This is a genomic window from Pseudomonas caspiana, assembly GCF_040224095.2.
Lineage (GTDB): Bacteria > Pseudomonadota > Gammaproteobacteria > Pseudomonadales > Pseudomonadaceae > Aquipseudomonas > Aquipseudomonas caspiana.
In genome coordinates this window covers 5,920,148-5,970,000 of sequence record NZ_CP167995.1, presented here as the reverse complement: position 1 = coordinate 5,970,000, position 49,853 = coordinate 5,920,148, and the positions used below count along the sequence as shown (strand labels likewise).

General features: G+C 56.9%; 44 protein-coding genes, 3 rRNA genes, 1 other RNA gene and 1 pseudogene (2 of these 49 running past the window's edge). 25 read left to right on the top strand and 24 right to left on the bottom strand.

Features of this window, described 5'->3' with window-relative positions; all coding sequences use genetic code 11:
* From ABRP31_RS26910 to rrf (ABRP31_RS26900), 3 genes are all read left to right on the top strand, one after another.
* Positions 1-455 (top strand): 23S ribosomal RNA (locus ABRP31_RS26910) (it extends 2,439 nt beyond the left edge of the window).
* 169 nt (positions 456-624) lie between these two features.
* Positions 625-740, top strand: a 5S ribosomal RNA gene (gene rrf / locus ABRP31_RS26905).
* Positions 741-848: 108 nt separating this feature from the next.
* A 5S ribosomal RNA gene (gene rrf, locus ABRP31_RS26900) occupies positions 849-964 on the top strand.
* 187 nt (positions 965-1,151) lie between these two features.
* Here rrf (ABRP31_RS26900) and ABRP31_RS26895 read toward each other — a convergent pair.
* From ABRP31_RS26895 to ABRP31_RS26865, 7 genes are all read right to left on the bottom strand, one after another.
* Positions 1,152-1,889: a GntR family transcriptional regulator gene (locus tag ABRP31_RS26895; RefSeq protein WP_349971228.1), complete on the bottom strand. Its 738-nt coding sequence runs from the start codon at positions 1,887-1,889 to the stop codon at positions 1,152-1,154.
* An 85-nt stretch (positions 1,890-1,974) separates the two neighbouring features.
* Positions 1,975-3,156 (bottom strand): MFS transporter, encoded by a 1,182-nt coding sequence (locus ABRP31_RS26890; RefSeq protein WP_349971227.1) that lies wholly within the window; start codon positions 3,154-3,156, stop codon positions 1,975-1,977.
* A gap of 135 nt (positions 3,157-3,291) precedes the next feature.
* Positions 3,292-3,426, bottom strand: coding sequence for a hypothetical protein (locus ABRP31_RS26885; RefSeq protein ID WP_349971226.1), 135 nt, complete (start codon positions 3,424-3,426; stop codon positions 3,292-3,294).
* A 94-nt stretch (positions 3,427-3,520) separates the two neighbouring features.
* Entirely contained in the window at positions 3,521-5,971 is a 2,451-nt protein-coding gene (locus ABRP31_RS26880) for a TonB-dependent receptor (protein WP_349971225.1), read from the bottom strand.
* 96 nt (positions 5,972-6,067) lie between these two features.
* Entirely contained in the window at positions 6,068-7,033 is a 966-nt protein-coding gene (locus tag ABRP31_RS26875; protein ID WP_349971224.1) for a FecR family protein, read from the bottom strand.
* Positions 7,033-7,536, bottom strand: a complete 504-nt coding sequence (locus ABRP31_RS26870) for a sigma-70 family RNA polymerase sigma factor (RefSeq protein WP_087272025.1) — start codon at positions 7,534-7,536, stop codon at positions 7,033-7,035. Before ABRP31_RS26870 ends, ABRP31_RS26875 begins: the two co-directional genes overlap by 1 nt.
* Before the next feature lie 283 nt (positions 7,537-7,819).
* The gene (locus ABRP31_RS26865; RefSeq protein WP_087272022.1) at positions 7,820-8,512 is read right to left on the bottom strand and encodes an HAD-IA family hydrolase; all 693 of its coding nucleotides are present in this window, start codon (positions 8,510-8,512) and stop codon (positions 7,820-7,822) included.
* A gap of 317 nt (positions 8,513-8,829) precedes the next feature.
* Here ABRP31_RS26865 and ABRP31_RS26860 point away from each other — a divergent pair, with 317 nt between their 5' ends.
* On the top strand, positions 8,830-10,317 hold the full coding sequence (locus tag ABRP31_RS26860; RefSeq protein ID WP_349971223.1) for a YdgA family protein: 1,488 nt from the start codon (positions 8,830-8,832) through the stop codon (positions 10,315-10,317).
* Between the two features lie 112 nt (positions 10,318-10,429).
* Here ABRP31_RS26860 and ABRP31_RS26855 read toward each other — a convergent pair whose 3' ends face one another.
* The 3 genes and pseudogenes from ABRP31_RS26855 to ABRP31_RS26845 all read right to left on the bottom strand — a co-directional run bounded on the left by ABRP31_RS26855 (position 10,430) and on the right by ABRP31_RS26845 (position 13,838).
* Complete coding sequence (locus tag ABRP31_RS26855; protein ID WP_372489480.1) at positions 10,430-10,879, bottom strand: methyl-accepting chemotaxis protein; 450 nt, start codon at positions 10,877-10,879, stop codon at positions 10,430-10,432.
* A gap of 462 nt (positions 10,880-11,341) precedes the next feature.
* Positions 11,342-12,448: pseudogene (locus ABRP31_RS26850) on the bottom strand (FIST signal transduction protein); the annotation flags it as partial.
* A 259-nt stretch (positions 12,449-12,707) separates the two neighbouring features.
* Positions 12,708-13,838 carry a mechanosensitive ion channel family protein gene (locus tag ABRP31_RS26845; protein ID WP_087272016.1) on the bottom strand — a complete coding sequence of 377 codons (1,131 nt, stop codon included), beginning with the start codon at positions 13,836-13,838 and terminating at the stop codon, positions 12,708-12,710.
* Positions 13,839-14,395: 557 nt separating this feature from the next.
* Between ABRP31_RS26845 and ABRP31_RS26840 the strand changes: the two genes are divergently transcribed.
* The 5 genes from ABRP31_RS26840 (at position 14,396) to codA (ending at position 20,796) form a co-directional block, all read left to right on the top strand.
* Entirely contained in the window at positions 14,396-16,291 is a 1,896-nt protein-coding gene (locus ABRP31_RS26840; protein WP_349971221.1) for a cytochrome c/FTR1 family iron permease, read from the top strand.
* Between the two features lie 113 nt (positions 16,292-16,404).
* Positions 16,405-16,854 carry a YaiI/YqxD family protein gene (locus tag ABRP31_RS26835; protein WP_027902767.1) on the top strand — a complete coding sequence of 150 codons (450 nt, stop codon included), beginning with the start codon at positions 16,405-16,407 and terminating at the stop codon, positions 16,852-16,854.
* Between the two features lie 224 nt (positions 16,855-17,078).
* Complete coding sequence (gene codB / locus ABRP31_RS26830; protein WP_087272007.1) at positions 17,079-18,344, top strand: cytosine permease; 1,266 nt, start codon at positions 17,079-17,081, stop codon at positions 18,342-18,344.
* Entirely contained in the window at positions 18,341-19,558 is a 1,218-nt protein-coding gene (locus ABRP31_RS26825) for a PucR family transcriptional regulator ligand-binding domain-containing protein (protein WP_349971220.1), read from the top strand. Before codB ends, ABRP31_RS26825 begins: the two co-directional genes overlap by 4 nt.
* A 2-nt stretch (positions 19,559-19,560) precedes the next feature.
* Entirely contained in the window at positions 19,561-20,796 is a 1,236-nt protein-coding gene (gene codA / locus ABRP31_RS26820) for a cytosine deaminase (RefSeq protein WP_349971219.1), read from the top strand.
* Positions 20,797-20,906: 110 nt separating this feature from the next.
* On the opposite strand, the gene elbB is transcribed toward codA, so the two are convergent.
* Both elbB and ABRP31_RS26810 read right to left on the bottom strand, forming a co-directional pair.
* On the bottom strand, positions 20,907-21,569 hold the full coding sequence (gene elbB / locus ABRP31_RS26815; protein WP_349971218.1) for an isoprenoid biosynthesis glyoxalase ElbB: 663 nt from the start codon (positions 21,567-21,569) through the stop codon (positions 20,907-20,909).
* Positions 21,570-21,904: 335 nt separating this feature from the next.
* The gene (locus ABRP31_RS26810; protein ID WP_087271994.1) at positions 21,905-22,591 is read right to left on the bottom strand and encodes a DedA family protein; all 687 of its coding nucleotides are present in this window, start codon (positions 22,589-22,591) and stop codon (positions 21,905-21,907) included.
* Positions 22,592-22,810: 219 nt separating this feature from the next.
* Here ABRP31_RS26810 and hemB point away from each other — a divergent pair, with 219 nt between their 5' ends.
* Entirely contained in the window at positions 22,811-23,821 is a 1,011-nt protein-coding gene (gene hemB / locus ABRP31_RS26805; RefSeq protein ID WP_087271991.1) for a porphobilinogen synthase, read from the top strand.
* A gap of 16 nt (positions 23,822-23,837) precedes the next feature.
* The gene (gene ppk1, locus ABRP31_RS26800) at positions 23,838-26,045 is read left to right on the top strand and encodes a polyphosphate kinase 1 (RefSeq protein WP_087271988.1); all 2,208 of its coding nucleotides are present in this window, start codon (positions 23,838-23,840) and stop codon (positions 26,043-26,045) included.
* Here ppk1 and ppx read toward each other — a convergent pair.
* Positions 26,032-27,534 (bottom strand): exopolyphosphatase, encoded by a 1,503-nt coding sequence (gene ppx / locus ABRP31_RS26795; protein ID WP_349971217.1) that lies wholly within the window; start codon positions 27,532-27,534, stop codon positions 26,032-26,034. The genes ppk1 and ppx overlap by 14 nt on opposite strands.
* A gap of 216 nt (positions 27,535-27,750) precedes the next feature.
* Entirely contained in the window at positions 27,751-28,215 is a 465-nt protein-coding gene (locus tag ABRP31_RS26790; RefSeq protein WP_087271983.1) for an Lrp/AsnC family transcriptional regulator, read from the bottom strand.
* Positions 28,216-28,355: 140 nt separating this feature from the next.
* Between ABRP31_RS26790 and ABRP31_RS26785 the strand changes: the two genes are divergently transcribed.
* From ABRP31_RS26785 to ABRP31_RS26765, 5 genes are all read left to right on the top strand, one after another.
* A complete protein-coding gene (locus tag ABRP31_RS26785) occupies positions 28,356-28,703 on the top strand; it encodes a hypothetical protein (RefSeq protein WP_087271980.1) in 348 nt (115 codons plus the stop codon).
* A gap of 107 nt (positions 28,704-28,810) precedes the next feature.
* Positions 28,811-30,595 (top strand): ATPase, T2SS/T4P/T4SS family, encoded by a 1,785-nt coding sequence (locus tag ABRP31_RS26780; protein ID WP_349971216.1) that lies wholly within the window; start codon positions 28,811-28,813, stop codon positions 30,593-30,595.
* 156 nt (positions 30,596-30,751) lie between these two features.
* Complete coding sequence (locus tag ABRP31_RS26775; protein WP_087271974.1) at positions 30,752-31,672, top strand: SPFH domain-containing protein; 921 nt, start codon at positions 30,752-30,754, stop codon at positions 31,670-31,672.
* A gap of 10 nt (positions 31,673-31,682) precedes the next feature.
* The gene (locus ABRP31_RS26770; RefSeq protein ID WP_349971215.1) at positions 31,683-32,138 is read left to right on the top strand and encodes an NfeD family protein; all 456 of its coding nucleotides are present in this window, start codon (positions 31,683-31,685) and stop codon (positions 32,136-32,138) included.
* Between the two features lie 168 nt (positions 32,139-32,306).
* Positions 32,307-32,630 carry a DUF2388 domain-containing protein gene (locus tag ABRP31_RS26765; RefSeq protein ID WP_027901291.1) on the top strand — a complete coding sequence of 108 codons (324 nt, stop codon included), beginning with the start codon at positions 32,307-32,309 and terminating at the stop codon, positions 32,628-32,630.
* A 58-nt stretch (positions 32,631-32,688) separates the two neighbouring features.
* Here ABRP31_RS26765 and gcvH read toward each other — a convergent pair whose 3' ends face one another.
* The 8 genes from gcvH to ABRP31_RS26725 all read right to left on the bottom strand — a co-directional run bounded on the left by gcvH (position 32,689) and on the right by ABRP31_RS26725 (position 41,767).
* The gene (gene gcvH / locus ABRP31_RS26760) at positions 32,689-33,072 is read right to left on the bottom strand and encodes a glycine cleavage system protein GcvH (RefSeq protein ID WP_349971214.1); all 384 of its coding nucleotides are present in this window, start codon (positions 33,070-33,072) and stop codon (positions 32,689-32,691) included.
* A gap of 46 nt (positions 33,073-33,118) precedes the next feature.
* Positions 33,119-34,201: a glycine cleavage system aminomethyltransferase GcvT gene (gcvT, locus tag ABRP31_RS26755; protein WP_349971213.1), complete on the bottom strand. Its 1,083-nt coding sequence runs from the start codon at positions 34,199-34,201 to the stop codon at positions 33,119-33,121.
* A 154-nt stretch (positions 34,202-34,355) separates the two neighbouring features.
* A complete protein-coding gene (locus ABRP31_RS26750; protein WP_349971212.1) occupies positions 34,356-35,972 on the bottom strand; it encodes an iron ABC transporter permease in 1,617 nt (538 codons plus the stop codon).
* A 151-nt stretch (positions 35,973-36,123) separates the two neighbouring features.
* Complete coding sequence (locus tag ABRP31_RS26745) at positions 36,124-37,125, bottom strand: extracellular solute-binding protein (protein WP_349971211.1); 1,002 nt, start codon at positions 37,123-37,125, stop codon at positions 36,124-36,126.
* A gap of 210 nt (positions 37,126-37,335) precedes the next feature.
* Positions 37,336-38,550 (bottom strand): 2-octaprenyl-3-methyl-6-methoxy-1,4-benzoquinol hydroxylase, encoded by a 1,215-nt coding sequence (locus tag ABRP31_RS26740; protein ID WP_349971231.1) that lies wholly within the window; start codon positions 38,548-38,550, stop codon positions 37,336-37,338.
* 58 nt (positions 38,551-38,608) lie between these two features.
* On the bottom strand, positions 38,609-39,796 hold the full coding sequence (gene ubiH, locus ABRP31_RS26735; RefSeq protein WP_087271957.1) for a 2-octaprenyl-6-methoxyphenyl hydroxylase: 1,188 nt from the start codon (positions 39,794-39,796) through the stop codon (positions 38,609-38,611).
* The gene (gene pepP / locus ABRP31_RS26730) at positions 39,793-41,136 is read right to left on the bottom strand and encodes a Xaa-Pro aminopeptidase (RefSeq protein ID WP_349971210.1); all 1,344 of its coding nucleotides are present in this window, start codon (positions 41,134-41,136) and stop codon (positions 39,793-39,795) included. Before pepP ends, ubiH begins: the two co-directional genes overlap by 4 nt.
* A 76-nt stretch (positions 41,137-41,212) precedes the next feature.
* Positions 41,213-41,767: a YecA family protein gene (locus ABRP31_RS26725; protein ID WP_087271951.1), complete on the bottom strand. Its 555-nt coding sequence runs from the start codon at positions 41,765-41,767 to the stop codon at positions 41,213-41,215.
* 160 nt (positions 41,768-41,927) lie between these two features.
* On the opposite strand from ABRP31_RS26725, the gene ABRP31_RS26720 reads away from it, so the two are divergent.
* The 4 genes from ABRP31_RS26720 (at position 41,928) to ABRP31_RS26705 (ending at position 43,384) form a co-directional block, all read left to right on the top strand.
* The gene (locus tag ABRP31_RS26720; protein ID WP_027902404.1) at positions 41,928-42,137 is read left to right on the top strand and encodes a TIGR02449 family protein; all 210 of its coding nucleotides are present in this window, start codon (positions 41,928-41,930) and stop codon (positions 42,135-42,137) included.
* Positions 42,134-42,463, top strand: a complete 330-nt coding sequence (locus ABRP31_RS26715; protein WP_027902405.1) for a cell division protein ZapA — start codon at positions 42,134-42,136, stop codon at positions 42,461-42,463. The genes ABRP31_RS26720 and ABRP31_RS26715 overlap by 4 nt, the downstream gene beginning before the upstream one ends.
* A gap of 30 nt (positions 42,464-42,493) precedes the next feature.
* Positions 42,494-42,672, top strand: a non-coding RNA gene (gene ssrS, locus ABRP31_RS26710) — 6S RNA.
* A 109-nt stretch (positions 42,673-42,781) separates the two neighbouring features.
* Positions 42,782-43,384 (top strand): 5-formyltetrahydrofolate cyclo-ligase, encoded by a 603-nt coding sequence (locus ABRP31_RS26705; RefSeq protein WP_349971209.1) that lies wholly within the window; start codon positions 42,782-42,784, stop codon positions 43,382-43,384.
* Between the two features lie 137 nt (positions 43,385-43,521).
* Here the strand turns inward: ABRP31_RS26705 and ABRP31_RS26700 are convergent, their stop codons facing one another.
* Complete coding sequence (locus tag ABRP31_RS26700) at positions 43,522-43,674, bottom strand: hypothetical protein (RefSeq protein WP_087271945.1); 153 nt, start codon at positions 43,672-43,674, stop codon at positions 43,522-43,524.
* A 194-nt stretch (positions 43,675-43,868) separates the two neighbouring features.
* Between ABRP31_RS26700 and ABRP31_RS26695 the strand changes: the two genes are divergently transcribed.
* Complete coding sequence (locus tag ABRP31_RS26695) at positions 43,869-44,318, top strand: EVE domain-containing protein (RefSeq protein WP_087271942.1); 450 nt, start codon at positions 43,869-43,871, stop codon at positions 44,316-44,318.
* Positions 44,319-44,321: 3 nt separating this feature from the next.
* On the opposite strand, the gene ABRP31_RS26690 is transcribed toward ABRP31_RS26695, so the two are convergent.
* Positions 44,322-44,732 (bottom strand): flagellar basal body-associated protein FliL, encoded by a 411-nt coding sequence (locus tag ABRP31_RS26690; RefSeq protein ID WP_087271939.1) that lies wholly within the window; start codon positions 44,730-44,732, stop codon positions 44,322-44,324.
* A gap of 132 nt (positions 44,733-44,864) precedes the next feature.
* Between ABRP31_RS26690 and ABRP31_RS26685 the strand changes: the two genes are divergently transcribed.
* The 4 genes from ABRP31_RS26685 to ABRP31_RS26670 all read left to right on the top strand — a co-directional run.
* Positions 44,865-45,857: an NADPH:quinone oxidoreductase family protein gene (locus tag ABRP31_RS26685; RefSeq protein ID WP_349971208.1), complete on the top strand. Its 993-nt coding sequence runs from the start codon at positions 44,865-44,867 to the stop codon at positions 45,855-45,857.
* A 104-nt stretch (positions 45,858-45,961) separates the two neighbouring features.
* Complete coding sequence (locus ABRP31_RS26680) at positions 45,962-48,592, top strand: S-type pyocin domain-containing protein (RefSeq protein ID WP_349971207.1); 2,631 nt, start codon at positions 45,962-45,964, stop codon at positions 48,590-48,592.
* Entirely contained in the window at positions 48,589-49,059 is a 471-nt protein-coding gene (locus ABRP31_RS26675; RefSeq protein WP_349971206.1) for a DUF6392 family protein, read from the top strand. The genes ABRP31_RS26680 and ABRP31_RS26675 overlap by 4 nt, the downstream gene beginning before the upstream one ends.
* 74 nt (positions 49,060-49,133) lie before the next feature.
* A protein-coding gene (locus ABRP31_RS26670) for an S-type pyocin domain-containing protein (protein ID WP_349971205.1) crosses the window boundary here: on the top strand, positions 49,134-49,853 show its start. Its footprint extends 1,167 nt past the window's final position; only the first 720 of its 1,887 coding nucleotides appear in the window; the start codon lies at positions 49,134-49,136; the stop codon falls past the right edge of the window.

Sequence of the window (49,853 nt, the reverse complement as noted above, 5' to 3'; positions counted from 1 at the left end):
AACAGGCTGATACCGCCCAAGAGTTCATATCGACGGCGGTGTTTGGCACCTCGATGTCGGCTCATCACATCCTGGGGCTGAAGCCGGTCCCAAGGGTATGGCTGTTCGCCATTTAAAGTGGTACGCGAGCTGGGTTTAGAACGTCGTGAGACAGTTCGGTCCCTATCTGCCGTGGACGTTTGAGATTTGAGAGGGGCTGCTCCTAGTACGAGAGGACCGGAGTGGACGAACCTCTGGTGTTCCGGTTGTCACGCCAGTGGCATTGCCGGGTAGCTATGTTCGGAAAAGATAACCGCTGAAAGCATCTAAGCGGGAAACTTGCCTCAAGATGAGATCTCACTGGAACCTTGAGTTCCCTGAAGGGCCGTCGAAGACTACGACGTTGATAGGTGGGGTGTGTAAGCGCTGTGAGGCGTTGAGCTAACCCATACTAATTGCCCGTGAGGCTTGACCATATAACACCCAAGCAATCTGCGACCTTCTCTTAAAAAGAGCAGGGCATCAGATTGCGGTGACTGTGAAGACGACACGAACCGAAAGTTTGTTCGCACACTGAACCTGATCTATCACATACCCATTGGCTGGAGCGTCACCCGCAAGGGCAACGAGCCGGCAACCGAATTTCTTGACGACCATAGAGCATTGGAACCACCTGATCCCATCCCGAACTCAGTAGTGAAACGATGTATCGCCGATGGTAGTGTGGGGTTTCCCCATGTGAGAGTAGGTCATCGTCAAGATTAAATTCCAGAACCCCTGATCGCTTATGCGTTCAGGGGTTTTGTTTTAGTAGAAGCCATAGAATTTCGCCGATGCGTTACTTGAGTAACGAATCAGCTACAGAATTTCTTGACGACCATAGAGCATTGGAACCACCTGATCCCATCCCGAACTCAGTAGTGAAACGATGTATCGCCGATGGTAGTGTGGGGTTTCCCCATGTGAGAGTAGGTCATCGTCAAGATTAAATTCCGAAACCCCCGATCGCTAACGCGATCGGGGGTTTTGTCTTTATAGCCCTGCAGAAATATTATTAGCGGTCACGGGGCTCAGCGCCCACACGGTTGCAACCCCGGCTATTTCACGGTGCTACTGAATCACCGTATTGTGTGATCTGCTTGATTGCCTTGGAGGAAGGGGACGAGGTATCGCTAGCTGACTTTGGTTTTTGCTTTGCGTGCGGGTAAGGGTTGAGCGTTGGCCTGGCTGCGCAAATATTGCGTGACAGCCTTTACCCCTCGGTTCAAGTGAAGTTGCAGAGCTTGCACAGCCTCCTCGACCTTCCCGTCCCGTGCCAGCTTGAGTAACTCCCAATGGTCGTCCTGAGCAAGCTTCCCCAAACCCATGGCTGATAGGTTGAAGCGAAGGAAGCGCTCTTCCTCACTCAATCCCTGCTCCACCGCCGCTGATAACCGTTTATTAGGGACCTTGGCATAAAGCGCCATGTGAAACATGCGGTTGAGTCTGCCCATTTCTGAATAGTCAGTTTCGACTTCCAGTCTTTCAATACATAACCGTGCTTCTGCCAGGTCCTCGGCATCAAGGAGCGGGACTGACAGGCGGAGTGCTTCTGACTCAAGAAGGATGCGTAGCCCATATGCATCAACCGCATCCTCGCCGATCAATGGGGCCACCACGGCGCCTTTGTGAAGTTCGACTCGTAGCAATGACTGAGCTTCAAGTTGGCGAAGTGCTTCGCGTACAGGCATACGGCTAACGCCAAACAGCGTGGCAAGCTCTTGCTGGCGGAGTGCGGTTCCGGCTGGTAATCGACCATCCAGGATCGCACTGCGTAGTTTCTCCTCGATCACTGTCCTGGCCAAATGCGCAGGAGGCTGTTCATCGCCTATGATTGCGCGCAGGAGGCTTTCTCTAGCGGAGTTGGGCATCGCTACTTATCTTCATGGGTACTGTTATTGGATCCAATGGACACTAGGTCCTGCGCTATGGGTTGTCAAACTGCCAGCACGTAAGTCAGCAATCCGCGGCTGGTTTTGTCGTTCTATTGCGCGCACTTATAAAGCATAGCGCGCCGCCAGCTGCGGCTAGCCCAGCCAGTACATAGAACATTGTGGTGGGTGGCGTATTAATCAGCAGATAGCCGCAAATTACCGGGCTCAAAGCACCACCGAAGGCGGCCAGGTTCTGCGCGCCATAGTAACTACCGCGTAAGGCTTCGGGGGCTATTGTATCGACGAACAGGTATTCGGCGGGATATATGATCATTTCACCGAGCGTGAAAATGAACATAGCGATACACCACGTCAGCATGCTGTACGAGAGACTGAAGCCGATCAGCCCCAGCACAAACAACCCGATCCCCACGCAAATCCACCCGGCCAGTTGTTCACGCTTTAGCCAGCGGCCAATCTGATACTGCATGACGATCACGGTCACTGCATTGCAGGCCAGTACAGCAGACAGGATATGCAACGCATCCTCCTGCGCATGAGTAACCAACAGAAATTGCGACAAGTAGAGCGTGAAGCGACCATGGACGATGGTACTGAGCAGGCTACCGGAGGTGAACAGGATTAACGTGCGGTCGTTTTTAAGGATTCGAAGCGTGTTGAGAAAGCTCTGCGTCTTTAACTCATCGACAGGTTTGACTGGCGCAATACCTACCATTAGAAACACGCTGCCCAAAGCAATTGCGCTTGCAATAAGGAACGGTGCGAGTGGAAGGAACCCTGCGATGATCACCCCGAGCATGGGGCCTGTGGCGTAGCCGATGTTGGTCAGCGTGTAGCGCAGTGAAAACACTTTTGCACGCATACCGATGGGCAGGTTTTCGCTGATGATTGCTTTGGAGCCGATTAGAAACAACGCTGACGCCGCCTCAGTGATCACCAGCGTAAGGGTGGTCAGATACACGTTGTGGGCAAAGGTCAGCAAGGTGAAGCCTATGGCGCTTGAAAGCATCGCCATGATCAACAGCCTGCGCTTGTCCAGGCGATCAATGATATAGCCGCCGTACAGCCCAAGCAGTGTGGCGAGAAACACTGCGATGCCCATCAGCAAGCCGACATCTTGCTGGTCCAGCCCCAATCGATTGCTCAGGAATAGCGTCAGTAAAGGGCTGGTGATTGCGCGGCTGACGACAATAGTCAGCGAGCAGATCAGCAGGCGACGGATGACAAGGGAATACGTGGCCACGCGGAGTGTACGTCCTGAAGGGGTGAGGCATGGCGTACAGTGCCAGCCCGGACAACTGAGCTGGATGGCAGGCTCATCCTGCTCAACACTGTCAATCGGGTTGTTCGGCAAGCTTATATACAAAGTGAGCTGGCGTCAGCGACTGTGCCGGTCGCGATAGAGGCGTAGGGGCGGGGTGATGACTTCGATGCAGCCGTGGGAGAGTCTGTAGGAGCTGCCGAAGGCTGCGAATGGCGGCGCGTTAGCGAAACTGCCTTCGTAGCTTTCCATAGCTCCTGCAGAGCATGCATACAATCCAGAAAATTAAATGCGCTGGAGTGAGCTTTGGCGCGAGAGGCAATAAAAAGCCCACTCTTGCCAGCGATCAGAAATCCACCGTAGCCGATACCTTGAGAGTTCTTGGCGTGCCTTGGGTCAGATAGTTATTGGCGGTAGACGCCGAAGCCCAATACGCTTTGTTTGCCACGTTCTCCACATTGGCGCGCAGGGTAATATCCCTTTCGTCCATGGTGAAGGTGTAACGGGCGCCCAGATCAACACGGGTCCACGCCGGGATGCTCAGCGTATTGGCGCTGTTTATGTACTGCCCGCCCGTGCGCAGCAGACGCGCGTTGAGCGCAGCCCCTCGAATGCCTGGCACATCCCAGTCGCCCCCAAGATTAAATTGGAAGCGAGGCACGCCCGCTGCACGGTTGCCATCAGTCGCGCCCCCTGCGGTTTTGGTTTGTTCGGTGTCCATCCAGGTCGCACCGGCGAGCAGGCGCAGGCCGTCGAGAGGCTCGCCGAATACGTTCAGCTCGACGCCTTTGTTGACCTGCTGGCCATCTACGCTCAGGGAATTTAGATACGTTGTGTTATTGGGTTGCTCAATTCGATATACACCTAAGGTCGCGCTAAAGGCGTCCCAGTCCAGCTTGACCCCCGCCTCTGTTTGCTTGCTGCGTTTGGGCGGGAAGACTTTGCCAGGGTTGGTTGCATCCGTTAGTGGCGCAGTTGGTCCCTGTGCAAGGCCTTCGATCCGGTTGGCGTAAAGGGAAACGTGTTCCCACGGCTTGAGTACCAAGCCATAAACTGGTGTTGTGATGGATTTGTCGTAAGGAGTTCCGCGCGCCCCAGTTGCAGTGTTCCAGGAATCGACTTCAATCGTTTGGCGGCGCAAGCCAAGCGTCAACAGAATGCGATCATCGATGAAGCCCAGCGTGTCCGAAAACGCGGCGCTTTTCATGCGGTTCTTGCCAACGATGCGCGGGTCATGAAGGTCGCTGCCAAAGTACGTGGCCGGCGGCGTCGGACGGGGTGCTTGAACCGGGTCATAAAGGTTGCCGGGAAAACGGCTGGCTACAGACAAAGCCTCGTAAGCCGAGCGCTGTTCACCCCAGATCCCGGACAAACCGAAGTTCATCTGATGCGTGACAGGGCCTGTAGTGAAGTGCCCGTTAAGGCCGGCCATAGCGCTCTCGTTGTCTTCATCGTGGGGCGAGTAGAGGAAGCCGCCCCGCGCCGTACCCGACTTGTCGCTGACATACAGAGACGAATAAACCCCGTTTTCGCGAGTATGCTTGGCACCCACACCGGCATACGCCGTCCAGTTGTCATTCAGGTCATACTCGCCATTGAGCATGCCGTACGTATCTTCGAGCTGCGACCAGGTCCAGTCCTGCGAATAGTTATGACTGGCCGACGGCGCTTTGGGTACCGAGGTGCCAGTGGGATATACCACCGCGCGCCCTTGGTTGATGCGCTCTTTCTGATAGCCAAGATCGGCCGACAGCCGCAACCGGTCGCCGCGGTAATCAAGCGCTACAGCGATCAGCGACGAACGCTGCGACTCATCGTCAATGGCAGTATCGCCTTCATGCTGGGCCAGGTTGACTCTGACGCCCAACTGATTATCTTCACCAAACCGCTGCCCCAGATCGAGATGGCCGCCAACTTGGCTTTTGCCCGTGTAGTCCAGGGTGACACTGCGGGTTGGCGTATCCATTGCCCGCTTGGGCACCAGGTTTACGCTCCCGCCGATGCCACTGCCTGAAGGCGAAACACCGTTGATGAACGCGTTGGGACCCTTGAATAATTCGACGCGCTCCAACGCTTGGGTGGTGATGATTTGTCTAGGCAAAATGCCGTACATACCGTTGAACGAGATGTCGTCGGTCTGCAGCGGCAAGCCGCGAATAGTGAAAACCTGAGAGAAGTTACCGAAACCCGCCGATTGCCGGACCGATGCGTCATTGAGCAACACATCGCCTACCGTTTTAGCCTGTTGATCAGCGATGGTTTGTGCCGTGTAACTCACGACGCTGAACGGCACGTCCTTGATCTCGCGGTTGCCCAGCACACCTAGCCGAGCGCTACGTCCAACCTGGCCGCCGGCGTACACCTCGCTGTCACTGATTGACTGCCCGTCCACGTTGGTTGCGCCCAGCTCAACGGCATCGCCTGCATCGAGCTGCGGCGCAACGGTGTAGCCGTTGCTGCCGGTGTTCAACAAGGTGTAACCCGTTCCGGCCAGCAACTGCGCAAAGCCCGCCTGCACGGTGTAACTACCTTTCAACCCGTTACTTTGGCGATTGTTAAGCAAGGAGGCATCAAACGACAGCGGCACACCGGCCAGCGCCGCGAATTGTGCCAGCACATGCCCAAGCGGGCCGGGGGCGATGGCGTAGTCCTGCGCTGTGGTGCTGGTGGTCGCGTCCGCCGCCAAGGTGCTTTGCAGCGGCAGGGCTGCCGTCAGTGCAATGGCAATGCTCAATGCCTTGAGTGGCAAGCGGGAAAGGCGATTGTGGTGCGAATGCTGGAGCAACCTGGATGTCATGCGGCATACCTGTCGGCGCAGAGAAAATGTGGGCGTTATCTGCACACCGAACGACATGAGAAAAGGTATCAGCGAAAGTGAAATTATTTTTTGCGCCTACGCGCGAGGCTCAACCGTGACCCAGTAACGGGTCATGTTGCTGACGGAGATCGGCAGCGTGTCGTTCAATAAACGCAGGCTTGCGTCGGTGTCGCGCAGAGAAAATGCGCCGGAGACCTTTAGCTCGGCAACTGCGGAGTGGCAGCGCAGCATGCCTGGTCGATAACGCCCCAATTCAGCGAGTAAATCATCCAGCCGCATGTCCTTGGCCACCAGCATGCCGTTTTCCCAAGTCAATGCACTGGCATCCACGCTGTTCACCGGCATCAGTGAGTAGTCACTGAAAGCGCTTTGTTCGCCCGCCTGGAGCACGCGTTTGTTTACCGAGTGGACGGGCTGCATTTCGACTGCACCTTCCAGCACTGCAACGCGGCTCAATTGTTCATCCAGCCTTACGCTGAATTTCGTTCCAAGAGCTCGCGCGTTGCCGTGCGGGGTCCTGACGATAAATGGCCGATAATGGGCAGATGGATCTTTTGCTGTGGTGATCAGCACCTCTCCCTTGATCAGCTCAATGCGGCGCTCGCCCTCACTGAAGGCGATGTTTATCGAACTGGCGGTGTTGATGACCAGGTGAGTCCCATCAGGCAATGTCAGCTTGCGCTGCTCGCCGATAGCGGTGTGTTGATCGGCTGTCCATTGCTGCCATGGCAAGCGCTGATAGGACAGCCACGCAGTGGGCCCGGCGAGCAGCAACAAGCCCAGACGGGTCAATGCCTGACGACGACCGATACCTTTGTTGCGGCCGACCTGCTGCAGCGTCTGCGTAGCAATCGAACCTGGCACTGAACGAAAATCGCCAAGTATGGACTCAGCTCGCTGCCATGCCTGCGCATGTTGAATACTGCGGCTGCGCCAGCTCTGTATGGCTCGATGATCCTCATCGGTCGCCGCTCCCGAGTGCAGCTGTACCAGCCAGTCCGCGGCCTCGCCAAGAATCTGCGGATCAATGGGCTGGTTCATCAGGCCACACTCAGGCAGGCGAGAAATGCTTCACGCATATAGCGTTTGACGCTGATCAGCGACACGCCCAGCTCTTGGGCAATTTGCGCGTAGGTGAGCCCGTCCAGCTGGGACATGAGAAATGCCTGGCGGGGTTTTTCCGGCAGCTCTCTGAGCATGGCCTCGATACGGTACAGCGCCTCGAGAATCAGCAGTCGGGTTTCAGGCGAGGGCACTTCCGGCTCGGGCAAGTGAGCGATCGTTTCGAGGTAGGCACGCTCGACGTCCTGACGCCGCCAGCGATCAATCACCAGACCCTTGGCTATATGTGTCAGCAGGGCCCGTGGTTCACTGCCGATACAACGAGCCTGCCGTGTGAGCAGACGTAAAAAAGTATCGTGTGCCAGATCGGCCGCGTCGCTGGCGTTGCCCAGCTTGCGGACGAGCCAACCCTGCAACCAGCCGTGATGGTCACAGTAAAGGTTGTGGATTTCCAGATTGAGTGATTGATCAGCGGACGACATAGATAACCACTGGAGCGCGTACGGCATTCATGCCAGATGTAATTAAGAATTGATCGCAATTATATCCGCGTTCAGTCAGAGGTGGCAATTTTTGAAAGCGTGGGCGCGCAGGTACTGATCAACCCACTCGCCACTTTGTCAGTCGGAATACTGTTTTTGTCTGCCGAGCGTGAGTTCTGCGTGCCGTGCTTGCTGCGAATCAGGTGCCCCGATTCAACCGATCACTAACACCGCGTAATCGTTCTTAGTGAGCAAGCCCGGCGCCTACAGATTGACGTGAGCGCTAGCCTTTCATTCCCGGCAAGCCCCAGTTTTGCAGCGGGAAGTCAGCCAGCGATTTCAGAATCAGATCCGCGTGCTCGTACTGCTCCAGCGGCATGTGCGAGTCGGGCACGGCCACGGCGTACATGCCAGCAGCCTTGGCAGCCGTAACGCCGAAGGGCGAGTCTTCGAACACCAGGCAGTCGGCCGGCGCAACACCCAGACGGCTAGCGGCGACCAGGAAAATATCCGGCGCAGGTTTGGCCGCTCCGACTTCCGGATCATCTGCAGTCACCACGGTTTCGAACAGTTCGAACCAGCTGCGGTGCATCTCGGTCTTGGCGTGGAAATAATGAATCGAGGAACTGGTGCCGACCGCGATGGGAATATTGTTTTCCGCCAGATGCCGCACCAAGGCTTCAGCGCCATGCATTGCGGGTGCTTTAGGGAAACGTTCGTCCAGCATCGGGGCGCGGATTTCGAGGAACTCGTCCACTGAGAGCGGCAGCTCCAGCGCCTGGATCACGTAACTGGCGAAGTCCTGCGCGCCGCGGCCGATGGTGTGCTGTTTGACGGCCCAGTCAAATGTGCGGCCGTATCGGCTGGCGATCAAATGGGTGACTTCGGTGTAGACCCCCTCGGTGTCCAGCAACAAGCCGTCCATGTCGAAAATCACGGCCTTGATTGGGCCTCGCTCACTTTGCTGCTCAGTCATCGTCTCGGATCCTGTTATTTCAAACCGGGTCCCAGCCTAACGTCTTGAGCAAGACTATTGCTACCCCGCACCTGAATGCAGGCAGTTTGCAACCAAACAGCGAGAACGCTGCCCAACAGCGGTAGAAAAGGAGCATTCGTACACGCAAAACAGCAACAGCGCTGGGTCATGAGGAGATGGCGGTGATAACCTCTCGCAACTTTTCGCCCTTGCATTGTGCTGCTTTGGTCGGCCTGTAATCAGGTTGCCGAAAACCCGCAGAGGGTTCAGGGAAGATTTTTTCCAATTACCAGAAACGGATCTCTTCGAGTCAAAACATGAATAAATCAGTAGGCATCGTAGCTGGCGTCATCGTTGTTGTGGGAGCGCTGGCCACCGCCGGTGCGTGGTACACGGGCACCCGAATCGAAGGCGTACTGCGTGATTCGATCGAACAGGGTAACCAGGAACTGGCCAAATCCCTCAAAGGCTCCGGTAGCAGTATCACGCTGGAAATGCTGTCAATTGATCGGCACCTGTTCAGCAGCACGGCTCACTACCGTGTACTCGTTCACGATGAGAACCTCACTACTGAAGGGAAAAATGCCGAGTTCCTGTTTGTCGACAATATCGAACATGGTCCACTGCCGCTCTCTCGTCTGAAGAGCTTCAAGTTGCTGCCGGTCATGGCGCAGAGCAACTTTGAAATGGAGCAAAGCCCAAGCGCGACGAAGTGGTTCGCCATGAGCAATGGCGCCAGTCCGGTCACCGGCCACGCCAGCGTCGGTTATGACCGCGCTGCTACTGGCGCGCTGTTGTTGGCTCCGCTGGAGTTGAAGGACACCGACGGTACGTTCACCTTTTCAGGCCTGCGCCTGGATACCGAAGCCAGCGCTGATGCCGAGAAGATCAAAGTGCTTGGCAAGATGGACAATTTCCAGCTGAACGTCACCTCCGAAGAAGGTGAGGTCGCGCTGGGTGCTAAAGGGGTCACCCTGGACATGGGCGGCACCAAAGGCAAATCCGGGTTCTATCTGGGCCACAACAACTTGAAAGCCGATAGCTTCGTGGCACAGGTTGCAGGGCAGGCTCCCATCGCGCTCAAAGACGTGACCGGCACCAGTCTGACTCAGGAAGAGGGCGGCAATCTTGCTGCGCAGATGAGCTACAACGTCGGCATGATCAGCTACAACGGCAAGGACGTAGGCGCGTTGCAGTCCGCGTTCAAGATCAGCAACTTCGATGTCGCGGCTTCACAGGCGCTGTACGACCTGTATCAGACAAAAATTCTGCCGCAACAACAGGCCGCCAATGCTGCCGGTGAGAAGCTGGTGCTGCAACTCAGCCCGGCAGACCAACAATTGATCGATACGCAAATCATCAAATTGCTGGCCGCCAAACCGCACGTCGAGCTTGAAAGGCTCGCGCTCAAGACGGCCAACGGTGAAAGCCATTTGCGCGTTGCTGTGGATTTGACTGACACCGGCTCAACCGAACAGCCATCGCCAGATCGTTTCCGCAACGCCATCGCTCAACTGGAAGCGCGACTGGTGCTGTCCAAGCCGATGATCAGTGACCTGGCGACGCTGCAAGCCAACCTCGCTGGGCAGACCGACCCAGCTGCGATCGCCGAGCAAGCCAAAGCAGCTGGCGATATGGCGGGTGCCATGGCGGTGATGATGCAAGTGGCCAAGGTTGATGGCGACAACATCGTCTCCAACCTGCAATACGCCAACAACATCGTCGATTTCAACGGCCAGAAAATGACCCCGGAGCAATTTATTGCCCTGATCATGAGCAAAGTCATTGGGATGCGGATGAAGTAAGCCTTTCTCTCCCGAGTAAAGCATTTGTAGGTGCTGACTTGTCGGCGAGGGGCGTCACGCTTGCCGTCTCGCCAACAAGTTGGCTCCTGCAGGTTCTGTTTGCGCGGCGCAGCTACTGCGTCAACCCCACCAGCGTATCCGCCAGTTCACGAGTACGCTGCGATGTGCCGGCGGTGAGCGCACTCGAGCCCTCCAACTCGGCCAGCAACCCGTTAAGTGTTCCCACTTCCGAAGACTGATGTTCAATATGCTGCGCCACCTTGCGGATCTCTTCGGCGAGACGATCGATGTCTGTGCCTATCTCGCTGGCGTTCTGCGACGTCTTTTGAGCGAGCTGACGAACTTCGTCGGCTACTACCGCGAAGCCACGTCCCATTTCACCCGCTCGCGCAGCTTCGATAGCTGCGTTGAGTGCCAGCAGGTTGGTTTGCCCTGCGATTTGCTGAATCATTTGCACAATGGACTGAATCCTCAGGCTCGACTTGGCCAGCTCACGAGAGCTAAGCACCACTTCGTCTGCCTGGCTCGTGAGGTTCTTGACCGTGTGACTGGCTCTGTCCATGGCCTTTTCCTGGGTGGAAATGGTTTGGCCCAGTTCGTCCATTGATACATGCAACTCGCCGGAGTAGTGCCGCAGCTGGGTCGAGATTTCCTCCTGGTCGTGATGCGCTTTGACCAGCACTTCACCCAGATCGCTCAGACCGTTGAACACTGGCTGTATGTGTTCATCCAGGCCATCGGCATCAATCGCACTTTTGAAATTGCGAACCTTGAACTGGTCGATCTGCTTGACGACCACCTGGCTCAAGCCCGCGAGCTTCTTGATTTGTCGACGCAGGAAAAACGCCTTGAACTCGCCGTAGTAGGCAATAAAGTTATCAATGTAATCGTCGCGAAAAACCTGATTGTCCGCGACGCGGAAAAAGAACACCGCCGTTAGCGTCTGATTGAGGTTCAAGCCGAGGATTTCCCCAAATGTGGAGAAACCCACCACAGGGGTGTCACCAAACACACCGTTCATGCGGCTCAATTCGTTGCCGTTATTCAAGCGTCGCAGGATGCAGTCGCTCAGCAGGCCAACCAAGGGCTTTCCTGATTTGCCTTGCAGGAAACGATCAAAGTCTTTGCGCGTGGCATCCACCATGGAGGTACGCCTAACCATGACCAACTCCTCGCCTGGCGCGACGTCACAGAACAGGTGGACTCGCTCGTTTGCATAGTCGATTTGCGCAATTGAGCGAACAAACAACTCTTCGCCAACGCGTATGGCGAATGAGTACTGGGCAAGCTGAGCTTCCAGTTGGCCCGGTTCGCACTTCAGGATTTCGCACAGTGCCGAGACCATGCTGGTGATCTGTCCGCCGGAGGTCACCACCTGGCTGATGTAACGCTCTTCCAGCGAGGCCGTCAGTACGCTCATGCTGAATAGCGTTGGTTCAAAGTTCTGGCTTTTGAATACCCCGAAACGTACGTTTCTGGCGCTTTTGAGAAACACCACTTGGGCGTGATTCACATAACTGCGCTTGCCGTCATGAATGACCGTTTTCTTGAAGTCGCCTTTGCCGCCAGCCGAACCTCCGACGAACAGGCACGGAAAGCGGCCTGATTCATACAGCGCTTCCATGAAGAACGATTCAGAGGCTGATAACCCGTCAAAGGTGACGTACGCGAGCGTATCGCGGTGGTCGATAGGCGTATTGATCGTCGTGCGTTTGATTGAGTCCGTCAGCCGTGCAATACGCTCGCGCATAGACATGCGCTTGCCAGGGGTGCGGATGTCTTCGCTGTGCAGGGGGATGTGCACGATTTCGGCTGACTGAATAACGCTCGAGTCAAACAACGCCAGCACTACGCGATCCCACTGATCACCGGTTGCGCAATACAGCGCGTCATTCTTTGAAGACAACTCGCCAGAAGTGGTGCACAAGCTGATGGCTGTGTTGGGAAAGCGCGCACTGATGCTGCGGGCAATCTGATCAATATCGATGTGGGGTGAAACGAATCCCGTCAGGTAAACAGGCTCGAAACTCACGGATGCAAGTTGCTCACTCAGGCTTCTGGCCGAAGTGATCAGGTTTAGAACACCGCCGGATCTGGCAGATGTGCCCCGGAGTCGAGAAAAAAAGCTCATGGCAGAACACTCAAGATTTAAAAGGACAAAGTCTGGTCACGGGACATCGGCGCTGTATCGATTCAGCGTAGGGTTGCAATGATTGTTTTTTTGCATCGACACACGTGGGTACGTCATCGGTCTGACGGCCGATTCTAGGCAGAAACAGACATGGCGTTTTGCCTTAACGTTCCCAGGGAAACGATAGCCTGCCTCGAGAGTTCTGCTGATTTACCCGACGAACCTCACCTGCTGGCAGACAAGGTTCGTGATGAGGGCTCTAGACCGGTGGTTGGCGGGGGATGTCGACCGGCGTCTCGTGGACGTCGATCTCCGGTCGCACATTGCGCGACGAGATTTCCGTGCGCAGTTGCGGCAGGCTTTGCGGATATTGTTTGGCGATGAACGCAATCAGACGTTCGCGCATGTGGCAGCGGGCGTCCCAACTGCGTGACGAGTCGGCTGAACTCAACAGCACCCGCAGTTGCATGGCCTTGGCGTTGGTGTCGGCGACTTGCAGCACGCAAACGCGGCCGTCCCACAAGTGCGGGATGTCTTCACAGATGCGCTGCACTTCCGCACGCAACTCTTCTACCGGCAGTGAATAGTCCACCCAGACAAACACTGAGCCGATCAGGCTTGAAGTGGCGCGGGTCCAGTTCTGGAACGGCTTTTCGATGAAGTACTGCAGCGGCACCACCATGCGCCGCTCATCCCAGATTTTGATGACCACGTAAGTGCCACTGATTTCCTCCACGCGACCCCACTCACCTTCGACAATCACCACGTCGTCGAGGCGGATCGGTTGGGAGATGGCGATTTGCAGACCTGCGATCAAATTACCCAGCACCGGCTTGGCTGCAAAACCTGCGGCCAGACCTGCCAGGCCCGCCGATGCCAGCAGGCTGGTGCCGATCTTGGCCACGGGCGGGAAACTCATGAGAATCAGACCGGTACCGAACAGCAACACCAGCGCATTCAGGCAGCGCACCAAAACCCGAACCTGAGTCTGTATACGGCGGGCATGAAGGTTATCTTCGATATCCAGCGGGTTGCGGATTGCCACTGCTTCGCCCACGGCTTTGACGCAACTGAGCACCAGCCAGGTAAAACCTGCAGTGACTAACAGCCCGTTGATATGGCGCACGGTGCCAATCAGCACCAGATCATCAGGTGCCGAGGTCCAGACTGTTTGCAAAGCCAATAACGGCAGCAACCATAAGGTCGGGCTGGCGGCGCGATAGACCAGTTGCTGTGGCAACACAAATGAATTGGCGACACGACGCAGCACACTCAGTGCCAGCCAGCGAATCAGCAAAGCCAGCAATACCGCAACGCAGGCGGCGATCAGGGTCTTGAGCCACGGCAGAGGTACTGCCTCCAGCCAGCTCTGAGGCAATAGATATTCCATCGACGGTATCCATAGCAGAAATGACTTTAAGCCGAGCGGACCCTCTCGGATTCAGCCCGTCGGCCTCGATGGCGATAGCTGCCTGAAAAGTGTGAACCCGGTAAAGGCGTAAATGTTCCCCTGCCGTAGGAGGGTTGTGGTCTGATCTCCACGGTCTAGCCCATGAAATAGAGCTGTCGCAGCGTGACAGGCTACTTTTTGACCGGCAACAAAAAACCCGCCGAAGCGGGTTTTCTTCAAGACCATTCCAACATCCTGTCGGTAAGCCCTCCGGGCCATGGTCGATCATCCTTGATCCTGTGCGCGTCCTGCGCATCAGTTGTTGGATCCAATCTTACTCAGGAACCCGCAGGTGCAATAGGGCGAATTGCCTCCTCTTCGTGTAAGCCTTTCGCTATATATGCTAGTTATTCTCATTAAGGTCGGGCTGAATCGCGTCTATGAAAGGCTATGCAGAGGTGTTGCGTAATATTTAGCAACAAACATCTCCCGGAACCTTGAGTCGGGACGTAGCGAGGTTGACAATGCGATACCTATCATTCCGCTGAGATTCACCGATGTCGATGCGTTCCCGTTTTCTGGCCTGGCTGATGTTGCCGTTGTTGGCGTTGTGCAGCTCCAGCCTATTGGCCGACACCACTGATGGTGCGGCGCAAGTGCTGCATTTGCTTGATTACATGGGTGCCGACTACCCGTCGACCGTATCCGACGGCAAGGTGGTGGAAGAGGACGAATACCGGCAGCAAGTAGGGGCTCTGGGCATTTTACGGGGCTTGGTGGCTGCACTGCCTGCGCGAGCAGAGCGCGCTGAACTTGAAAAAGGCGTGTCCAGCCTCGCTGATGCAGTGGCCAAGAAGCAGGACGGTGCTCTGGTCACCCGTCAGGCCCGCCAGTTGGGTGCCCGGTTGGCGGTCGCTTACGAAGTGAGTCAGGCTCCGGTGATTACTCCGGACCCGGCGCGGGGCGCGCCGCTTTACGCACAGCATTGTTCGGTCTGCCATGGCGACGCTGGCGCGGGGGATGGACCTGCGGGTATTGGCCTGGAGCCGCCGCCATCTAATCTGCGCGACGCGGCCCGTCTGGACCGACTAAGCCTTTACGACCTCTACAACGCTGTAGGTCTGGGAATTGCCGGGACTGATATGCCGGCGTTCGCCGATCAACTGGATGACCGCCAGCGTTGGGACATCGCGACCTATATCGCGAGCTTCAGTGCGCAGCCGGTGACAGCGCCATTCAAGACCTACAACCTCGCCGATCTGGCGCGGCAAACACCTAAAGAAATCAGCGCCGCCGAGGGTGAACAGGCTGTTGCGACGTTCCGTGCTCAACGCGCCCAGCCACCTCAGGTCCAGCGCGGCCCTGCGCAGTTGCTCGATTACACCAGCCAGACGCTGGACAAAAGCCTGGCGGCGTATCGTGCGGGCGATCATGAACAGGCTTACGACTTGTCTGTCGCTGCCTACCTGGAAGGCTTCGAGCTGGTTGAAAGTTCTCTGGACAACGTAGACGCCAATGTTCGCAAAGACACCGAAAAGGCTTTGATGGCTTATCGTCAGTCCTTGCAGGACGGGCTGCCGCTGGAGCAAGCCGTACAAAAACTGGACTTCGCCAAAGCCAAACTTAAAGAGTCGGCGGGCCTGCTGGGCAGTGATGGATTAAGCACCTCGCTGAGCTACATTTCCGGCCTGCTGATTCTTCTGCGTGAAGGCCTTGAGGCCATTCTGGTACTGGCGGCGATCCTTGCGTTTCTGCGTAACACTGGCCAGGAGTCAGCGGTACGCAGTGTCAATATCGGTTGGGGGCTGGCTCTGTTGGCGGGGCTGGGAACCTGGGCGCTGGCGGCTTACGTGATCGATGTCAGCGGCGCGCAACGGGAATTGCTTGAGGGCGCGACGGCGTTGTTCGCGAGCGTGATGGTCTTGTGGCTGGGTGTCTGGATGCACGACCGTCGCCATGCAGCAGCCTGGCAGGATTACATCAAAAGCAGCCTGGTGGGCGGCGGTGGTCGTTTCGGGTTTGCGATTCTGGCGTTTTTCTCGGTGTATCGCGAGCTGTTCGAAGTCATCCTGTTTTACGAAACCCTCTGGCTGCAAGCTGGCCCGGCTGGGCACAATGCAGTGCTGGCGGGCGGTGCCACGGCATTGGTGTTGCTGATCGGGCTGGCGTGGATCATCCTGCGTGGCTCGGCAAAACTGCCGCTTACGCTGTTCTTCGGGATCAACGCAGCACTGCTGTGTGCGTTGTCGGTGGTGTTCGCCGGGCATGGCGTAAAAGCCCTTCAGGAAGCCGGTATTTTCGGTACCCGGCCTGTGCCGTTCTTCGAGTTCGACTGGCTGGGCATTCATGCCGATGCGTATTCCCTGTGCGCCCAACTGATAGCCTTGCTGGCCATTGCAGTGCTGTACGGTCGCAGCTGGTTGGCGGAGAAGCGCAGGGCGCAGGTCGCATGAATTTCTTGTAGGAGCTGCCGAAGGCTGCGAAAGGGGAGTGTCATAAATATCGGTTTCGCAGCCTGCGGCAGCTCCTACAGGGATCTGCTCAATTTTTAGAACGAGGTACCACCATGCGCGTCTGGATCGATGCCGACGCTTGCCCCAAGGCAGCAAAAGAGCAGGTCATCAAGTTCGCGCTCAAGCGTCAATTCGAGGTGGTGCTGGTGGCTGGACAGAGTCAGATCAAGCCCACGTACACCCTGGTCAAACTGATTGTGGTGCCCAGCGGCCCTGATGCTGCGGACGATTATCTGGTTGAGCACGCCGTACCCGGCGAGTTGGTGATTTGCAGCGATGTGCCGCTCGCCGATCGTCTGGTCAAGAAGGGCGTCGCTGCGCTGGACCCCCGTGGCAAAGAGTTCGACACACAAAACATGGGCGACCGACTCGCCGTACGTAACCTGTTCACCGACCTGCGAGACCAGGGGCAGATGGGCGGTGGTCAGCCGCCTTATGGCGACCGCGAAAAACAGGCTTTCGCCAACTCTCTGGACCGGATTCTCACGCGGCTTACTCGCTAGGCATCGCAGCCTAAAACGGTGCGTTCGCGCCTCAGAATGAATCACTCTGCACAGTCTGATCCTGAATCGTCAGCTTAAAGTGTGCAGAGTGAACAGCGCTCGATATCGCCTCTGCCCACTTTTTTCCACTTCGCAATGTTGTTCGGAAACGGCCTGGTTATTGCTCTTGCACCAGCCTGCCGTTGAGTCCGATCCCCAACCTTGTCGATGTGGAGAAAAACGATATGAGTTCACCCAGCGAGTTTCCCTTGAGTGAAGCCCCGCGTGAAGGACGCAAGGGGCTGCTGTCGATTTCCATGGTGCTATTCAGTTTCACCTTCTTCACCGGCACCATGTTTGCGGGTGGCAAGTTGGGCATGGCGTTCAACTTCGTCGACATGCTGTGGATCGCCGCCATCGGTAACAGCCTGTTGGCAATCTATGCCGCGGCGCTGGCCTTCATCGCCTCGCGCAGTGGTTTGAACACAGTATTGATGGGACGCTTCTGTTTCGGCGAAGCGGGCAGTCGGCTGTCCGATGTGCTGCTCGGTTTCGCCGAGCTGGGCTGGTACGCGTGGGGCACCGCGACGGTGGCCATTGTGCTGGTGAAGATGCTCGGCCTGGCCGAAGGCTTCACTACGCCATTGATGATCTTGTTCGGTCTGGGCTTCAGCATCACGGCGATCATCGGCTACAAAGGGCTGGACGTACTGTCGCGTGTGTCGGTGCCGCTCATGTTCGTGCTGCTGGTCATCTCCATGTACATCGCCACCCGCGATGTCGGCGGTTTTCAGGGGCTTGCGGCGGTTATCCCCAACGAAACCATGACGCTTTCAGCGGCCATCACCATGGTCTTCGGGACGTTCGCCAGTGGCGCAACCCAGGCCACCAACTGGACTCGTCTGTCACGCAGCGGACGCGTGGCCGTGACTGCCAGCGTCGTTGCCTTTCTGCTGGGTAACGGTTTGATGGTCGTCGCTGGCGCGTGGTGTGCGATGGTTTATCAGCAGGCCGATATCGTAGAAGTGATGATGCTTCAGGGCCTGTCTTTCGCCGCAGTGATCATGCTTTGCCTGAACCTGTGGACTATTCAGGGGCCGACCATCTACAACGTTTCGGCGGCGGCCTGCCACCTGTTGCGTAGCGAGCGGCGTCGCACCATGACATTGATCGCGGCGGCGGTCGGTATCGTCCTGGCCATCGGCGGTATGTACGAGATGCTGATTCCCTTTCTGGTGCTGCTGGGTTCGATCATCCCGCCCATTGGCGGCGTGATCATGGCGGATTTCTGGTACCGCCATCACGGCAAATACCCTGCGTTGGCCAGCGTTACCTTGCCACGCTACAACCTGCTGGGGCTGTCGTCTTATGCCATTGGCGCGGCGCTGGCGTACTTCTCGCCCTGGATTGCGCCGTTGGTGGGGATCGCCGCATCGGCCATCTGCTACATCGTGCTGCTTGAAGTGACAGGCAAGCGCAGCAGGGTCGCTGGCGTGCAGGAGGAGCTTTGAGCCTGACCGTTGAAGAAATTCTCCAGCTCCCCGGGCTGGAGGAAATGGCCGTGCGTGCAGGTTCAGCCAACCTGCATCGCAGCGTGCGCTGGTCGTACGTTGCCGAGAACGAAGGTATTGCCGACTGGATCATGGGCGGTGAGCTGGTTTTCATCACCGGCATCAATTGCCAGCGCGATGAAGCCAATCTCCTGCGCATGGTGCAGGAGGGCGATGCCAGTGGCATCGCCGGGCTGGTGATTCTGACCGGGGATGCCTATATCCAGCAGATCCCTCAGTCCGTGATCGCGCTGGCAGAGCGATGCGGTTTGCCGCTGATCGAGCAACCGTATCTGTTGAAGATGGTCATCGTTACCCACCTGATCGGCACGGCGTTGGTGCAGATGGCGCAAACCAAGCGCTCGCGCCACGACATCCTCGGCCAGTTGCTCAGCGGTGATTACCCAAGCCTGAGTATCGCCAGGCAGAGGGCTGCACATTTACGCCTGCCACTGGAGGTGCCTCGGCGTCTGGTCGCGCTGCGCCTGTCGGCGGTGAGCGTGCTGTTCGACAGCCATGCGCCGGAGGCTGCGGAACGGTTGCTGCAGCAAACCCGGCAGGCAGTGCTCGACCATCTCGACGCCTGGAATCGCACCTTACCGGACGCCTTGCCCGTCATCGTCCAGGGCGACTTGTTCATTCTGTTGTTGCCCAGGCTTGAAGCGATCCGCAGTGAGCTGGCGCGGCTGTATCGCGAGCTCGCCTCGGTGCTGGGCGACATGGCGTTGTTCATGGGGCTGGCCAATCCAGTCGAAGACTGCGGGCAATACCGTCAGGCACTGAATGAGGCTCGCCAGGCGCTGGATGTCGCCGAACACTTGCGACCCGCCAGCGGCCTTTGCGATTTCAGCGAGCTGGGCGTGTTGCGCCTGCTCCAGGCGGTTACTGATCGCTCGATCATCGACAGCTTCGTCAGACAGATCCTCGGGCCGCTGATCGAGACCAACCGCAAGCAACCCCACAGCCTGATTGAAACACTGGACGCCTTGCTCCAGGAAAACGGCAACGGACTCAAGGCCGCTCAGCGTCTTGGCATCCATCGAAACACCATCAATCAACGTATTCAGCGTATCGAGCAGCTCAGCGGGCAATCCCTCGACGACGCTAATTTTCGAATGAACGCTTCGGTTGCGCTGCTGGTATGGCGCATGTCCGAGGCTCAGCGACAGGAATAGTCATGAACATCATCAATGCCACATTGCGTAAAACCCAAGGGCTGCACACCGTCACCTGGGAAGACGGCTGCATCACAGCCATCACTGCTCAGGCCGAAAACGTGCAGCCTGCTTCAGATGATATCGATGCTCGCGGCCAATTGGTCATTGCGCCACTGGTGGAGCCGCACATCCACCTGGACGCAACACTGACCGCCGGTGAGCCTGAGTGGAACATGAGCGGGACCCTGTTCGAAGGCATCGAGCGCTGGGCTCAACGCAAGGAAACCATTACTCACGAAGACACCAAGCAACGCGCCCATACCACCATCCGCATGTTGGCCGAGCATGGCATCCAGCATGTTCGAACCCATATCGATGTCACCGACCCGACGTTGGGCGCGCTCAAGGCAATGCTTGAAGTCCGTGAAGAAGCCCGCCATCTGATAGATCTGCAGATCGTTGCCTTTCCTCAGGAGGGCATCGAATCCTACGAAAGCGGGCGTGAATTGATGACCCGTGCCGTGGAAATGGGCGCGGACGTGGTCGGCGGTATCCCGCACTTTGAAAACACCCGCGAGCAGGGCGTCAGCTCAATCAAGTTCCTCATGGACTTGGCCGAGCGAACCGGTTGTCTGGTGGACGTACATTGCGACGAGACCGACGACCCCAACTCTCGCTTTCTCGAAGTGCTGGCTGAAGAAGCGCGGGTGCGTGGCATGGGCAGCCGGGTAACGGCCAGCCACACCACGGCCATGGGCTCTTATGACAATGCGTACTGCTCAAAGCTGTTCCGGCTGTTGAAAAGGTCGGGCATCAACTTCGTTTCCTGCCCGACCGAGAGTATTCACCTGCAAGGCCGCTTTGACACTTACCCCAAGCGCCGCGGCCTGACCCGCGTCGCAGAGCTGGACCGTGCCGGGATGAACGTGTGCTTTGGTCAGGATTCGATCAAGGACCCGTGGTATCCGCTGGGCAATGGCAACATCCTGCGCATACTGGATGCCGGTTTGCACATCTGCCACATGATGGGCTTCGAGGATCTGGCTCGCAGTCTGGATCTGGTCACCGACAACAGCGCCAGAACCCTTAATCTGGGCGAGTGTTATGGCATCGCAGTAGGTCGTCCGGCGAACCTGGTCATCCTTGATGCCGAGAGCGATTACGAAGCAGTGCGCCGTCAGGCCAAGGCGCGAGTGTCGATCAGAGGCGGAAAGGTGTTGATGACACGAGTGCCGGAGCGTGTGGAGTTCAGTTAAGCCTTATTGCGAACGCTTTTCTGTAGGAGCTGCCGAAGGCTGCGAATGGCGGAAGGTCAGACTTAACGATTCGCAGCCTTCGGCAGCTCTTACAGAGGAGTAATCCAAACCTACTCTTCGTGCGTCAACTCCAGCACCCGGTCCACAAGCTTGTTGATCCCCGCGGCCGCCTCGCCGATGCTCTTGGCGACCATATAAGCCGGGGTGCTGACCAGTTTGCGGGCTTTGTCTTCGACGATTTCGGTCACTTCGCACTCTTGGTGCTCACCCTTCATGAGGGTAATGGCCTGTGCGGTCTCGGCGTCGTTGCCGATGGTGCAAGTCACGCCCGGGCCGTAGATTTTGGCGGCCAGGGCGGGGCTGATGCAGATCAGCCCGACGGGTTTGCCCGCTTCAGCGAAGGCTTCGGCCAAAGCAAGGACTTCTGCTTGCACCTTGCAGTCCGCACCTGCGGTGGCGAAGTCGGAAAGATTTTTCGCGGCACCAAAGCCACCGGGAATAATCAGCGCGTCGAACTGGGTAACGTCAGCCTCACGAATATCCTCAATAGCGCCGCGGGCGATGCGCGCCGACTCCACCAGCACATTGCGAGTCTCCGGCATTTCTTCGCCGGTCAGGTGGTTAACCACATGGTGCTGTGTGATGTTTGGCGCAAAGCACTGCACCGCCGCGCCACGTTGATCAAGGCGCAGCAGCGTGAGCACGCTCTCATGAATTTCCGCGCCGTCATAGACGCCACAGCCGGACAAAATCACGGCCACTTTCTTTTGCATGATCATTCTCCCTATCGAGCGCAGCGGTCTGCTCAAGACTTTTACCTAGTCTTGGGACAAGCGTCTGCGATGGGGATTCAATCCAATGCACTGCGTCCCGAAAATGCGCTGTCTCGCGGCAAACGATTGTCTGGTATCAACAAAATGCAATCGTTCGAATTGGAATGTATTCCTGTAGGAGCGCACGAGCACCGCGAGGCCGCGATAGCGGTATATCAGACAGGACGCCATCGCTGTCTCGCGGTGCTCGTGAGCTACAGAAAAGCATTCCAATGGGATGTGGGGAGGGGCGTTACAAACGAGCGCAATGCCGGGGCATTGCGCTCGTGTTGGACCTATTGGTCGGCGTGTTTCTTGTTGTCGGCAGGCACATCAACGGTGACTTCAGCCGGAACGTGGTTGACGACACTGGCATCAGCCTCGGCTGCCGCTGCTGCAGCCGTTGAGGCTGCGGCTGCTTCCTCTCTGGCAATACGCGCGTTCTTGAAACGACGACGCAACCAGAGGGCGAACCCGAGCACCAGCAGTGCGCCGAGTACCCACAACTCATACTTCTTGATGTTGCCCAGCATGCCTTCAAGCACTGCGCCGAAGTGATAAGCCGCATAACCCAGCGCAGCGGCCCAGACAGCCGCACCGATACCGTTGAGGACCAGATAGCGCAGTGGCGGGTAGCCCGACAGGCCAATCGCCACAGGCATGACCGTTCGCAAGCCGTAGACAAAGCGGAAGCTCAACACCCAGAGATCCGGGTGCTTGCGCACATGCGCCAGCGCTTTATCGCCCATGAGCTGCCAGCGCGGCTTGCGCGCCAGGATTTTGCGGCCGTGCTTGCGCCCCATGTAGTACCAGAGCTGGTCCCCGGCATAGCTTCCGAAGAACGCTACGACCACAACCAGTTTGATGTCCATGTATTCACGGAACGCCAGAAATCCAGCGAGAACCAGAATGGTCTCGCCTTCAAAGAAGGTGCCGATGAAGAGGGCGAAGTAGCCAAATTCGTGCAAGAAATTCTGGAGCATTGTCTGGATGCTGGCGAAATGAACGCGCAGCCTAACTCGGCCAAGCCATTCAGGAAAGTGTGCAAATGTGTCTCGACGTTAATCTTTCCTACAAGGACAATGGCAAACGCCTCTACTGCGGCCCCGAGTCGCACGTGGCCCATGACTGTCACACATTAGTCATAATGGCCGCTTATAACTGTCACGCTTGCCCGTGTACGCGGGCTCAGGAGTCTCGCCGTGAGCTTTACCCCCGCCAACCGCCTTTTTCCTCTCACCCGCCTGCGTCGCAACCGCCGCGACGATTTCTCTCGTCGTCTGGTCCGTGAAAACGTCGTAACTGTCGACGATCTGATCCTCCCCGTATTTGTACTCGATGGTGAAAACCGTCGTGAAGAAGTGGCTTCGATGCCTGGCGTAGAGCGCTTGAGTATCGATCTGCTGCTGGAAGAGGCGCAAAAGTGGGTCGCGCTGGGCATCCCGGCCCTGGCCTTGTTCCCTGTGACCCCGGTCGAGAAGAAAACCCTGGATGGCGCTGAAGCCTGGAATCCGGACGGTATTGCTCAGCGCGCTACCCGCGCGTTGCGTGACCGCTTCCCGGAGTTGGGCGTCATCACTGACGTGGCACTTGATCCGTTCACGACCCATGGTCAGGACGGGATTCTCGACGAAGAAGGCTATGTGCAGAACGACATCACCGTCGATGCGCTGGTCAAGCAAGCGTTGTCCCATGCCGATGCGGGTGCGCAGGTTGTAGCACCTTCCGACATGATGGACGGTCGAATTCAGGCCATTCGCGAAGCACTGGAGCTGGCTGGACACGTCAACGTGCGGATCATGGCTTACTCTGCCAAGTATGCCAGCGCCTACTACGGGCCATTCCGCGATGCGGTAGGTTCGGCGTTGAACCTGGGCAAGGCGAACAAGGCGTCCTACCAGATGGATCCGGCCAACAGCAATGAAGCGTTGCATGAAGTGGCCGCCGACCTGGCTGAAGGTGCGGACATGGTCATGGTCAAACCGGGCATGCCTTATCTGGACATCCTTCACCGGGTCAAGGATGAGTTCAAAGTGCCGACATTTGTTTATCAGGTCAGCGGCGAGTACGCGATGCATATGGCGGCCATACAGAATGGCTGGCTCAGCGAAGGCGTCATTCTTGAATCGCTCACCGCTTTCAAACGCGCAGGAGCTGACGGCATCCTCACTTATTTCGCCGTCCGCGCTGCAGAACTGTTAAAAGGGCAATAGCCGTACAGGAACATTCATGAATACCGAAGGACTTACCGAAGCTGCTGTTGAAGTCAACGATCAGGAAGTTCTGACTGTGGTCGAGCCAAGCGTCGAGGTCATACCCGCAATTGTCGAGACGCCGCCGGTGCCAGCGATTGTCGTGCCAAACCTGGACGACAGCAGTCTTTACATCCACCGGGAGCTGTCGCAGCTCAAGTTCAACATTCGCGTGTTGGAACAGGCACTGGATGAGTCCTATCCGTTGTTGGAGCGGCTCAAGTTCCTGCTGATCTTTTCCAGCAACCTCGATGAGTTCTTCGAAATTCGTGTCGCCGGTCTGAAAAAGCAGATCACCTTCGCCCGCGAACAAGCCGGTGCCGATGGTCTGCAGCCGCATCAGGCCCTGGCCCGCATCAGTGAGTTGGTGCATGGCCACGTTGATCGCCAATACGCGATCCTCAATGACATTCTGCTGCCTGAGCTTGAAAAGCATCAGGTGCGCTTCATCCGTCGTCGGCACTGGACGGCCAAGCTCAAAGCCTGGGTTCGTCGTTATTTCCGTGACGAAATTGCACCGATCATCACCCCGATTGGCCTTGACCCGACTCACCCGTTCCCGCTGCTGGTCAACAAGAGCCTTAACTTTATCGTCGAACTTGAAGGCATCGATGCTTTTGGTCGTGACTCCGGTCTGGCGATTATTCCGGCTCCGCGTCTGTTGCCACGTGTGATCAAGGTGCCGGAAGAAATCAGTGGTCCTGGGGATAACTTCGTCTTCCTGTCATCGATGATCCACGCCCACGCGGACGATTTGTTTCAGGGCATGAAGGTTAAAGGCTGCTATCAGTTCCGCCTGACCCGTAACGCCGACCTGGCGCTTGACTCCGAAGACGTGGAAGACCTTGCCCGCGCGCTGCGCGGCGAGTTGTTCTCCCGTCGTTATGGCGATGCGGTCCGTCTGGAAGTGGCCGACACGTGTCCAAAGCATCTGTCCGACTATCTGCTCAAGCAGTTCAACCTGTCCGAGTCCGAGTTGTATCAGGTCAATGGCCCGGTCAACCTGACGCGTCTGTTCAGCATCACCGGTCTGGACAGCCATCCGGAACTGCAATACCAGCCGTTCACCCCGGCCATTCCGAAGTTGCTGCAAAACAGCGAGAACATCTTCAACGTGATCAGCAAGCAGGACATTCTGCTGCTGCACCCGTTCGAGTCGTTCACTCCGGTGGTCGATCTGCTGCGTCAGGCTGCCAAGGACCCTCACGTTCTGGCCGTACGTCAAACGCTGTATCGCAGCGGTGCCAACTCGGAAATCGTCGATGCGTTGGTCGACGCGGCCCGTAACGGCAAAGAAGTCACTGCGGTGATCGAGCTGCGTGCGCGCTTTGACGAAGAGTCCAACCTGCAACTGGCCAGCCGCCTGCAGGCTGCGGGTGCAGTTGTGATCTACGGCGTGGTTGGCTTCAAGACCCACGCCAAGATGATGCTGATCCTGCGTCGCGAGGCGGGCGAGATTGTCCGTTACGCGCATTTGGGTACCGGTAACTACCACGCCGGCAACGCTCGCCTGTACACCGACTACAGCTTGCTGACCTCCGACGACGCCTTGTGCGAAGACGTTGGCAAACTGTTCAGTCAGTTGATCGGTATGGGTAAAACCCTGCGCATGAAGAAGCTGCTGCACGCGCCGTTTACGCTGAAGAAGGGCATGCTCGACATGATTGCCCGGGAAACGCAGTTTGCGGTGGACGGTAAACCGGCGCACATCATTGCCAAGTTTAACTCGCTGACTGATCCAAAAATCATTCGGGCGTTGTACAAGGCCAGTCAGTCTGGCGTGCGCATTGATCTGGTCGTGCGTGGCATGTGCTGCCTGCGGCCAGGCATTCCGGGCGTGTCTCACAATATTCATGTGCGCTCGATCATCGGCCGCTTCCTGGAGCACACGCGGGTGTTCTACTTCCTCAATGGCGGCGACGAGCAGATGTATCTGTCGAGTGCCGACTGGATGGAGCGAAACCTCGACAAGCGCGTCGAGACTTGCTTCCCGGTAGAGGGTAAAAAGTTAATCCTGCGAGTGAAGAAAGAGCTCGAGCTTTATCTGACCGACAACACTCACAGCTGGCTCTTGCAGCCAGATGGCACCTACGTGCGAAGCACTCCGACCGGAAACCAGAATGCTCGCAATGTTCAGGCGGCCCTGCTGGAACGCCTGAGCAATCCAGTCCTCAGCGTACGCTGAGGACGATACCGACCCGGGTCAGCCACTCCGCCTCCAAAGCGAAGTCGGCCTGGGTCAGTTGGTTGTTTTCCAGCCAGCCTTCCGGGAATACCACATCAAGATTGTTGCCGCTGGCGGTGAGAACCGGCTGCGGCATTTCCTGCGTGCCACGAATGTGGTGGAACAGGATCGCAAAGCGCAACAGCACGCACAGACGAATCAGCTTATCGCCCTCTGCGCCGAACTCGGCGAACTTGTCCTTGGGGATGTTACGGCGGTGGCCACGCACCAGCAGCGCGAGCATTTGCTGATCTTCGCGTGAGAACCCGGAAAGATCGGAGTGCTCGATCAGGTAGGCGCCGTGCTTGTGGTAGTGATAGTGGGCGATATCCAGGCCGACTTCATGAACCTTGGCTGCCCAACTGAGCAGTTCCCGGTAACTGTCATCCTCCAGGTCCCAGGCGTGAGCGACCTGCTCAAGCGCATGCAGAGCCTTTCGCTCGACACGGGCGGCTTGTTCCAGGTCAACGTGATAACGCTCCATCAGCGAGCTTAGCGTGCGCTCACGAACGTCTTCATGATGATGACGGCCCATCAGGTCGTAGAGCACACCTTCACGCAGCGCACCTTCGCAGTGATCCATGCGTTGCAGTTCCAGAGCGTCGAAAATCGCTTCGAGAATGGCCAGGCCTGCCGGGAAGATAGAGCGGCGATCCGGCTTGATGCCGTCGAAGTCGATCTTGTCTACGTCGCCCAGCTTGAACAGCTTGCGCTTGAGCCATGCCAGGCCGTCAGCATTCACTTCACCCGAGCCCTGGCCGTTGGCCTTGAGGGCCAGACCGATGGCGCGAATAGTGCCCGACGAGCCGATGGCCTCATCCCACTTAAGGCGATGCAGGGCGTGTTCGATGCTCATGATTTCCAGGCGCGCAGCGGTATAAGCCTGTGCATAACGTGCCGGGGTGATCTTGCCGTCCTTGAAGTAGCGCTGGGTAAAGCTTACGCAGCCCATTTGCAGGCTTTCGCGCAGCAGCGGTTCAAAACGCTGGCCAATGATGAACTCGGTACTGCCACCGCCGATGTCTGCCACCAGACGTTTGCCGGGGGTATCAGCCAGAGTGTGTGATACCCCGAGATAAATCAGGCGGGCTTCTTCACGGCCTGAAATCACTTCCACCGGGTGGCCGAGAATTTCTTCGGCGCGGATGATGAATTCATTACGGTTGCGCGCTTCACGCAGGGCGTTGGTACCCACGATACGCACCGCACCCAGCGGCAGACCGTTGATCAACTGCGCAAAACGCTTGAGGCAGTCGAGGCCGCGCTGCATGGACTCTTCGTTGAGTTTGCGCTCTTCGTTGATGCCAGCCGCCAGTTGAACCTTCTCTCCAAGGCGCTCCAGGATGCGGATATCACCCGAGTTGGCTTGGGCTACCACCATGTGGAAGCTGTTCGAGCCCAGGTCAATGGCAGCGATCAGGGAAAGATTCTTGGCTTTGGATTGCGGCATGATCAGAAAATCTCGGTCGATAACCGCGCCATCGTGCCACGATCCATGGCTGCCGCCAACGCGAAGCTTTGAAGCTGGCGCTTGGCCTTCAATGTCGATGGTCTGGATCAGTTATTTGTTGGATATGTTGGAGCTGGGCTTGCCCGCGATAAGAGCACCATCATATTCGAACATTGTGGTGTTCTTATCGCGAGCAAGCTCGGCTCCCACAAACGGTCAAACCGGCAAGCTGGTCGTGGATTTAATCTCCGACAGAGCCACCGTCGAATTCACTTCCTGAATCCCCGGCACCAGCGAGAGCTTTTCAAAGAAGAACCGCTCATACGCTTCAATGTCCGGCGTCACAATGCGCAGCAGGAAGTCCACCGAGCCCATTAGCACGTAGCATTCCAGTACTTCCGGGAAGCCGCGAATGGCTTCGGTGAATTCAGTGAAGTTCGAGCGGCCGTGAGCATTCAGTTTGATCTCGGCGAAGATCTGCGTGTTGAGGCCGATCTTCTTGCGATCCAGCAGCGAAACCTGACGGCGGATGACGCCTTCATCCTTGAGCCGCTGAATCCTGCGCCAGCACGGCGATTGGGACAATCCCACCTGTTCAGCGATTTGCGCGCTGGACAGCGACGCGTCCTCCTGGAGCAGTGCAAGAATCTTGCGATCGTAGGTGTCCAACTCAGTTTGCATAATTATTTCCCACTATGGAGATATGGCGCATTAACAAGTCTTATCAAGACTAAATCAACCAATGATGGATCAGAAATTTCTTTTCGAGCATGCAAGAATTTCTTCCAGTCATTTAAACCCTCTAAGTCGCAGAGGCTCACATGCCCAACCTCGAAGCCGTTACCTCTCAGCCACAACGTCCGGATACCTGGTCTGCTGACAATGCCCATTGCTGCGCGCGCTATCAGATTCTGGTCGAGGCTGAGGCCGATTCGCTGTGCCGAGTGCTGAACCTGTTTGCGATGCAGTACCTGATCCCTCATCAGGTCAACGTTCTGCAGCAGGACGACGTATTGGGTATCGACGTTGAGATCGCTAATCTGACGTGGCACCGGGCGCAGGTCATTGCGCAAAAAATGCGCAGCCTGATCAATGTCTGCTCAGTGGAATTGGAACAACTGGCTCAGCCGCACGTCTCAAACTCAACGGTTTCCCTCGCCGTCGGTTGAGCCCAGCAGAAAAAATACGTAACTCATGTGTACGCATATGCCGAAATAACTGACACGCTGGGGACTACGCTTGGTTCGTTTGAGCCCAATTGTCCAAAGGAATCCGCATGTCAGTTCACGCCTCATCATCACAGGACCGTTGGCTGGATCTGAATGATCTGCTGCGCGATCTGGTCGGCCAGGGTTTTATTGATCAGAGCAGTGCTGAAGATGCACTGACCCAGCGCCGCGGTGCCGCGAACCTGCAACTGCACCCCCTTGAATTCATCGCCGCGCAACAACTCGACGACCTTAAACGGCCCGGGCGCAAGCTGGATCTGGAGACTCTCACCGCGTGGCTCGCTGCGCAAAGCGGGCAGCCTTATCTGCGCATCGACCCGCTGAAGATCAAGGTCGCTTCGGTCACGCCATTGATGTCTTACGCCTTTGCCCAACGCCACAAGATTCTGGCGGTGGAGGTAGATCGCGACTCCGTGACCATCGCCAGCGCGCAGCCCTATGTGCGCGGTTGGGAGGCTGACCTGGCCCATGTGCTGAAACTGCCAATCCGGCGTGTAGTGGCCAATCCGGTTGATATTCAGCGGTTGGCGGTGGAGTTCTATCGACTGGCCAAGTCGGTCAGTGGTGCTGCCGCGACGGATCAGAAAATCAGCGGCATGGGCAACTTTGAACAATTGCTCAAGCTTGGGGCCAGTGATCAGGAGCCCGACGCCAACGATGCTCACATCGTCAATATCGTTGATTGGTTGTTCCAGTACGCGTTTCAGCAGCGAGCCAGTGACATTCATATCGAACCGCGACGAGAGCAGGGCACGGTGCGCTTTCGTATTGATGGCGTGCTGCACAACGTCTACCAATTTCCTGCGCAAGTGACCATGGCCATCGTCAGTCGCCTGAAAAGCCTGGGCCGCATGAACGTCGCCGAAAAGCGCAAGCCGCAGGACGGCCGGGTTAAAACCAGTACCCCTGATGGCGGGGAGGTTGAGCTGCGGCTTTCAACACTGCCGACGGCTTTCGGGGAAAAAATGGTCATGCGGATCTTCGATCCGGATGTACTGCTGAAAAACTTCGACCAGCTCGGGTTTTCCAGCGATGACCTGCGTCGCTGGGAAGGCATGACCCGTCAGCCTAACGGCATCATCCTGGTGACCGGGCCCACCGGCTCCGGCAAGACCACCACGCTTTACACCACGCTCAAGATGCTCGCGACCCCTGAGGTCAATCTGTGCACCATCGAAGATCCTATCGAGATGGTTGAGCCTGCGTTCAACCAGATGCAGGTTCAGCACAATATTGACCTGACATTTGCCAGCGGGATACGCGCGCTGATGCGGCAGGACCCGGACATCATCATGATCGGCGAGATTCGCGATCTGGAAACTGCCGAAATGGCGATCCAGGCTGCGCTCACGGGCCACTTGGTACTTTCCACGCTGCACACCAACGATGCGCCGAGTGCGATCAGCCGGATGCTGGAACTCGGCGTACCGCATTATTTGCTCAAGGCAACGATTCTCGGGGTCATGGCGCAGCGGCTGGTGCGAACTTTGTGTCCGCACTGCAAGGCACCGGTGCAACTGGATGAGAGCGACTGGCAGAGTTTGACTCGCCCGTGGCAAGCGCCAGTGCCCGCCGGAGCGCACCGCGCCGTAGGTTGCGTGGAGTGCCGCGATACCGGTTACCGCGGCCGCGCAGGCGTTTACGAGATCATGCTGATGTCCGATGGCGTTCAGGGCTTGATCAGTGCTGACCTGGACCTTACGGCGATGCGCCGCCAGGCGTTCAAGGAAGGGATGCGCAGCTTGCGTTTGTCCGGCGCCCAGAAAGTCTCGGCAGGGCTGACTACGCTTGAAGAAGTACTGCGCGTGACGCCGCAGAGCGAGCAGCGCTGAGCAAGTTGGAGTGATATTCCTGTGGGAGCGGTGTTTATGTCCCATAAAAAATCACTCACATCCTGAACCAATATTCCTTTGAATCATTGGCTTTATGTGGCCGAAGTCTGACTAAATAGCGCCCTGGTAAACGTTCGTAATCAACAGGGAAATGTTATGCAACTGGGCAGTGTGGTTTTACTCTTCGTTGCGCTGGCGATCGCCATCGTATTCATGGGCTTCAAGGTTGTGCCGCAGGGCTATCAATGGACGGTCGAGCGCTTTGGCCGCTACACCACCACCCTCAAGCCGGGCCTGAATATCATTGTGCCGGTGATGGACCGCATCGGGCGCAAGATCAATGTCATGGAAAGCGTGCTCGACATTCCGCCTCAGGAAGTCATCACGGCTGACAACGCGACAGTGCAAATCGACGCTGTGTGTTTCTTCCAGGTCGTGAACACCGCACAGGCGGCTTACGAGGTGAACAACCTCGAACACGCCATTCGCAATCTGCTGCAAACCAACATTCGTACCGTGCTCGGCTCCATGGAGCTGGATGCGATGCTCAGTCAGCGGGACAACATCAACGAACGGCTACTGCGCACCGTGGATGAAGCGACTGCCCCTTGGGGCATCAAGATCACACGTATCGAAATCAAGGACATCAGCCCGCCAGCTGACCTGATGGCCGCCATGTCCGGGCAGATGAAAGCCGAGCGGATCAAGCGTGCGCAAATCCTTGAAGCTGAAGGCCTGCGGGCAGCGGCGATCCTGACCGCTGAAGGCAAGAAGCAGGCGCAGATTCTGGAAGCTGAAGGTGGCCGTCAGGCGGCCTTCCTCGAGTCTGAAGCGCGTGAGCGTCAGGCCGAAGCTGAAGCGCGGGCCACTCAGGTGGTGTCCGAGGCCATTGCCAGCGGCAACGTTCAAGCGGTCAATTACTTCGTCGCACAAAAATATATTGATGCATTGGGCAAGCTGGCTTCAGCCAACAACAGCAAAGTCATCCTGATGCCTCTGGAGGCCAGTCAGGTAATCGGCGCGGTTGGCGGCATTGGCGAAATCGTTAAAGCCACTTTCGACAGCAAGAAGGTCTGAGGCGGGTTCTATGGAATACCTGCAAAATCTGTCGTTCTGGGACTGGCTGGGACTGGGCACCGTGCTGTTGATCCTTGAGGTGTTCGGCGCAGGTGGCTATCTGTTGTGGATGGGTGTTGCGGCGGCAGCGGTAGGCGTGATGACGTTCATCATTCCAGGGATGCTCTGGACGCTGCAGTTCCTGCTGTTTGCGGTGATCTCGGTACTGACGGCAGTGTATTGGTGGCGCCGTCAGCGTACGGTTAACCGGCCTTCGGATCAGCCCGGTTTGAACATGCGCGGTCAGGAGCTGATTGGTCGCGTGTTTACCGTCCAGAATGAGATTGTCGATGGCCGGGGCAAGATCAAGGTTGGCGACAGCGTCTGGCTGGTCAACGGGCCTGATACCCCGGTCGGAAGCCAGGTCCGAGTAATCGGCCAGGATGGGGCCATATTGCGGGTTGAGGCGCTGGGCGATCAGGCCTAAGCCTTGCCATTCCTTGTGGGAGCTGAGCTTGCTCGCGATAAGGCTGGACGCAATGTCCCTGAGATATGCGTCTTCCCTATCGCGAGCAAGCTCGGCTCCCACATGGAACTACCGCATCCCTCCAGACATCCAACGGTTTCAGAACAATCACTGTTGGAGTACCTCACCATGCGTCTCAAGCTCGCTGTCGCCACGTTTGCTCTGCTCTCTCTCCCGGTTGGTTCAGCAATGGCTGACGCTGGGTTCTGGCGTGATGTTATTTCCTCTGGCGCCACTACCGGCTCCACCTACCTGACTTTCAAGGATCACAAACTGATCGTTGCCGCTCAAGACGACGCCGGCAGTTTCGTTGCCAGCGACGGTGGCATCCGTGGTCCTTTCCTGGAAGCTGCTATCCAGCAGGTTCGCAGCGAAAACCCAGGCCTGAATGCTTCGGACATGGACCTGGCTAACGCCATCCTGGCCAAGAATCTGGTTGCTGAAAACCAGTAATTCCGGAATAAAAAAATGCCGCTCGATGAGCGGCATTTTTTATGGCTGGCTGTTTGGCTTATTCGCCGATAGCGGCCTTGTAGCCTGCAGCGTCCAGCAGTTTTGCCAGATCAGCATCGGCGGCACTTGGCTTGATCTTGAAGATCCATGCGCCGTAAGGGTCATTGTTCAATGATTCCGGAGCGTCGCCCAGCGATTCATTGACTGCAACCACTTCGCCAGCAATCGGCGAGTAGATGTCGGAAGCGGCCTTCACCGATTCAACAACACCTGCAGCATCGGCCGCAGCGAAGACTTTGCCAATTTCCGGCAGCTCGACGAACACAACGTCACCCAGCGCTTCCTGAGCGTGGTCAGAAATACCCACGACAATCAGATCACCTTCTTTCTTTGCCCATTCGTGGCTTTCAGCAAAACGCAGTTCGGCGGGGATATTGCTCATTTAGTCATCCTCAACATCGGGTCAGCGGTAAACCCGCCAGGAAAATTCAGATCAGGGCTTTGCCATGACGTACAAACGCAGGCTTGACCACGCGAACCGGGTACCATTTGCCGCGAATTTCGACTTCGGCACGGTCAGCAGTGGCCATAGGCACACGTGCCAAGGCAATCGACTTGCTTAGCGTAGGAGAGAAACTACCACTGGTGATCTCTCCTTCGCCAATTTCTGCGATGCGAACCACTTGATGGGCCCGCAAAACGCCGCGCTCTTCCAGTACCAGCCCCACCAGTTTCGAGCCAATACCCCGAGCGCGCTCGGCCTCCAGAGCCGCTCTGCCAATGAACTTGCGTGATGCAGGCTCCCAGGCGATGGTCCAGGCCATATTGGCTACCAGCGGCGTGACTTGCTCGTCGATGTCCTGGCCGTAGAGGTTCATCCCGGCCTCAAGTCGCAAGGTATCCCGTGCGCCAAGACCAATCGGGGAAATGCCAGCGCCCACCAGATCGTTGAAGAAGCCAGGCGCTTGTTCAGACGGCACAATGATTTCCAGGCCATCTTCGCCGGTATAGCCGGTACGTGCGATAAACCAGCGGTCGTCTTCGCGTCCCTCAAATGGCTTGAGCTGGCGAATAATTTCGGCGCGGGATGCAGTGACCAGCTCGGCAATTCTGGCTCGGGCGTGGGGCCCCTGAATAGCCAGCATCGACAGGTCATTACGCTTGTTCAGTTGCACATCGAAGTCGTTCAGATGCACAAACATCCAGGCGAGATCTTTGTCGCCAGTGGCCGCGTTGACCACCAGCCGGTAACCGCTGTCAGTGAGGTAGACGATCATGTCGTCGATGACCCCGCCGTCGTTGTCGAGCATCGCGCTGTACAACGCTTGCCCCACATCTTTCAGGCGCTCGACATCATTGGCGAGTAAATACTGCAGCCAGGTTTTTGCCTGACTACCGGTCACATCAATCACATGCATGTGCGAGACGTCGAACACACCGCAATCGCGGCGTACCTGGTGGTGCTCCTCGACCTGCGATCCATAATGCAACGGCATGTCCCAACCACCAAAATCGACCATCTTCGCGCCCAGGGCGAGATGCAGGTCAAAAAGCGGCGTGCGCTGTCCCATGGGTTTCTCCTTCCGGGCGTGGCGAAGGTGTGGACAGGCAAAACGCTGACATGCCCCCTTGAATTGGGGTTTGGAGCAGATAGCAACATGTCGAACAGTCTGACAGACCACACCGATTGCGGCGCATTGTAGCCGCAAGCCTCTAGACCCGCACCTAACGAAATTGGCGCGCGGAGCGTCGGATTAAACCGATAACCGGCAACAAGCCGACAAGGACAAGGGTCAGGGCGGGAAGAGCGGCACGGGCCCACTCGCCTTCGCTGGTCATCTCGAAGATGCGCACCGCCAGCGTGTCCCAGCCGAACGGGCGCATCAGCAGGGTGGCGGGCATTTCCTTGAGCACATCGACGAAGACCAGCAACGCTGCGCTCAGAGCGCCAGGCACCAGCAGCGGGAGATACACCTTGAAAAACAATCGTGGCCCACTGACACCCAAACTGCGTGCTGCTTCCGGAAGCGAAGGGCGGATGCGCGACAGGCTGTTTTCCAACGGTCCGTAGGCCACGGCAATGAAGCGCACCAGATAAGCCAATAGCAGCGCTGCCAGGCTGCCCAGCAGCAAAGGCTTGCCTGCGCCACCCAGCCAGCTGGAAACCGGAATCACCAGCACACGATCCAGATAACTGAACGCCAGCATGATTGACACAGCCAGCACCGAACCTGGCAGTGCATAGCCCAGATTGGCCAGGCCAACCCCGGAGTTGATCGCCGGAGTCGGGGCCAGACGTCGGGCGAACGCCAACACCAGTGCCACGCTCACGGTAATCAGCGCGGCGATGCTGCCCAGATACAAGGTGTGCAGGATCAGCCCGGTATAACGTTCATCCAGATCGAAGCGCCCGCGTTGCCAGACCCAGACGATGAGTTGCAGCAGCGGGACCGCAAAGGCGCAGAGGAACACCAGTCCACACCAGAAGCTGGCGGCGGCGGCCTTGAGTCCGCGCAAGTGGTAAAGCGCCTTGACCCGAGGCCGCTCATTGGTCGCCCGACTGGCACCTCTGGCTCGGCGCTCGCCGTAGAGCACGATCATCACCGCCAGCAGCAACAGGCTGGCCAGTTGCGCAGCGCTGGAGAGGCTGAAAAAGCCGTACCAGGTTTTATAAATGGCAGTGGTGAAGGTATCGAAGTTGAACACCGAAACCGCGCCGAAATCGGCAAGGGTTTCCATCAGTGCCAACGCCACACCTGCACCAATGGCTGGACGTGCCATGGGCAATGCAACGCGCCAGAACGCTTGCCACGGCGTTTGGCCGAGCACTCTCGCAGCCTCCATCAAACCTTTGCCCTGGGCAAGAAAAGCGGTACGTGCGAGCAGATACACGTAGGGGTAGAACACCAGCACCAGCACGATGATCACGCCGCCGGTGGAGCGTACCCTTGGCAGTCGCAACCCGGTGCCGAACCACTCGCGCAGCAGTGTCTGTACGGGGCCTGCAAAATCCAGCAGGCCGACAAATACAAACGCCAGCACATAAGCGGGAATCGCAAACGGCAGCATCAACGCCCAATCCAGCCAGCGTCGACCGGGGAATTCACACAGGCTGGTGAGCCACGCCAGGCTGACGCCCAGCAGTGTGACGCCAACGCCCACACCCAGAATCAGGGTCAGGGTGTTGCCCAGCAAGCGGGGCATCTGGGTTTCCCACAAGTGTGACCAGATCTGCATGTCGATGGTTTGCCAGGACAGCAGCAGAACGCTGAGCGGCAGCAGCACCAATGCAGCGATGGCGAAGACCAGCGGGTACCAGCGGCGTTGAGCAGGATGGGCCAAGAGGGCTCTCTATGGAGAAATCAGGCTTTGAGAGGCTCATGTGGGAGCAGAGCTTGCTCGCGATATCAGCGACGCTGTCTATCTGATACCGCAGTGCCCTTATCGCGAGCAAGCTCTGCTCCCACAGGAGAAATATGCTTTCAGGAGGTAATCAGTTCCAACCCACCCGATCCATCATGCGGATCGCTTCGGCCTGGCGCTTGCCTGCGATTTCGACCGGGATGGTATCAGCCTTGAACTGACCCCAGCTCGCGACTTCTTCGGAGGGGGCGACTTTCGGGTTGGCCGGGAACTCTTGATTGGTGCCCGCGAAGATCGCTTGCGCCTCGGGACCGGTCATCCACTCGACCATCGCCTTGGCAGCTTCCGGATGTGGAGCGTATTTGGTGAGGCCAATACCGGACAGGTTGACGTGTACGCCGCGGTCTGACTGATTCGGCCAGAACAGCTTCACCGCCAGATCAGGATTATCCTTGTGCAGACGCCCGTAGTAGTAAGTGTTGACGATGCCGACATCGCACTGCCCGGCGTTGATCGCTTCCAGCACGGCGATGTCGTCCGAGAACACGTCGGTGGACAGGTTGTTTACCCAGCCCTTGAGGATCTTCTCGGACGCTTCTGCACCATGGGTTTCAATCAAAGTAGCGGTCAGCGATTGGTTGTAAACTTTTTTCGCTGTACGCAGGCACAAGCGACCTTCCCAGTCTTTGCCGGCCAAAGCTTCGTAAGTGGTCAGCTCTTCTGGCTTAACGCGATCAGTCGAATAGGCGATGGTCCGCGCCCGCAGGCTCAGGCCGGTCCAGCTGTGTGTCGACGAGCGATACTGTGCAGGAATATTGGCGTCGATCACCGGCGAAGTGAACGGCTGCAGAATACCCATCTGCTCGGCCTGCCAAAGGTTGCCCGCATCGACGGTGAGCAGCAGATCGGCAGTGGCGTTCTCGCCTTCGGCCTTGATGCGCTGCATCAGTGGCGCTTCCTTGTCGGTGATGAACTTGACCTTCACGCCGGTCTTGGCGGTATACGCGTCAAACACCGGCTTGATCAGTTCATCAATCCGGGAGGAGTAAACCACTACCTCGTCGGCAGCCTGGGCGGTGCTGCCAAGCACTGTCAGTGTCAAAGCAGCCAGAAGACGCTTGCTTGCCTGCATGGAGAGGTCTCGCGTTCGCAAAATGAGGCGAAATGGTAGTGAATCCCATTTGCCAAGTCTGGATAGACGCGTAACAGAATGTTGCAGCTGGCGAGCATCGGACACTATCTGTGGGAGCCGGGCTTGCCCGCGATAAGGGCGATGCGATCCAGAGTGAACCGCATCCAGCCTTATCGCGAGCAAGCTCGGCTCCCACAGATGCATTACGGTCTAGAGACGCGCCAAATCCGGCAAATCCCCGCTCAAGCCCAGTGCCTGGCGCACGAATGTTGCCTTGGCTTCCGGAACCTGATTAACCATTTTCAGCCCGGTATTGCGTAGCCAGCGCAATGGCAGTTGGTCAGCCTGAAACAACCGCTCAAAACCTTCCATCGCCGCCATCAGCGCCAGATTGTGAGGCATGCGGCGGCGCTCGAAGCGGCTTAGTACTCGCACGTCGGCCAGTCGCTCTCCACGTTCATGGGCATGCAGCAGCACTTCGGCCAGCACTGCCGCGTCGAGAAAGCCGAGATTCACCCCTTGCCCGGCCAGCGGGTGGATGGTGTGTGCGGCATCACCGATCAACGCCAGGCCTTCGGCGACATAACGCTTGGCGTGGCGCTGGCGCAACGGCACACACACGCGAGGGTCGGCGGCAAGCACTGGGCCCAAACGGCCCTCGAAGGCCCGTTCAAGCTCGCGACAGAACGCGTCATCGTCCAGCGCCGTCAGCCGCTCGGCTTCCTTTGGGGTGACCGACCAGACGATGGAGCACCAATGTTCACCCTCTCGCTGCAACGGCAAGAAAGCCAGTGGGCCATTGTCGGTAAAGCGCTGCCAAGCAGTTTTACGGTGCGAATTGCTGGTACGCACGCTGGTCACGATGGCGTGATGCTGGTAATCCCACTCACGGGTTTGAGTGCCGGTCAGGCGACGGACTGCCGAGTTGGCGCCGTCAGCAGCAATTACTAGAGGCGCGCGCAACAGACGACCATCAGCCAGCGTCAGCAGCCACTCATCACCGGAGCGCCGCATCTGTTCCAGCCGCGCGTTGGCCAACAGGCCGATATCGCAGTCATGCAAACGGTCCAGCAGGGCGTCCTGCACGACACGGTTTTCCACGATGTGCCCGAGCACGTCGGCATGTACGCTGGCTGCCGAGAAGTGAATCTGGCCGGTGCCGCTGCCATCCCAGACCTGCATTTCACCGTAAGGACTGGTGCGCCGAGCGGCAATGCCTTCCCAGGCACCCAGACGTTGCAGAATCCGCTGGCTGGCGGCGGATAATGCGCTGACCCGGGGTTCGAACATCGCCTGAGCGTCGAAGGGTTTGACGCTCAGCGGGCTGCCATCAACCACGACAACGTTCAAGCCGCTGCCCTGTAAGGCCAGCGCCAAAGCGCTGCCGACCATTCCGGCCCCGACAATCAGCAGATCTGCGCGGATTTCCATGCTTTAAATCGTTCCCGCTGAAGGCGTGAGCCGGTGAGTAATAAGGCGTAAATCAAACATTGGGCCGAGTCCCCAGGCCCATGGCCTGACGCGCAAACCAGCGCTTGGCCGGAGGCAGCAGATCAAGCCCTAGCAGACCGATGTTACGACCGGCAGCAACCAGAGGCTCATTACTGCCAAACAGGCGCGTGACTTGATCAGAAAAGCCGACCGTAAGCTGTTGATCCACTCGCTGTTGCTCGCGATACAACTGCAATGTCGGCAGATCGCCCGGCAGCGTATCGCTGGCCAGTAACGTCTGCGCCAAGGCGTTTGCATCCCGTAGCGACAGGTTAAAACCCTGCCCCGCAATCGGGTGCAGGCTGTGCGCCGCGTTACCGAGTACGACCAGATGTGAGCGGACTTGTTCTTCCGCTTCGATGAGGTTCAGCGGATACACATGCCGCACTCCAACCTGCTGCAGCGTGCCGAGGCGATAACCGAACACGTTCTGCAGTTCGCTGAGGAAGCTGCGGTCGTCCAGTTCCAGCAAGCGCTGAGTGTCCGACCCCGTACGCGTCCAGACCAGCGCACAACGATTTTCCGGCAGCGGCAATAAAGCCATTGGTCCTTCATCGGTGAAACGTTCGAACGCCTGACCGCAGTGGGCTTCGCTCGGGGTGATATTGGCGATCAGCGCGCTCTGATTGTAAGGACGCTGGCGAACACCGATGCCCAATTGTTCACGCAGGCTTGAACGGCCACCGTCGGCCAATACCGCCAGATCGCATTCCAGCTCGGTTTCATCGTCAAGCAACAGGCGATAACCATCCGGCAGCGCTTGCATGCGTTTGACTTCAGCCGGGACGCGCCAACTGACTACATCTTTGTCCAGGCCCTGCCAAAGGCATTGGCCCAGCCAGGCGTTCTCCACCACATAGCCCAGCGCGGGCACACCTTCTTCCATAGCAGACAAGCGCGCAGACCCGAACCGACCACGATCCGACACCTGAATCTGCAGGATAGGCTCGGCGCGGCGGGCGATGGCTTGCCACAGACCAAGGCGCTCATAGATTTGTCGAGCACCGAATGACAGCGCCGAAGAGCGAGCGTCGTAGCTCGGCTGATAAGTGTCGCCGGGGGCGAACTGCTCGATCAGCACGATCTTCCAGCCGCGTTCCTTGGCGCCGGCCTGTAAGGCCATGGCGAGGCTGGCGCCGACCAGGCCACCACCGACGATTGCCAGATTGAAACGGCTCATGCAGCAAATTCCGGTTGATTGCGGGCTGCGGCCATCAGTGCCTCGATTTCCGCGACGGTTTTAGGTACGTCACCGGTAAGAATTTCACAGCCTTTTTTGGTCACCACGACGTCATCCTCGATTCGTATACCGATACCGCGCCATTTCTTCGCGACCTGCTGATTGTCCGACGCGACATAGATGCCTGGCTCGACCGTCAGGGTCATGCCGACTTCCAGCACCCGCCATTCGCCGCCGACCTTGTAGTCGCCCACGTCATGCACATCCATCCCCAGCCAATGTCCGGCGCGGTGCATGTAAAAAGCCTTGTAGGCTTCGTTGGCGATCAGCTCATCCACATCGCCCTGGAGCAAACCCAGCTCCACGAGGCCTGCAGTAATGACCTGAACAGTCGCTTCGTGGGCCTGATTCCAGTGTTTGTCCGGGCCGATGGCCGCAAACGCAGCTTCCTGAGCGTTGAGCACCAGCTCATAAATCGCTTTCTGCTCAGGGGAAAACTTGCCGCTGACTGGAAAGGTGCGCGAGATATCGCTGGCGTAACAATCAATCTCGCAACCCGCATCGATCATCACCAGGTCGCCATCTTTGAGCAGCGCATCGTTTTCCTGATAGTGCAGGATGCAGGCGTTGCGGCCTGACGCGACGATGGAGCCGTACGCGGGCATCTTCGCGCCGCCTCTGCGGAATTCGTAATCCAGCTCGGCTTCGAGACTGAACTCATGCAGCCCTGGGCGACAGGCTTGCATCGCCCGGACGTGGGCGCGGGCGGAAATTCTTGCCGCTTCGCGCATTACCTTGATTTCCGCCGCCGATTTATACAGACGCATGTCATGCAGCAGATGATCCAGCGCAACGAATTCATTCGGCGGCTGCGCGCCCAGGTGGGCTTTAGAGCGAATCACATTGATCCACTCCATCAGGTGCCGATCAAATTCCGCATTGCTACCCATGGCCGAGTAAACGCGGTCACGGCCTTCAATAAGGCCGGGCAGGATTTCATCGATATCGTTGATCGGGAATGCGTCGTCAGCACCGAAATCGCGGATTGCGCCTTCCTGTCCTGCGCGCAGCCCGTCCCACAGTTCACGCTGGGGGTTGCGCTCACGACAGAACAGCACGTATTCGCCATATTCCCGGCCGGGGATCAGCACCACCACCGCTTCCGGCTCCGGGAAGCCGCTCAGGTACTGGAAGTCGCTGTCCTGGCGATACACATGCTCGACGTCGCGATTACGTATCGCCACGGCGGCTGCGGGCAGAATGGCGATGCTGTTGGGTTCCATCTGCGCCATCAAGGCCTTGCGCCGACGAGCGTATTCCGACTTCGGGATATGGATCATAGGCAGGCGGGTTCCCTTTTTAAGCGCCGCGACCATCGTCTGACTGGACGATGATCGCGAAAGCGGCGATGAAGGATCAATGCAAAGACGGTTTTGGCTCGGCAGCAGCAGCTTTGTTGAATTCGGTAAACAACAGCAGCGGGGCGACGCGCAGGTATTCCATGACTTCCATGTAATCGCTTTCGCCGTCGTCGGACTCTTCCAGCGCGTCCTGTACCTGAGCGATAGCTGCCAGATCCTGCAACACTTCCATCGCTTCAGCGCTCAACGCCGTGTCACCGGCCGTCAGACCAAAACCGGTGAGGAAGCCCTGACACCACTGGCCCAGCGCAATGGCGCGTTCGGCAAGCGGTTCGTCGTCACTCGGGAGCAGCAAAACAACAGTCATGTCGTCGCTGGTGAGCTCGCCTTTAACCATCTCCTGCAAGCCGATCAGGGCCTGGCGGACATTGTCTTCAGGCACGGACTCAAGTAACTCGGCCGCGTCGTTCAACCAGTCACCGGAATCGAATCCGGAACCGGCGCAACTGCGGCCCAGCAGCAGGCCGTGCAGCTCAGCGGGAGAGACAGGATGACCGCTGCTGTTGAGCAGGGTGGCGAATGCTTTGTACGGGGAATTCTGAATGGGCATGGGTAGCTAGTCGCCAATCGGCTCAGTGTCTAGAATGAAGCCTTGTATCCTAGACTATCCGGATCACAAGATCATCTACACGGCCGTAGGCGGCGCTTCAGAGGCCGTGGCGTAAAGCCAGCTCCTGTGCCACTCATCAGAAAGTATTCAGTGGGAAACAATGGAAGACACCGACCTGCAAGCGCTGATGGCCCGACTGGAATTACTGATCACTCGTGTCGAGCAACTAAAACGCCAAAACGGACTCCTATTAGCTCAGGAAAAGTCGTGGCGCGAAGAACGCGCTCATTTGATTGAAAAAAACGAAATCGCCCGGCAGAAGGTCGAGACAATGATTTCGCGCCTCAAGGCCCTGGAGCAAGACTCATGAGCAATGGCAACAGCGTCACCGTACAGATCCTCGACAAAGAATATTCGATCATCTGCCCTCAGGAAGAGCGCACCAACCTGGTCAGCGCCGCGCGCTATCTGGATGGCAAGATGCGTGAAATCCGTAGCAGCGGCAAAGTAATCGGCGCCGACCGGATCGCTGTAATGGCGGCGTTGAACATTACTCACGATTTGCTGCATAAGCAGGATCTGCCAGACCTGCAGGCCAGTGGCTCAACGCGTGAACAGGTCCGCGACCTGCTGGATCGCGTTGATCTGGTGCTGGCCACAGACTCCGATCTGCCTCCGGATGCGCCTCGGGGCTGAATTTTCCGACAAGTTTCGGTATACTCGCGCCGCTCCCTGGAGTGCTTGCCAGTCGGTCATGTCCCTGAGCCGATACGCACAACCACGGGGGTTGCACGTTGGGGTTGGTGTGCATGTCCGCTCGACGGAAAGCCTTAAAACCTCCTGCAATCTCCACCTTGAACTTTCGGGTTCAAGGGCTACACCGACAGCGGTTCGTCGGGGAGTCTCAATTCTTATTGCCGCCGGGTTCGCCGACGACAATGTCCACGAGGTCGTCGCTCTGGCGTCCTCGGTTCTGGTTCAACCGTGATGGATCAGTCTGCATGTCCCGCTCTCATGACCAGTGAAGCACCGCCCACGCGCCAGCAATTGCGCCGAAAGCTACGTCAGGCTCGTCGCGCCTTGAGCGCCAGCGAACAGCGCGCAGCGGCACGCGGCATCTATCGCCAACTTGCTCAACACCCTTTGTTTCGTCGCGCCCGGCACGTCTCGCTTTATCTGCCTATGGACGGCGAGATAGATCCGCGTCTGTTGTTGCATGCGGCGCAGAAGCGCGGCAAGGCGACTTACCTTCCTGTACTCAGCGCCTGGCCACGAACCAAGATGGTGTTTCAGCGGGTAAAGCCCGGGGAGAGATTCAAACCCAACCGCTTCCGCATTCCCGAGCCGCGCATCAACCTGGCGAAGCAGCGCAAAATCTGGGCGCTGGATTTGATTCTGATGCCATTGGTGGGCTTTGACGATGAAGGCGGACGCCTGGGTATGGGCGGCGGCTTCTACGATCGCAGCCTGGCATACCGCTCACGCAGAACAGTCTGGCAAAAGCCTGTGTTGCTTGGGCTAGCTCATGAATGTCAGAAGGTCGAGCGTCTGGCGCAAGCCAGTTGGGACGTGCCTTTGGATGGCACGGTGTCGGATCGCCGATGGTATCTAGCGTAAAACGTCTTATCTTTGCGATGCAAACTCTGTAGGAGCTCACGAGCAACGCGAGGCAGCGATGGCGGAGCGTCAGGCATACCGCAATCGCTGGCCTCGTAACCTCGGTGAGCTCCTACAGGTAATCTGCAGCCCGAGAATCAATGCCGCGAAGGATACTTCTGCTGCTGTTGAGTAATTTCAACCGGTGCATCGGTCTTGCTGGACCACAAGCTTTGCGCATAACCCGTCGTGACGACACCCAAGCCGAACAAAATAACCAAAATCCAAAGTAAATCCGGCTTGCGTTTCATTGACTGCCCTCCTTAGGCAAATCAATACGATGTCAGCATCGGTTTTTAAATAGGCCGTGCAGCAGCGTGGAGCTTAAAATCCCGGCATTCTGCGACAACATGTGCGTACACGCAAACGTTGACGTCAGCCGACTGTCGGTTTGTCATAAAACTGTCTGACAACTTGCCCGCAGCCCCTATCAGGAGCAAAAAACATGGCCTATTGGCTAATGAAATCCGAGCCCGACGAACTCTCCATCAGTGCCCTGCAAAGCCTCGGCAACGCGCGTTGGGACGGTGTCCGCAACTATCAGGCGCGCAATTTTCTACGCGCCATGGCGGTTGGCGATGAATTCTTCTTTTATCACTCAAGCTGCCCTGAGCCAGGTATTGCGGGTATTGCACGTATCACACAGGCTGCCTATCCAGACCCGACCGCGCTGGATCCGCAGAGTCACTATTTCGATGCCAAAGCCACGGCTGAAAAAAATCAGTGGAGCGCCGTCGATGTGGCTTTCGTCGAAGCCTTTCCGAAAGTGCTCAGCCTGAGTTATTTGAAGCAGCAAAGCGCGCTGGAACAATTACCACTGGTGCAGAAGGGCACTCGCCTGTCCGTCATGCCAGTGACCGCCGAACAGTGGGCGGCGATCCTGGCATTGCGTTAACCGTTACTGAACGATGAAGTTGTTGAACAGCAGGTCTTCTACGATCGGCTTGCCTTCTTCGTCATTCATGACTTGCTGAACTTGTTTGAGCGCTTCCTGACGCAGCTTCTCTTTGGCTTCGGCACTGCTCATGGTGTCGACGGTTTGCTGAGTAAACAGCGCCACCAACTGGTTACGAATCAGCGGATCGTTACGCTTTACCGCAGCCTGTGCTTCCGGGCCGGTCACACGCAAGGCGACATCTGCCTTGAAGACGCGCAGCTTCGGGCCACCATCCAGTGCGTAGTTGCCCACGAACGGTGGCGTCAGGGATACATAGGCAACCTTGGGCGCCTCACCTTCTTTGGCCGCTTCTTCAGCCAGCGCCATGGTTGGCAATGACAAGGCCAACAACATCAAGATCCACGCTTTCACAGTTCACTCCTTATCCGGTTTGCCGCCTAGCTTACTTGAGCTTATGCATGAGTATCAGGGCGGATCATGCTCATTGACCCGAAAATCTACATACCTGAACGTATCGGCCACAAATCCAAAAGGAATAGTCCGATGAAAGCCTTGCTGTGCAAAGCGTTCGGCCCCGCCGAAACCCTCGTCCTCGAAGACATCGCCAGCCCGCAAATCAAGAAGAACGAAATCCTGCTGGAGGTGCATGCCGCCGGGGTCAACTTTCCCGATACGTTGATCATCGAAGGCAAATACCAGTTCAAACCGCCATTTCCCTTTTCCCCCGGTGGAGAAGCCGCTGGTGTTATCGCTGCAGTCGGCGAAAAAGTAACCCACTTAAAAGTTGGCGACCGAGTGATGGCCCTCACCGGTTGGGGCAGTTTTGCCGAACAAGTCGCCGTACCCGCATACAACGTTTTGCCCATGCCGCCCTCCATGGACTTCAAAACCGCCGCCGCTTTCAGCATGACCTACGGCACCTCCATGCACGCGCTTAAACAACGCGCCAACCTGCAACCCGGCGAAACCCTGCTGGTGCTCGGTGCCTCTGGCGGAGTCGGCCTGGCAGCCGTGGAAATTGGTAAAGCCATGGGGGCACGCGTTATCGCCGCCGCCAGCTCCGCCGAAAAACTCGAAGTCGCCAAAAATGCTGGCGCCGACGAACTCATTAACTACAGCGAAGCCAACCTCAAAGAAGAAATCAAACGCCTCACCAATGGTGATGGCGTCGACGTCATCTACGACCCCGTGGGTGGCGACCTTTTCGACCAGGCCATTCGCTCCATCGCCTGGAACGGTCGCCTGTTGGTCGTTGGTTTCGCCAGCGGCCGCATTCCCGAACTGCCGGTCAACCTCGCGCTATTGAAAGGCGCCTCCGTTGTCGGTGTGTTCTGGGGCTCGTTTGCGCAACGTCAGCCGGAAGATAACGTCGCGAACTTTCAGCAGTTGTTTGGCTGGTATGCGCAGGGCAAGTTGAAGCCGCTGGTGTCGAAAGTTTATCCGCTGGAAGAGGCGGGGCTGGCGATTGATTCTTTGGGGGAGAGGCGGGCGGTTGGGAAGGTGGTTATTACCTTGGATCAAAAATTAGTTATATGATTTCGGGGGTGTAATGAATTGACTGCGTTGAGGTATATATTTATATCCATATAGGAGTTTGGATTTAATACATTCCACTCATACAGACAAAAAAGGAGTTTTGTATGAGTGAGAATGAAGGGAAGTCCGGTCCCCCTGAAAAAAATATACTTGTAACTACAGGTAATGATCGTGACCCATACGGTAAAGGTGGCGGTCAGAGTGGGTCAGGGAATGGTAGTGGCTGGAACATTGGTTTTGGTTCTGGCGAAGGCAGCGGTTTCTTCAGCGGCGGCTTCGGCGGGTCCAGCGGAAAGAAAGCCAAAAAGCGTGCAAAAGCGAGAAAACGAGCTCGTGCCCAACAACGCGCTGAAGCCGAGGCCAAGGCGCGTGCACAAGCAGAGGCACAAGCTCAAGCACAACGTGAAGCAATTCACAGGCAACTAATCGAATCACTAAGTCAAACTTATACCGTAAAGAAAGATGAGCTAGATCGAAAGTACGCCTTAAAATCGTCAGCGCTCGATCAGTTACTTGAATCAGAAATGCAGGGTGCTAAGCGAGCGCCAAACTCATCAAGTAGCGAGCCCTGGACACTCTATTTGATTTCGAAAGAGAAGGCTGAAATTGATGGCCTAATCGCCAGGAAGAAATCTGAGTTTCAAGAAAAGACAGCGGTGGCCCAGGCATTCAATGGGCCCGACCCTCTCACCCAAGGCGCTCAGGACTATAAAAATGGTCTGAATCAGAGCAACGCCAACGATCCAGCCTCTGCTCATAATGCCCATAGTAAGTGGGAGAGTTCTTATATAGCAGCGCATGAGGCCAAGATTCTTTCGGAGTCAATTCGGGTTCTATCTGAAGCCTCACAAGCTTTATCTATTCGTTACGCCGAGCAGGAAATCAGGTGGCGTGAAATTGAGCGTGTACGTGAAGGCGAGCGGCGTTACGAAAAGCAGCGCGAAGAGCAGATCAAATTCAAAACGCGTGTTGATGGGGAATCGCGCCGCGAATTGATCAAGGCAGCAAATACGGTTCGCCTCTCGAGTCCAGCTATTGCTGGCGGGGCGATGGTTTGGGGTAGAAGCGGTCTAGCAGTCGCCGAAGGCGCGGCTGTTGCTCTGGAGGGGGCCATTACGTCAGCGGCAAAAGAGCTCGCACGTATTGCCGCTATACGTCTGGGGCAGACCGTTAGCGTAGGTGTTTCAGCGCTGTTTTACTCGCCTGAGCTAGGCAATGGAGAGCTCACTTCCGAACAACGGCGTCGGTTGTTTCAGGGTGTGGCCTTAAGGGCTCAGGCGCTAGGCGTGTCGGCAAATACTGACCTAAGCACCATTGCTGATGTTGGCGGTTCGGTAGAGCTGTCCAGCAGAATCAAAGCAATACCTGCCGAGAGGGGCACTGAGCTGCACCTTGTCAGTACGGGTGGTTCAGTACCGTCTGGCGTCCCGGTATTCCACGCATCGTTCGACCGTCTGAGCAATACCTATCAAGCACAAACCTCTGGTCCGCAGCCAAAGTATCTCGAGTTTAGTTCATCAAGCGCAGCGCCAGACGCCACAGGCGTGAGTACCCCTGAGCTGTTAACCGCTGAGCCGCAGGCCATTGATGTTCCTTTAGGTGTTGATACTCGTATTAATGATTGCGTGATTTGTTTCCCTGCTGATTCGGGCTTGCCGCCTCAGTACGTTTCGTTTGCCAACGATATGCCGGGAGTAGGTGTCGTGAATGGCAGCGGCCAAGCTGCATCGGCAGATTGGTGGAAGTCCGCTACACAGGGAACTGGCGCCTTCATACCTGCGCAGTTTGGCGAGCTGTACCAGCATAAAGAGTTCGCGTCGATTAGGGCGTTCGATAAAGCACTCTGGCGCACTATTGCCGAAGACTCGGTACTTGGCAGGTCGTTGGACGAATTTAACCGAAAGCGTATGGCCCGTGGCTTCGCTCCATATGCACCCAAAGCAACATGGAGCGGTGATCGACGAGAGTTCGAAATCCGCGTCAGCAATGCGGCAAATGACGGGAATGCTTTCTTCAAGCTGGATCAGCTCAGCATCACACTACCTAACAGCTCCAATGGCCTGCTTCGCGTTACGCCAACCTTTTTGCCGTGGCCAGTTTCCGGCGCAAACCAAACCTGGACTCCGCTGGTACCGCCGGGCAGCGAATCACTTGGTCCGACGGAATTGCCGGCAGCGCCAGAGCAGTCTGCGATCTACCCTGGCGAAACGATTGATCCTGTTGACTCCCAGAACGAATCACTTCCTGCGGTGGATCCGGATGACGTTAATGCCAGTATTCCAGGGTATGGCGAAGATGATGATTTGCCGTCGCCAGATTTGGTGTTTGCTGGGCCGCCGGTTGATCCGTTGGAGGTTGGACCGTATAACGAGTTGAGTGGACGGAGCCGGTTGGATGGGCTTGATATTGATCATATTGTTTCTAGGCAGGCGCTTAAGAGGCATATATTACGAGCCGATCCATATGTTTCCGAGTTCAGGTTGAGGGCCTTGTTGAATAAAGGGCCTAGCATTGCGATTCCTTCTGAGGTTCACCGGAAGTTTAGTGAGACCTATGCAGGTAGAAACACCAAAGAAAAGCAGGAAGAGGATTCGAAGAATCTGCGAGCTGCTGTTGACAGCAATTTCAGCGCAATAAAAATTGGACTGATGGAGCTGGGATATGATGAGGTGGAACTCGAAGCTTCTCGTGAAAAACTGCATGAGCTAAAGAAACAACAGGGGTGGTACGAATGAGTGCGTCAAAGATCGAAAGTTGGATAAAAAGCCTTGGTCAAACCCATGAGTATCTACTGTCAGAGTCACTGGTCTCCGATGATGAGCTGGTGGAGTTGTTTTCCGGCGATGATCAAGTGTACTTACAGCCCGAAAAAGGTATAAGTATGACTTTTCGGGATGAGGACGGTAGGTTCGAATCCTTTTGTATAACGCTAATTAAAGTTTTTCCGGAAGAGCGGGAGTACCATGGGGATTTACCAGATCCATATGCATTAAATATGAATAAGCCTTCAGTGCACCGCATATTCGGAACTCCTTCCGAATCATCTGGTCCCGCAAAAATGCCATTTCCGGTAGGGCTCACCGGAGGTTGGGATGCGTATCCGCTAGATCAGACTCTATACCCAAATGCGAAAGTGACTTTTCATTATCTTGAGTCTGAGCAGGTTGATTATATTGCGTTTAGTGTGCGTGATAAAATTTAAGATTAACTAAGGTCTGTCCCGTTTGCCGCAAAGTGGGCGGGATCTGAATCGCTAAACAACGCAGGAAAATAAAGATGGAACTTAAACAAAAGTTGCAGGATTACGCTCGTGCGGAATTTGAGTATCTGGTTCAAAAAATTACAGATGTAAAAGGTGCGCTGGGCGAACATAACCAGCTAGTTAACCATTTCGATAAGCTGGTAAAACATCCCAAGGGCGCAGATTTGCTCTTCTACCCCGATGTACAATTTTTGACGACTGGGGTATATGGCGTGGGCGATATCGTTTACACCATCAAGAAATGGCATAACGATAACGGCCAGTTGGCCTTCTCTGATGACACATTTCCTCCGGTTAGACCGAAGCCCACCGGCGCAAGCCCCAGCGCTGAAGAGCGCGCTCGCACTGCCTCCTCTGAAAATCTTGTGAAGACCACTAAAGTTATTCAGCGGATAGAAGACGCCCGGCATAAAGTAGAAAGCGTTTTTTCCCTTCTGGATGGCCTGCTCAATCCCGTTAAAGAGCATCCAGGCAGCGGTCGTGATCTTTACATTGCGCAAGAGAGGCAGCTGGCTAATATTGAAGCAGCCCTTCATGAGGTTGTGCTCGGCGTACAGCGCTTCAACTTTCTGGACATGACGGTAAGGTTTGCCAAGGACGATGCGATAAGATCCATCTCCTTTTATTACCTTGATCACGGTATACAGTCGTCCATTCTTCAACAGATTTCAGCGGCGAGTGATCGATATCTCGCTCAGAAAGCCATAATTGCGGCACGTCATTCAGCGCTGCAT

Excerpts from the sequence above, each read along its gene's own strand:
- pepP (WP_349971210.1), bottom strand. The coding sequence starts at position 41,136 with ATGATCCATATCCCGAAGTCGGAATACGCTCGTCGGCGCAAGGCCTTG.
- ABRP31_RS26715 (WP_027902405.1), top strand. The coding sequence starts at position 42,134 with ATGAGCAATGGCAACAGCGTCACCGTACAGATCCTCGACAAAGAATAT.
- elbB (WP_349971218.1), bottom strand. The coding sequence starts at position 21,569 with ATGCAAAAGAAAGTGGCCGTGATTTTGTCCGGCTGTGGCGTCTATGAC.
- ABRP31_RS26705 (WP_349971209.1), top strand. The coding sequence starts at position 42,782 with ATGACCAGTGAAGCACCGCCCACGCGCCAGCAATTGCGCCGAAAGCTA.
- ppx (WP_349971217.1), bottom strand. The coding sequence starts at position 27,534 with ATGCCGCAATCCAAAGCCAAGAATCTTTCCCTGATCGCTGCCATTGAC.
- ABRP31_RS26810 (WP_087271994.1), bottom strand. The coding sequence starts at position 22,591 with ATGCTCCAGAATTTCTTGCACGAATTTGGCTACTTCGCCCTCTTCATC.
- ABRP31_RS26875 (WP_349971224.1), bottom strand. The coding sequence starts at position 7,033 with ATGAACCAGCCCATTGATCCGCAGATTCTTGGCGAGGCCGCGGACTGG.
- ABRP31_RS26865 (WP_087272022.1), bottom strand. The coding sequence starts at position 8,512 with ATGACTGAGCAGCAAAGTGAGCGAGGCCCAATCAAGGCCGTGATTTTC.
- ABRP31_RS26725 (WP_087271951.1), bottom strand. The coding sequence starts at position 41,767 with ATGCCCATTCAGAATTCCCCGTACAAAGCATTCGCCACCCTGCTCAAC.
- ABRP31_RS26765 (WP_027901291.1), top strand. The coding sequence starts at position 32,307 with ATGCGTCTCAAGCTCGCTGTCGCCACGTTTGCTCTGCTCTCTCTCCCG.
- ABRP31_RS26745 (WP_349971211.1), bottom strand. The coding sequence starts at position 37,125 with ATGCAGGCAAGCAAGCGTCTTCTGGCTGCTTTGACACTGACAGTGCTT.
- ABRP31_RS26720 (WP_027902404.1), top strand. The coding sequence starts at position 41,928 with ATGGAAGACACCGACCTGCAAGCGCTGATGGCCCGACTGGAATTACTG.
- ABRP31_RS26775 (WP_087271974.1), top strand. The coding sequence starts at position 30,752 with ATGCAACTGGGCAGTGTGGTTTTACTCTTCGTTGCGCTGGCGATCGCC.
- ABRP31_RS26885 (WP_349971226.1), bottom strand. The coding sequence starts at position 3,426 with ATGGAAAGCTACGAAGGCAGTTTCGCTAACGCGCCGCCATTCGCAGCC.
- ABRP31_RS26785 (WP_087271980.1), top strand. The coding sequence starts at position 28,356 with ATGCCCAACCTCGAAGCCGTTACCTCTCAGCCACAACGTCCGGATACC.
- ABRP31_RS26840 (WP_349971221.1), top strand. The coding sequence starts at position 14,396 with ATGTCGATGCGTTCCCGTTTTCTGGCCTGGCTGATGTTGCCGTTGTTG.
- ABRP31_RS26685 (WP_349971208.1), top strand. The coding sequence starts at position 44,865 with ATGAAAGCCTTGCTGTGCAAAGCGTTCGGCCCCGCCGAAACCCTCGTC.
- ubiH (WP_087271957.1), bottom strand. The coding sequence starts at position 39,796 with ATGAGCCGTTTCAATCTGGCAATCGTCGGTGGTGGCCTGGTCGGCGCC.
- ABRP31_RS26700 (WP_087271945.1), bottom strand. The coding sequence starts at position 43,674 with ATGAAACGCAAGCCGGATTTACTTTGGATTTTGGTTATTTTGTTCGGC.
- ABRP31_RS26845 (WP_087272016.1), bottom strand. The coding sequence starts at position 13,838 with ATGGAATATCTATTGCCTCAGAGCTGGCTGGAGGCAGTACCTCTGCCG.
- ppk1 (WP_087271988.1), top strand. The coding sequence starts at position 23,838 with ATGAATACCGAAGGACTTACCGAAGCTGCTGTTGAAGTCAACGATCAG.
- ABRP31_RS26855 (WP_372489480.1), bottom strand. The coding sequence starts at position 10,879 with ATGGACAGAGCCAGTCACACGGTCAAGAACCTCACGAGCCAGGCAGAC.
- ABRP31_RS26680 (WP_349971207.1), top strand. The coding sequence starts at position 45,962 with ATGAGTGAGAATGAAGGGAAGTCCGGTCCCCCTGAAAAAAATATACTT.
- ABRP31_RS26895 (WP_349971228.1), bottom strand. The coding sequence starts at position 1,889 with ATGCCCAACTCCGCTAGAGAAAGCCTCCTGCGCGCAATCATAGGCGAT.
- ABRP31_RS26860 (WP_349971223.1), top strand. The coding sequence starts at position 8,830 with ATGAATAAATCAGTAGGCATCGTAGCTGGCGTCATCGTTGTTGTGGGA.
- ABRP31_RS26675 (WP_349971206.1), top strand. The coding sequence starts at position 48,589 with ATGAGTGCGTCAAAGATCGAAAGTTGGATAAAAAGCCTTGGTCAAACC.
- ABRP31_RS26870 (WP_087272025.1), bottom strand. The coding sequence starts at position 7,536 with ATGTCGTCCGCTGATCAATCACTCAATCTGGAAATCCACAACCTTTAC.
- ABRP31_RS26695 (WP_087271942.1), top strand. The coding sequence starts at position 43,869 with ATGGCCTATTGGCTAATGAAATCCGAGCCCGACGAACTCTCCATCAGT.
- codA (WP_349971219.1), top strand. The coding sequence starts at position 19,561 with ATGAACATCATCAATGCCACATTGCGTAAAACCCAAGGGCTGCACACC.
- ABRP31_RS26770 (WP_349971215.1), top strand. The coding sequence starts at position 31,683 with ATGGAATACCTGCAAAATCTGTCGTTCTGGGACTGGCTGGGACTGGGC.
- codB (WP_087272007.1), top strand. The coding sequence starts at position 17,079 with ATGAGTTCACCCAGCGAGTTTCCCTTGAGTGAAGCCCCGCGTGAAGGA.
- ABRP31_RS26790 (WP_087271983.1), bottom strand. The coding sequence starts at position 28,215 with ATGCAAACTGAGTTGGACACCTACGATCGCAAGATTCTTGCACTGCTC.
- gcvH (WP_349971214.1), bottom strand. The coding sequence starts at position 33,072 with ATGAGCAATATCCCCGCCGAACTGCGTTTTGCTGAAAGCCACGAATGG.
- ABRP31_RS26835 (WP_027902767.1), top strand. The coding sequence starts at position 16,405 with ATGCGCGTCTGGATCGATGCCGACGCTTGCCCCAAGGCAGCAAAAGAG.
- gcvT (WP_349971213.1), bottom strand. The coding sequence starts at position 34,201 with ATGGGACAGCGCACGCCGCTTTTTGACCTGCATCTCGCCCTGGGCGCG.
- ABRP31_RS26880 (WP_349971225.1), bottom strand. The coding sequence starts at position 5,971 with ATGACATCCAGGTTGCTCCAGCATTCGCACCACAATCGCCTTTCCCGC.
- ABRP31_RS26780 (WP_349971216.1), top strand. The coding sequence starts at position 28,811 with ATGTCAGTTCACGCCTCATCATCACAGGACCGTTGGCTGGATCTGAAT.